Here is a 56605-nt window from a genome sequence, read left to right as displayed (position 1 = left end):
GCCGAGGATCTGCTCGACGTCGCCAGCGCGGGCGGCGAGGTCACCGAAGCCGGTGTCCGCGCCAACATCAACGTCGCGCTGCGCTACATCGACGCTTGGCTGCGCGGCACCGGCGCGGCGGCGATCCACAACCTGATGGAGGACGCCGCCACCGCCGAGATCGCGCGCTGCCAGGTGTGGCAGTGGATCCGCAACGGCACGAAGCTCGAAGACGGCACCGCGCTCACCCGCGAACTCGCCGTGTCCTATTTGGACGAAGAGCTGGCGTCGGTGCGTTCCGAACTGGGCGAGGGCACCCGTCTCGACGACGCCTACGAGATCTTCACCGAGACCGCGCTGGGCGAGAAGCTGCCGAGCTTCCTCACCACCGGTGCGTACGCGCGATACCTGACCACGCACTGATCAAGGCTCCGGCCGCCTCTACCTGACGCGGGGCGGCCGGGTTCCACACCGGTTTGGGACGGTGTGGCCCAACGGGTCCGGTGGCGGAGGCTCCCCGCCACCGGACCCGCTTCACGCGCGCGCCCTTCCGGTAGCGCCTTGTCGGGCGTGCGCTTCGCCGCGGGGACCCCGCTCACCCCCACACCGCAGTGGGCGGGGTCTCCGCGGCTTTCCGCCGGGTCCGGACACAGGACCGGACGAATCGGTCACGGACCGCGATTAGGTAGGGGTACCTAGTGATACCCCCGTTGTTTCGGTGGCGGGTCGCGCGGATGCTCGGCGCCGGGCGGGAAATCCGCCCGTTTCCCCGAGGAGCCACCATGAAGAAGCAGTTGAGAACGCTCTTGGCCGCGACCTTCGCCGTCCTCGCCGTCGCCCTCGCCGCCCCCGCGGTGTCCGCCTCGGCCGGGGTCCCGGTGCAGCCGGACTGTGTCCGGCCGTGCCACTTCTGATCTTCGCCACCTAGAGCAGCCCCGGGGGTCGTGCCCCTCGCGACCCGCGTCGCTCGTGAAGGGGGATCCGGGTCCCCCGACGTCCCGGATTCCCCTTCGCCCCCACAGCGGTAGCGCGTGAAGGCCCCCTTCCCTCGGCTCAGCCGAGGAAACTCGACCTTCACGCCTCGCCTTCATGTACTGCGGGCGGTTTCGCGTGACGGGAGGGACGACGCACGTGACCAGACGGACGACGCACGTGTCTGGATGGACGACACGCGTGTCTGGATGGACGACACGCGTGATTGGACGGACGACACGCGGTGGGCCTCGGCCGCGAGAGTGTCGTCCGTCCAATCACAGGTGCCGTCCCTCTGGTCACAGGTGTCGTCCACCCAGACACGCGTGGCGTCCATCCAGGCACGCGAAAGTGCCGAATTCGGTCACCCGACCCAGGCCTGTCCCAGCGCGTTTAGTCCTCTGAATGCGGTGAGCGATCAGGGCTCGAAGGCGTTGCCGGTCGCGATCTTCGGCCGCCCCAGCTCCACCGGCTCACCGACGCGAGCACGCCGGTAGACGGCCACGGTCGCCTCCGCGATCCGCCCCCAGTCGAAATCCGCGGCCAGCCGCGACTGCGCGGTCAGCGCCCGCCCGGCGGCGGCGACCTCGTCGTCCAGCACCGCCTCGACGGCGTCCCCGAGCGCCTCGACGTCGCCGGGGCTGAACGCCAGGCCGGTCTCGCCGTCGACGACCACCTCGCCGAGCCCGCCTGCGGTCGAAGCCACCAGCGGCGCCTTGGCGGCGGCGGCCTCCAGCGCGACGATCCCGAACGGCTCGTACCGGCTGGGCAGCACGACGGCGTCGGCCGCGGCCAGCACGGCGCGCAGTTCACGGTCGGACAGGTGCCCGACGAAGTCCACCGCGCGCCGGACGCGCAGCTTGCGGGCCTGGTCGACCAGTTCCTCCAGATGCCGTCCCTTGCCGGCGACGACCAGCCGCGTCCCCGGTTTCGCACGGCGGATCCGGGGGAGCGCGGCGAGGAGGTCCTGCACGCCCTTCTCCCATTCCAGCCGCCCGAAGTAGAGCAGCAGCGGCGCGCCGGAGGGGCTGTAGACCTCGCGCGCGTGCGCGACCTCTTCCGCGGGCACCTGCCAGGTGCGCTCCTCGATGCCGTTGTGGATCACGGTGACCGCGTCGGCGTCGACCTCGAACAGATGCGCCACCTCGCGGCGCATGGCCTGCGAACAGGTGATCAGCGCGTCCGAGCGGTTCGCGAGCCACCACTCGACGGAGTGCACCTGCTGGTTCAGCGGATGCGAGAGCCACCCCGAGTGCCGTCCGGCCTCGGTGGCGTGGATCGTGCCGACCAGCGGCACCCGCGCGGCCTCCGCGATCGCGATCGCGGGGTGGGTGACCAGCCAGTCGTGCGCGTGCACGACGTCCGGCTGCCACGTGCGCAGCAGGTCGGTGGCGGCGCGGACCATCGCGTGCCCCATGGCCAGCGTCCAGGCGACGAGGTCCCGTTCGAAGGTCACGTGCATCGGGTCTTCGGCGACCCGGATGATCCGGACGCCCTCGACCACGCGATCGGTCCTCGGATGGGTCTCGGCGTCGGTGCCCGCCGTGTGACGGCACAGGACGACCACGTCGTGCCCCTGCCTGGCGAGATGCCGGGCCAGGGCGTGGACGTGCCGTGCGAGTCCGCCGACGACCACGGGTGGGTACTCCCACGACAACATCAGCACGCGCATGGGTGGAGGTTACTCGTGAGTCGGTCGTCACCGGGACCGGGCGATCACCCCTGCCGGTGAACCCGATCGAGGGCGACAGGAGCGGCGATCTTTGCCACCATCGGGTCGATGACCTCCTCGGTGAACGCGGCCGGACCGGCCTTCAAGACCGTCGAACCGGTGCTCTCGACACCGTGGTCCGCGCAGGTCGGACCGGGCAAGGCGCTGCCGGAGTACCCGCGTCCCCGGCTGGTCCGCGAACGCTGGCTGAACCTCAACGGCGTCTGGGAGTACGCGGGCAGCGGCGCGCCCCGCCGCGACGGGTACGGCGAGCGGATCCTGGTGCCGTTCCCGCCCGAGTCTGCGCTCTCCGGTATCGGACGGCGGGACGAAACCCTCTGGTACCGCAAGGTTTTCCACGTCCCGTCCGCATGGGATGGTCAGCGGGTGCTGCTCCACTTCGGCGCCGTCGACCAGTCCGCGACGGTCTGGGTGAACAACCAGGAGGTGGCCGTCCACGAAGGCGGGTACACGGCCTTCAGCGCGGACATCACCGACGTCCTGCGCCCGTCCGGATCGCAGGAACTCACCGTCCGCGCGACGGATCGGACCGACGCTTCGACGCACCCCGTCGGCAAGCAGCGGAACGACCCGAAAGGGATCTTCTACACCGCCGCGTCGGGGATCTGGCAGACCGTCTGGCTGGAGCCCGTGCCGTCCGCGCATATCCGGGATCTGCCGCTGACCCCGGATCTCGAAGGGGTGACCGTTGTGCCCAAGGTCACAGGCGGCGCCCGAGTGGAGATGATCGTCAGCGAAGCCGGCGGGGCGGAAGTGGCACGCGTCGAAGGAGAGGTCGGGCGGCGGTTGCGCGCAAACCTTCCTGCGCCTCGCCTGTGGACGCCGGAGGACCCGTATCTCTACGACCTCCAGGTCCGCTTGCTCGACGAAAGAGGCAACGTGCTCGACGTCGTCGAGTCCTACACCGGGCTTCGCACGATCGGGACGGTCGCCGACGCCCAGGGCAGGCCGCGGATCGCGCTCAACGGCCGGATCACCTTCCTTCACGGCCCGCTCGACCAGGGGTATTGGCCCGACGGGATCCACACCGCGCCCACCGACGAGGCACTGCGGTTCGACCTGGAGAAGACCAAGGAGCTCGGCTTCAACTTCGTCCGCAAACACGTCAAGGTCGAGCCGGAACGCTGGTACCACTGGGCGGACAGGCTGGGCCTGCTCGTCTGGCAGGACATGCCGTCGCTCACCGTCTCCTTCGACGGTCCGCCCGGGACCGCGCCCGACCCGGTCCCGGAGGCCCAGGAGCGATTCGAAGCCGAGCTGACCGAGATGATCGAGCAACTGCGCGGGGTGACCTCGATCGTCGGCTGGGTGCCGTTCAACGAGGGCTGGGGAGAATTCGACACCGCGCGCATCGCGAAGCTGGTGAAGGACCTCGACCCGGCCAGGCACGTCATCGCGAACAGCGGGGTGAACTGCTGTTTCTCCCGGCCGGACACCGGCGCGGGTGACGTCTACGACGACCACACCTACGTCGGGCCGGGGAGTCCCACAGTGAAGGACCACAGGGTGATCGTCGACGGGGAATACGGCGGGCTCGGCCTCGTCGTCGACGAGCACCGCTGGCCGGGCGAGCCGCAGGCCTATGAGATGACGCTGACCTCGGCACAGCTGACGAAGCGCTATGCCGAGGTCAGCGAGAACCTCGAACGGATCGTCGCCGGAACCGGCCTTTCCGGCGCGATCTACACGCAGACCACCGACGTCGAGAACGAAGTCAACGGCCTGCTCACCTACGACCGGCGGGTGGTGAAGGCGGACGCGGGAATCGTCGCCGCCCGCAATCGCGCGGTCATCGAGACGGGTCAGTCCGGCCGGGCCTCCACCGGACCGCCGGAGTCACGGACCCGGACGGGCACTCCGAGCAGCTGAGAAGGCAACTGCCCGGAGTCGTGACCGGGGGTCATCCACACGTCGATCGTGGGTGCCCCTTCGGCCTCGCCCTGTCCGATTCCGACCACGCCCGGGACGTCGTCGAGCCACCGGGACGCCGCCACGAGAGCGGCATCGACATCCGACACGTCTTCGGCCACTACGGATGCACCCTGATCCCGAGCGCGGCCTCGACCAGCGTGATCCGGTTGATCACGGTGACCACCGGCGAACCCGCGAACAGCAGGCCGACGGCGTTCTCGCTCAGGTCCGCCACGAGGCTGCCCGAGTCGCCACCCGCCGACATGTCGGTGGTGAGGAGCTGCTGCGCGAACCGGGCCACCCGGCCGCCGCCGTAGTTCACGTCGACGGTGGCGTTGATGTTCGTGATCCGCCCGGTGGTCCAGTTCGTGGTCCGGCCGGTCTTCTGCACCACGGTGCCGACCGCGGGGGCCACGTTGGTGCCCTTGAGGTCGCCGACCCAGAAGATCCGCCGGTCGAGATCGTGGAACTGGCCCTCGGCGATGGCGGCGTCGACGAAGTTCAACGGCACCGGCTGGCCCGCGGCGATGAACTTGATCGGCACGAAGCGGCTCAGCCTCGCGATGACGTCGGTGGGGACGACACCGCCGTCGAACGGGCCGGGCTGCAGGATGGGATCGCCGATGGCGGCGGCGTTGGAGTTCGCCAGCACGTGGTTGTTGCTCAGGATGTAGTACTTCGCCGGTTTGCCGGGCAGTGCCGTGGCGTCGTAGACCGCGGTGCCGTAGGTGCCGGCGGTGATCTTGAAGTGGCCGACGCTCAGCCCGCCGAACGCCGGGCGGAACCGCTTGGCGAGGGTGAACGGGCCGACCTGCTCACGGGCGAGTTCGTCGGGACGGCTCAGCGCGGGCGACGGCACGTCGTCGAGTACCGAAGGCGAGCCGTTCGCCTTCGGTGCCGCGATACTGCGACCCGCCTGCAGCACACCGACCTCCTGGACGTCGGTGGGCACCCCGGACAGCGTCGACGGGACGAGGTCGTCCTCACGCAGCATCTCGTGCGGCATCTTCGTGTCGACGAGGACGGTGATCGCCTTCTCGCCGGTGTCCCTCCCGCCGGACCATTTGGTGCCGAGCGCGACACCCACCACGTTCTGCCGGTTCAGCAACGCGTCCTCTTCCGCCGCCTGCACGCTCGCGAGGGAGAGGAAATCGTCCGGGATCATGTTGTTTTCGATCATGTCTGCCACACTTTTCTGGTTGTCGGTGCTGACTCAAGTGCGGGACTCCCGACGAAAGAGTGTTCCCCTGTCCCCGGGGTGGCGCCATAGTGCAATCGGGTATGGCGCTTCACCCGGGAATGTCAGCGTTTCCCTTGTGTGGCAAGGGTTTGTGATCGAGCAACCGGCCATCGTGCGAGCGGTGGGGATATTCGGGGACTTTGGTCACCGAATTCCCGGGAAAAGGAATCAGCCGATCGTGGCGTCGATCGCCTTGGTGATCGTCTCGTCTTCGGGTTCGGTGCGTGGGCGGAATCGGCCCACGACTTCACCGGACGGGGCGACGAGGAACTTCTCGAAGTTCCACTGGACGTCGCCGGCGGCGCCCTCCGCGTCGGCCGCCTTGGTCAGTTCGGCGTAAAGCGGGTGACGGCTTTCCCCGTTCACGTCCAGCTTTTCGAACAGCGGGAACGAAACGCCGTACGTCGTCGAGCAGAAGGTCTGGATCTCCTCCGCGGTGCCCGGCTCCTGGCCCGCGAACTGGTTGCACGGGAACCCGACGACGGAGAAACCCTTGTCCGCGTAGCGTTCCTGGAGCTTCTCCAGTCCGGTGTACTGCGGCGTCAGCCCGCATTTCGACGCCACGTTCACCACCAGCAGCGTCTTGCCTTCGAGCGCGCCGAGCGTGGTGTCCTCGCCCGCGAGCGTCTTCAGCGGAATGTCGTGGATCCCCATGGTGATGCCCCTTTCGTCATTTCCTCAGCAGATCACGCGCGTCGACGTGACCGAACGGCCCGTCGTCGCGCCGGAACGCGGCCGCGGTCTCCCGCGCGCGGTCGAGCGCACCGTCCCGGAGCAGTCCGGCGAGCGTGTCGAACCGTTCCGTGTGCACTTTCGCCCGCCGCCGCGCGTAATCGGCGGCGGAGTCCTTGGTGACCATGAACGCCCAGTCGCTCGAAAGCGCCAGCATCGCTTCGGCCACGGCCTGATCGCGGACGGAGTCACGCGTCGTGGTGTCCATTCCGGCGACGAGATCGAGCATCCGGTCCTGCAGCGCGGTGTTGTCCCGCACCATGTCGGCCACCTGCTCGCCGTCCCAGACCCGCCAGTCCTTGCCCGAGCCCCACGACGACGCCGGGAGATCGACCTTCCCGCCGAGATGACCGGCTTCGAGCGCGCCTTTGAGCGTCGTGACGCGGACGCCTGCTTCGGGCAGCGCGCGCAGGACGCCTTCGAGCCAGGCCGGGCCCTCGTGCCACCAATGTCCGAAGAGTTCGGTGTCGTACGCGGCGACGACGAGCGACTCGCGGCCGTGCTCGGCCTTGAGCGAGCGCAGGCGGGCGACGACGGTGTCGACGAAGTCCTGGACGTGGCCGCCGAGGGTGGCCGTCGCCATCGCCGGGTCGTACGGCGCCTTGTCCGGCGGTTCGACGGTCTTGCCGGTCACCCGCGAGGGTTTGAGGCCGACTTCGTGCGCCCAGGTGTGGAAGTCCCGATAGGCGGCGTGGCCGGGATATCCGGCCTTCGGTGACCAGACGCGGTACGTGACTTCGAGGTCGCGGCCGAAGCAGACGACGTCGGAATCGCCGACGGTCCGGGCCGCCGAGGTGTCGCCGTGCAGCGAGGGCCCGTCGACCATGAACCGCTGGACTCCCGCGGCGGCATATCCGGTCTCCATACCGGGCGCGTAGCCGCATTCGGGTGCCCAAATGCCTTCGGGACGCCGTCCGATCCGCAGCGCGGTGTCGGCCAGGCCGCCGCGCAGCATGAAGTCGCGGACCACCGGGTCGAGCAGCGGCTGGAACGGATGCGCCAGCGGGCCGCCGAGCAGCTCGATCGTCCCACTGTCCACAAAGGACCGCAGGATCGGGGAGAAACCGTGCCGCCAGCGCGTTTCGAGCTCTTCCGAGGCCTTGAGCGCCGTCCGGTACTCACTCGCCGCGAGATCGCGCAGCAGCGGGTCGCCGCGCCACAGCGTGGACGCGTGCCAGGAGCGCAGCTGCCAGTGACCGAGCCAGTCGTGGAAGGCGTCGATGCAGTACGGGTCGTCGAGCTGGGCGGCGAGGATCGGCGTCATGCCGAGGGTGAGGACGTCCTCGCGGCCCTCGTCGGCGAAGCGGCGCAGGAGATCGACCATCGGCAGATAGGAATGCGCCCACGCCTGGTAGAGCCATTCCTCGCCGACCGGCCAGGATCCGTGATGCGGCAGCCAAGGCAGATGGCTGTGCACGACAAGGCAGAACGTGCCTTCGTACTCGCTCATCGGCGCACCGCCACGGCCACGAGGTCGAGGCTGGCGTCGAGGTCTTCGCCGTGGATCGCGAAGTCCGCGGCCTTGATGCCTTCGACGTCGGCGAGCAGTTCCGCCGGCCAGGTCGCCTGTCCGGGCAGCTGTCCCATGACGACGTCGAGCTGGGCGTCGATGATCGAACCGCCGTACTTGGCGTCGAGCTTCGCCACGCCTTCGCCGTGGTGGAGCCCGTGCAGCGTCTCGACCTCGAACCCGGCGTCACGCAGCAGTTCGTCCAATTCGGACGGTGCGAGTTCCCTGGTGTGGAACGGGTTGAGCGGGGTGTCGCTGTCCGGGGTGAAGGTCAGCCGGTTGGGCGTGGTGACGATCAGCCGTCCGCCGGGGGAGAGCACGCGGCGGCATTCGGCGAGGAAGGCACCCTGATCCCAGAGGTGCTCGATCACCTGGAAGTTGGCGACGACGTCGACCGACGCGTCCCGCAGCGGCAGGAACACCAGGTTCGCCCTCGCCACGCCGATGCCGGGGTAGCGCCGGGCGACGTGCTCGGTGGTGGGGACGTCGTAGTCGAGGGCGAGCACCCGCTCGGCCACGGTGGCGATGAGCCCGGCGCCGTAGCCCTCGCCGCAGCCTGCCTCCAGCACCGTCCTGCCCTCGCACAGCGGCAGGAGCTTTTGATACGCGGCCTCGTGGCGCCGGAACCAGTAGTTCTCCTCGGCGATGCCCGGCACGGTGCGTTCACCGGTGAGGTGCAGCGCTTCGGCCCTGGTGGCTGGGGTGGTCACGCCGCGACCCTACCGGCCGGTCACTTCCCGCTCCGCCGCAGTTAGTCCTCTGGATGCGGTCCTTGCACACGCAAGGACCGCATCCAGAGGACTAACTGCGTGTCACGTTTCGCGGCGCCACGCAGTCCAGGAGGTATGCAACGGACATTCACCCGCGTACTGCTCGTCGTCTTCGGCCTCATCGAACTGCCCGTGGGGCTGTGGCCGCTGTTCAGCCCGGAGGGCTTCTACCGGGACTTCCCGGGGTTCCGCACCGGCTGGGTGGCGATGGACGGCCCCTTCAACGAACACCTGATCCAGGACTTCGGCGGCCTCAACCTGGCGCTCGCCGCGATCCTGATCGGCGCCGCCGTGATCGGGACGACCGCGGTGGCCAGGCTCGCCGCGCTCGCCACCTTCTGCTTCGGACTGCCGCACTTCCTCTACCACCTGGGCCACGTCTCGCATTTCGAGCCGGTGGACCAGGTGCTGATCATCGTGACGACGGCGCTGGGCGCGGTGCTCCCGGTGGTGCTGGCGCTGATCCCGTCGAAGCGGGCTACACCGGCGACACCGTGATGCCGATGGCACCCGGCCCGAGGTGGGCGCCGAGGATCATGCTGGCGTCCACCAGGGTGCTGTCGACCATATGCGGCAGCCGCGCCCGCAGCCGCCCGCCGATCTCGAGATCGCGTTCGTCCGGGCCGAACCGGGTGATGGCGACCTCCACCTCCTGATCGCCCGCGCATTCCACCGCGAGGTCGACGAGTTTGTTGAGCGCCCGCCGCTGGCCCGGCACCCGGGTCAGCGGGGCGACCTCACCGTTCTTCAAGGTCAGCAGGGGTTTGATCGAGAACGCGGAGCCGAGGAACGCCTGCGCGGCACCGATCCGTCCGCCACGGCGGAGGAATTCCAGCGTGTCGACGTAGAGGATCTCCCGGCTGCCGCGGAAGCGGCGCTCGGCCGCGTCGATGACGCGGGTGGCCTGCCCGCCGGCGGCGGCGACCTTGGCCGCCGAGGTCGCCGCGAAACCGAGGCTCATCCCGGTGGTCCCGCTGTCGAGGACGTGCACGGGGATGTTCACCTGCTGGGCGGCCTCGCGGGCGGCGTTCACCGTCTCCGACATCCGTCCCGAGATGTGGACGCTGACGATCGCGGACGCGCCCTTGCTCGCGGCGTCCTGGAACGCCCAGAAGAACGCGGCGACCTCGGGCGGTGCCGTCTTCACCGGTGTCCCCGCCCGCAGATGGCCGATGATTTCCTCGCGGTCGTAGCGGTTCTCTTCGTCGAACTGCTCTCCGACCTGCAGTTGGACCTGAACGACGCCGATTCCCCAGCGTTCGGCGACCGGGGCGGGAAGGCAGGCGGTCGAGTCCGTGATCACGGCGACAGGGCCGGGCATGGAACGCATGGTGGGGCAGGTTATCCCTTCACCATCTCCGCGAGTACCCCGGAATACGGCCGTTCGGGTTAGTCGGCCGGTTACACTCACTTCCGGGTGAATTACCTGGACGATGGTCCCACTAAAACGTGCATCCAGGTGAATGAGGTCACCTCGGCGGGCCGCGGCACTGAAATGGCCCTAATCTACCGGCCAGTAGAGCTGTTGCCCCGTGGCCGACGCCGGCCACTAACGGGAGGTCGAAGTAGACCCATGACGAACATCGTTGTCCTGGTCAAGCAGGTACCGGACACCTACTCGGAGCGGAAGCTCTCCGGTGCCGACAACACTCTTGACCGCGAATCCGCCGACGCCGTGCTCGACGAGATCAACGAGAAGGCCGTCGAAGAAGCGCTGAAGATCAAGGAAGCCGGCGAGGGCGAGGTCACCGTCGTCTCGGTGGGTCCCGACCGCGCGACCGACGCGATCCGCAAGGCGCTGTCCATGGGCGCCGACAAGGCCATCCACGTCTCCGACGAGGCCCTGCACGGTTCCGACGCGATCGCCACCGCCAAGGTGCTGGCCGCCGCGATCTCGAAGGTCGAAGGCTTCGACCTGGTCATCACCGGTAACGAGGCCTCCGACGGCCGCGGTGGCGCCGTGCCGGCGATCATCGCCGAGCTGCTCGGCCTGCCGCAGCTGACCCACGTGAACGAGCTGACCGTCGACGGCACCTCGATCAAGGCCGACCGCTACACCGAGGACGGCGTCACGCACCTCGAGGCGAACCTGCCCGCGGTGGTGAGCGTCGGCGAGAAGATCAACGAGCCGCGCTACCCCTCCTTCAAGGGCATCATGGCCGCCAAGAAGAAGCCGGTCGAGACGCTGACCGTCGCCGACCTGGGTGTCGACGCGGGCGAGGTCGGCCTCGGCAACGCGTGGTCGTCCGTGCTCGAAGCCTCCCCGAAGCCGCCGCGCACCGCCGGTGAGCGCGTCGAGGACGAGGGTGACGGCGGCAGCAAGGTGGCCGCCTACCTGGTCGCGCAGAAGCTCATCTGAGACAGGTTTCGAGGAGGAATAGGGAAATGGCTGAAGTACTCGTCCTCGTCGACCACGTCGACGGTGAAGTCAAGAAGGTCACGCTCGAGCTGCTGACCGCCGCTCGTGAACTGGGTGAGCCGTCCGCGGTCGTCGTCGGCCCGACCGGCACCGCCGCCAAGGCGAAGGAAGCCCTCGCCGCGCACGGCGCCGCCAAGGTGTACGTCGCCGAGGGCGACAACGCCACCGGCTTCCTGGTCACCCCGAAGGTGGACGTCCTCGCCGCGCTGGCGGAGCGGACCTCCCCGGCCGCCGTGCTCGTCGCGGCCAGCGCCGAGGGCAAGGAGGTGTCCGCTCGTGTCGCGGTCCGCCTCGGTTCCGGTCTGCTGTACGACGCCGTCGGCGTGAACGGTGACGGCAGCGTCGACCAGTCCATCTTCGGTGGCGCGTTCTCGGTGAAGTCCAAGTCCACCAAGGGTGTCCCGGTCATCTCGGTCCGCCCGGGCGCGGTCGAGGCCGCCCCGGCCGAGGGTGCGGCCGCCGAGGAGACCGTCGAGGTCCCCGCGGGCGACCCGGCGAAGTCCGCCAGGATCACCGGTGTCGAGCCGATCGTCGGCGGCGACCGGCCGGAGCTGACCGAGGCGTCGGTCGTCGTCTCCGGTGGCCGCGGTGTCGGCTCGGCCGACAAGTTCGACGTCGTCGAGGCGCTCGCCGACTCGCTCGGTGCCGCCGTCGGTGCTTCCCGCGCCGCCGTCGACTCGGGCTACTACCCGGCGCAGTTCCAGGTCGGCCAGACCGGTAAGACGGTCTCGCCGCAGCTGTACATCGCGCTGGGCATCTCCGGCGCGATCCAGCACCGCGCCGGTATGCAGACCTCGAAGACCATCATCGCGGTCAACAAGGACGCCGAGGCGCCGATCTTCGAGATCGCCGACTTCGGTGTGGTGGGCGACCTGTTCAACGTCGCGCCGCAGCTGACCGAAGAGGTCCAGAAGCGCAAGGGCTGAGTCCTTCGTTCGAAGAGGGGCCGTCCGGGATTTATTTCCCGGACGGCCCCTTTTCCGTGACCGGGAAGTGACTTCCCAGCCTGAGAGAAGCCTGAGAACCCGCAATTAACTGAACGTGCACTAATCGGCCATCAGGCGCATTGTCGTTGGTACCCCTCCAGGGGTAGACCTGGGTCATGACGACGTCACAGCTCCTCGTCAGTACTGACCAGGCAGGTGTCGAACTCCCGGCCGACGCGCCGCGTTACTCCCTCCTCGTGGCGAACGGAAACGAAGAAGTCGTCGCCGCACAGCGTCTTCGCCATCAGGTGTTCGCCGAGGAAATGGGAGCGACGCTCAATTCGCTCGAACCCGGTCTCGACGTCGACTACTTCGACGAGTTCTGCGATCACCTCGTGGTGCGCGACGACAACACCGGCGAGATCGTGGGCACGTACCGGATGTTGCCGCCCGATCGGGCGGCGCGGGCGGGAAAACTGTATTCCGACAGCGAATTCGATCTCAGCGCGCTCGATTCGCTGCGCCCTTCGCTGGTCGAGACGGGGCGTTCGTGCGTGCACCCCGACCACCGCAGCGGCGCCGTGGTGAGCCTCGTGTGGGCGGGGATCGGACGCTACATGCTGCTGGCCGGGCACCGGTACCTCGCGGGCTGCGCGTCCGTGCCGCTGACCGACGGCGGGACCTACGCGGCGGGCGTCTGGGATGTCCTGCGCGCCAAGCACTACGCGGATGAATCCCTTCGGGTGACGCCGCTGAACCCGTGGCGGTCCGAGGACGTCGAGCGGCCCTCCCGCGCGATCCTCCCGCCGCTCATCAAGGGCTACACCCGCCTCGGGGCGAAGATCTACGGGCCGCCCGCGCTGGACGCGGATTTCGGTGTGGCGGACTTCTTCGTCCTGCTGGATCTGCACAACGTCGACGAGCGGTACCTCAAGTTCTTCCTGGGAGAGCAGGGATGAGCCACGCCTGGATGCCGAAGTCGCCGTGTGGCGACGGCTGTCTGACCGAAGGGGCGCCGACGGTGGCGTTCGGCCGGCGGGTCCTGCGGTTCACCGCCGCGATCGGCGTCATCTTCGGCGCCTTCCTCTCCGCGCCGCTGGTGCTCGTGCTGCGCGGCATGCCCCGGGAACGGTTGGTGCGCCTGCTTTTCGCGGGGATCCTTCGCTCGTTCGGGGTGAAACTGCGCGTACTCGGCGACGAGCGGTTCCGCGCCGTGCCCGGCCGTGGCGCGCTCGTGGTGAACAACCACATCTCGTGGCTGGACATCATCGCGGTCAACGCCGTCCAGCCGATGCGGGCGCTCGCGAAGAAGGAGGTCGGCGCCTGGCCGGTGCTCGGCCTGCTCGTGCGCCGCGGCGGCAGCATCTTCCTCGACCGGGAGAACCTGCGGAGCCTCCCCGCGACGATGGACGAACTCGCCGACGCCATGCGCGGCGGATCACTCGTCAGCGTGACTCCGGAAGGCACCACCTGGTGCGGTCTCGGCTCGGGCCGGTTCCGCCCCGCGACCTTCCAGGCCGCGATCGACGGCGGTGTCCCGGTGCGGCCGCTCGCGCTGCGGTTCCGGCTCGCCGACGGGCGGGAGACGACGCAGCCTGCGTTCATCGGGCCGGAGTCGCTCATCGCTTCGCTGCGGCGGGTCGCGGCTCTGCGCGGACTGGTGCTGGAGGTGCACGTGTGCCCGGAGATCGCGCCGGGCCGCGCTTCGGACCGCCGGGAACTGGCGGCGCTGGCGGAATCCGCGGTGCAGGCCGCTCTCGGGCGGGTGCAGATCCCGGCTCAGCGGCGGCGGCGTGCCGCGGTCGTCGCTCCCGCTCCGGCCGTCGCTCCCGCTCCCAAGGCGGTCTCGCAGTAACTCCCGGATGTGTCATGAAAGGGTCGTTCAGGACGTTTTTCGTCCTGAACGGCCCTTTCATGACATCCGCCGGTTGCTGCTGCTCCGGTCGCGAAAGTCCCTCTCAGCACCTCACGCGCGCTAGGAACGGTCCTTTCCTTGCAAATTTCGCAAGGAAAGGACCGTTCCTGGCATCCGGGGTTGACACAGCCCGGCATCACGCCGGCGTCAGCGTGATCTTCCCGCCCGCGTGCCCCGTCGCGCTTTCCCGGTGCGCCGAGGCGGCATCTGCGAGCGCGTAACTCGATCCCAGCTTCAGCTTCAGCCCCCGCGCGACCAGATCCTCAAGAACCGCTTGGGTTTCCGAGCCACTCGCCGAGAACTTCAGCCCCTGCGCGTAAGCCGCCGGGTCCGCGATGGTGATCAGCCGGTCGGGTGAGCCGAGCAGCTCGACGGAATCACCCAGGACGCCGAAACCGGCGGCGTCGAAGACCGCGTCGACGCCGTCCGGCGCGACCGAGCGGACCCGCGAGACCCAGCCGTCGCCGTACTGGACCGGCACCGCGCCGAGCTCCTTCACCTCGTCGAGCGACGAGGCCCCGGCGAGCCCGACGACCGTGGCGCCCAGCGCGACGGCGGCCTGCGTAGCGATCCGGCCGACCTGGCCGCTCGCGCCGTGGATCACCACGGTCTCGCCGGGCTTGACCTCGAGTTCGCCCAGCACCCGCAACGCGGTTTCGCCGGCGATGGGCAGCGCGGCGGCTTCGGCCCACGAAAGCCCGGCGGGTTTGCGGATGACCGTGCTCGCCAGCGCGTACTCCGCGTACGTGCCGGTCTCTGACCAACCGAAGACCTCGTCCCCCACGGCGAAATCGGCGCCTTCGCCCACCGCGTCCACCACGCCCGCCAGTTCCAGGCCGAGGATGTGCGGGAAGTCGACGGGCCGGACCTCGGCCATCGCGCCGGACCGGATCTTCCAGTCGATCGGGTTGACGCCGGCGGCCTTGACCGCCACCCGCACCTGGCCGGGGCCGGGCTCCGGCAGCGGGGCCTCGTCGAGCCGCAGGACGTCCGGTTCGCCGTACTGGGTGATGGTGATCGCTCGCATGTTCACTCCTGTTCGGGTTTTCTTCGCTGCGATCAGTCAACCGGCGCCCGTACCCCGCCCGAACCAGTCGGACGAGCAGTGTTCACTAGCCGGGAGAGCAGCGTCCCCGAGGCGGTACGCGCCTACTGTGGAGTCATGGATCCGCTGCAAGTGCTGAGCCAGGTCGAGTACATGCTCGCCGCTCCGCGCCCCGAACTTCTGCCGCGTTTCTCGGCGACGGCCGCGGCCGTCCTGCCGCATCGCGCCGCCGCGATGGAGACCGGCGACTGCTCGCGTCTGCCCATCAAGGTCGACGGCGACCCGGAGATCACCGGCGCGGTCACGAGCGCGGAGCTTCAGCGGCTCGCCGCCCTCGGCGTCCCGGGCAAGGCCGTGGTGGCCGAAGAGACCCTCGGCGGGAAGCGCCGGAAGCTCGTCGTCCTGACCTCGGCACCGGTGATCGGCAAGGGCGCGATGATCGCGCTCGTCCCCACCGAGGACGAGCCCGCGGACGGCGCGCTGGAGATCGTCGCCAAGTTGTGGGACATCGTCAGCGTGAACGCCGCCCAGCGCGCCACCGATCCCGAGCCCGCCGTCCTGGAGAGCAACATCGCGGCGGCGACCGCGCGGGCGCGGGCGATCACCGATCTGGGGCAGACCCACGCCACGACCCTGACGTCGCTGCTTTCGGTGCTGCGGTCCCGCAGGCTCGGCGACGCCGCCGCCCGGCAGACCGCGACCGACCTCGCCGCGGCCGCCCTGGTCGAGCTGCGTTCGATCGCCGACCGCGACCAGGAGCTCTCGGCGGAACCGGCCACGGAGGCGTTCGGCATCCTCGTCGCGCAGCTGGATCCCTTGGTGCGCCACAACGACGTGTCCGTCGACCTCGCCGGGCCGGACGACGAACGGCCGCTCCCGCAGGACATCGCGCACACCGCCCGCACGGTTTCGCGCGGTCTGGTGCTCGCCGCGCTGGAGCGGGGCAGCACCCGGGTCCGGGCGTCCTGGCGGATCGACGGGCAGGACCTCCGCGTCACCGTGCGCGACGACGGCCCGGACGTCGCCCGCGCCGTACCCGCCACCGGTCTCACCGAGCGGATCACCCCGCTCGGCGGCCGCTGGGAGGTCGACGCCGTCCCGGACTGGGGCGCCACGATCACCGCCGTCCTGCCGCTGGGCGTGCAGGAGACGCCGGAACTGCGCCCGCTGGACCGGCTGAACCCGCGTGAACTCGAAGTTCTCGCCGGGATCGCGCGCGGGAAGCGCAACCGGCAGATCGCCGACGAGCTGGCGCTGACCGAGCACACGGTGAAGTTCCACGTGCGGAAGATCCTCGGGAAGCTGGAAGTCAGCTCTCGCGGCGAGGCCGCCGTGCTGGCGCGTGAGCTGCGTCTGGAGTCCGTCGGCGCTTGACCTCCACCGCGCTGGAGGTTGCAGGCTCGTCGTATGACGATCACTGGGGGCAAGGCGAAGCCGAAGGGTGTGCTGTGGACACCCGAGCACCGCGTGACCACCATCGGGCTGCTGCTCATGGTCACGCTCATCGCGTTCGAAAGCATGGGCGTCGCCACCGCGATGCCGACGATGGTGGCCGACCTCGACGGCCTCGCGCTGTACGCGTGGCCGTTCACCACCTTCCTGGTCGCCAGCGTGGTCGCGACCGTCCTTTCCGGACGCCTCGGCGACCGCAAGGGCCCGGCGCCCGCGCTGCTCGCCGGCACCGTGCTGTTCGCCGCCGGGCTGCTGGTCGCGGGGCTCGCGCACGACATGCCGCTGCTCCTGCTCGGCAGGGCCTTGCAGGGCTTCGGTTCCGGTCTCCTGCTGGTCTCGGTGTCGCTGCTGATCGCGCTCACCTTCAGCGACCGGGAACGTCCGGTGATCTACGCCGCCAACGCCGCCGCGTGGGTGCTTCCGGCGGTGATCGGCCCGTCGATCGCGGGCGTGGTGACCGTGAGCGTCGGCTGGCGATGGGTGTTCTTGGGGCTGATCCCGCTGACCGGGATCGGGCTGTCCCTGCTGATCGTCGTCACGCGCAAGCTGCCCCGGCACGTGCCCGCCGAGGCCGCGCGGCGCGCCGGGGTCGTGCCCGCGGTGGTCGCCGCCCTCGGCGTCGCCGCGCTCACCTGGGCGGCGCAGCATCCGTCCCTCGCGGCGCTGGCCTACGGCGGCGCCGGCCTGATCGCCCTCGCGTACGCGCTTCGTAAACTCCTGCCCGCCGGGACGCTGTCGTCGAGGCCGGGGTTGCCCACAGTGATCGCTTCGCGCGCGTTGATCGCGGGCGCGTACGCCGGGATGGAGGCGTACCTGCCGCTCACGATGACCGAGGTCCACGGATACAGCCCCGCGCTGGCCGGGCTGCCGCTGACGGTGACCGCGCTGGGCTGGTCGGCGGGGTCGATGCTGCAGGGCCGCATGCTCGACTGGTCGCGCGAAGCGTCCCTGCGGACCGGGTTCGCGCTGGTCGCGGCCGGTCTGGCGATCTTCGTCTTCGTCCCGCTGCCCTCGTTCCCCGGCTGGATGGCGTTCGTGGCGTCGGCGATCGGCGGCTCCGGGATGGGGATCGCGATGCCCGCGATCTCGGTCCTGCTGCTCCGGTACTCGCCGGAGGCGGAACGCGGCTTCAACACCTCGGCGCTGCAGCTCGGCGACTGGGTCGGATCGGCCCTGACCATCGGTTTAGGCGGTGTCCTGCTCGCTTCGCTGGCGTCGGCGAAGGAGCCTTCGGTGGCGATCGTGGTGCTGACGGTGGTGTTGACCGGCATCGCGTTGCTCGGGGTGCGGGTGACCGGCCGGTGGCCGTCGGATATGAGCGCCGCCACCCGCTGACCAGGGTGGGCTTGGTCACGCCCCGGAACGGGCTACCCTGAAGGATGCGATGACCTATCTCGACCACGCGGCGACCACCCCGATGTTGCCCGAAGCCGTAGCGGCGATGTCCGAGGCGCTGTCCACAGTGGGCAACGCCTCCGCGCTGCATTCCTCGGGACGCCGGGCCCGCCGCCGGGTCGAAGAGGCCCGCGAGGTGATCGCGGAGGCGCTGGGCGCCCGGCCGTCCGAGGTGATCTTCACCGCCGGTGGCACCGAGAGCGACAATCTCGCCGTCAAGGGCATCTTCTGGGCCCGCAACGGCGAGGACGCCGAGCGCCGCCGGGTGTTGTGCAGCACCGTCGAGCACCACGCCGTCCTCGAGTCCGTCGAGTGGCTGGAGCAGCACGCGGGCGCCGAGATCGTCTGGGTCGAGGTCGACGAAGCGGGCCGGGTCACCCCGGAGTCGCTGCGCACCGCGATCGGCGAAAGCCCGGAGACGGTCGCGCTGGTCACCGTGATGTGGGCGAACAACGAGGTCGGCACGGTCAACCCGATCGCCGGACTCGCCGCCGTCTGCGCCGAGCACGAGATCCCGCTGCACACCGACGCGGTCCAGCCGGTGGTCGCGGTGCCGGTCGACTTCGCCGAAAGCGGCGCCGCGGCGCTGACCCTCACCGCGCACAAGCTCGGCGGCCCGTACGGTGTCGGCGCGCTGCTGCTGGGGCGCGACACGGCGTGCGTGCCGGTGCTGCACGGCGGTGGCCAGGAGCGCAGCGTGCGTTCGGGCACGCTCGACGTCCCCGCGGTGATCGCGTTCGCGACGGCGGTGAAGGCCGCGGTCGAAGGGCGCGAGGAGTACGCGAAACGTGTCGCCGAACTGCGCGACGACCTGATCGAGGCCGTCCGGCGCGAGGTGCCGGACGTGGTGCTCAACGGTGGCGAGGGCGAGCGCTTGCCCACGCACGCCCACTTCACCTTCCCGGGTTGCGCGGGTGACAGCCTGTTGATGCTCTTGGACGCCAAGGGCATCGAATGTTCCACCGGATCGGCGTGCACGGCGGGTGTCGCGCAGCCGAGCCACGTGCTGCTGGCCATGGGTGCCGAACCCGCGGCCGCGCGCGGGTCGCTGCGGTTCTCGTTCGGGCATACCTCGGCACCGGAAGACGTTGAAGCGGTTTCGAGGGAGATCGCGGGCGTCGTCGACAGGGCGAGGCAGGCGGGACTCGCCGGAATGCGCAAGCAGACGCAGAAGCAAGAGGTGTGAGGAAGATGCGCGTACTGGCCGCGATGAGCGGGGGAGTGGACTCGGCGGTGGCCGCCGCGCGCGCCGTGGACGCCGGGCACGAGGTCGTCGGCGTGCACCTGGCGCTGTCGGCGAAGCCCGGCACGCTGCGCACCGGATCCCGCGGCTGCTGCACGATCGAGGACTCCGGCGACGCTCGGCGCGCGGCGGACATCCTCGGCATCCCCTTCTACATCTGGGACTTCGCCGAGCGCTTCACCGAAGAGGTCATCGAGACCTTCGTCGGCGAGTACGCCGCCGGCCGGACGCCGAACCCGTGCGTCACCTGCAACGAGAAGATCAAGTTCGAAGCGTTGCTGGACAAGGCGATGGCGCTCGGCTTCGACGCCGTCGCCACCGGGCACTACGCCCGTCTGTCCCTTGTGGACGGTGTGCCGGAGCTGCGGCGCAGCGTCGACACGGGCAAGGACCAGTCGTACGTGCTGGCTTCCCTCACCCCGGAGCAGCTGCGGCATTCGCTGTTCCCGCTGGGTGATTCGTGGAAGACCGACGTGCGCGCCGAGGCCGCGAGCCGTGGCCTGTCGGTGGCGAAGAAGCCGGACAGCCACGACATCTGCTTCATCCCGGACGGCGACACCAAGAGCTTCCTGGAGAAGCGGCTCGGGCAGCGTCCCGGTCAGCTCGTCGACGCCGAGACCGGCGCCGTGCTCGGTGAGCACACCGGTGTGCACGGTTTCACCGTCGGTCAGCGCAAGGGTCTCGGCATCGAGGCGCCGGCGCCGGACGGGCGGCCGCGTTACGTGCTTTCGCTGGAGCCGGTTTCGGGCACCGTGAAGGTCGGATCCGCGCGGAACCTCGGCGTGGACGTGATCGAGGCGGACCGCCCGATCTGGCCGAGCGAGCGGCCGCTGGACGGCCCCACCGAATGCGTCGTGCAGGTGCGCGCGCACGGCGGGATCGTCGAGGCCGTCGCGGAGGTCTCCGGTGACTCGGTCACCATCCAGCTGCGTGAGCCGCTGCGCGGGGTCGCGCCGGGCCAGGTCGTCGTGCTGTACCGCACCGATGCCGCCGAAGGTGACCTGGTGCTCGGCAGCGCGAAGATCTCCGGGACCCGCTGACCACCCGAATTTCGTCCTCTGAATGCGGTCCTTGCGCGGGCAACTACTGCATCCAGAGGACTAAACGCGGGGCGGGGACTAGAACTTCAGCTTGAAACCGGTGTGCGTCGCCTCGAAACCGAGGCGTTCGTAGAACCGGTGCGCGTCCTCGCGTTTCACGTCCGACGTCAGCTGCACGAGGGCGCAGCCCCGCCGCCGCGATTCGTCGATGGCCCACCTCATCAGCTCGCCGCCGAGGCCGGAGCCGCGATGGCTCGCCCGCACCCGGACGGCCTCGATCTGCCCGCGCAACGCGCCTTTCCTGGCCAGGCCGGGAATGATCGACAACTGGAGCGTGCCGACGGCCTCCCCGCCGTCGTCGGCGACGATCAGCAACTGCGCCGGATCGGCGTCGATCTGCTCGAAGGCCTTCAGATACGGCGTGAGGTCGTCGGCCGAATCACGGGTGCTGCCGATCTGGTCGTCGGCGAGCATCCCGACGATCGCCGCGACGTCTTCCCGGCGCGCTTGACGGATGATCATGACGCGTAGTGTCGCACCCCGCCGGTTTCGGTCGCGGTGAGTTTCCCTTGGGCCACCAGCAGATCCAGATGCGAACCCGTCTCGAGGACGGCGAGCATCTGGTTGAACGGGTCCATGTCGGGCAGTTCGCGCCGCTTGCGCGTCCAGCCCAGCCGCAGCGCGACCTCGTACGCCGTCGTGACGTCCGCGGTGATCTCGGCGCCCATGACCTCCAGCCGGTCGCGGTGGTGCTCCAGCAATTCGTCCACGCGGGCGTGAACGCTGCCGGTGACCGGGCCGTGCGCCGGGAGCATGCGCCGGTCCGGCATCTCGCGGACCAGGCGCAGGGAGTCGAGGTAGTCGCTCAGCGGCAATTCCGTGGGCACCGGCTGGAACCCGATGGACGGTGTGATGTGCGGCAGCACGTGGTCGCCGGAGAACACGAGCCCCGCCTCGTCGTCGACGAAGACGACATGCCCGTCCGTGTGACCCGGCGTGTGCACGACGTCGAACTCGCGGCCGGGCACGATCGCGCGTTTGCCGGGGACGAGCCATTCGTCGGGCTGTTCCCACAGATGCGCCTCGGTGTGCCGGACGCCGCCGAAGGCCCTGGCGAGTTCCTCGACGACGGGGTCCGCGCCACAGCGCTGGAGCAGGCCGACCTGCGCCTCCATCGGGAACCGGTCCGGATCACCGGAGCGCACCAGCGACGGCTCTTCCCGTTTCCCGAGCCCGAGTTTGCCGCCGAACTCGCGGCGCAGTTCCACGGCCATCGTGTAGTGATCGCGATGCACGTGGGTGATCAGGAACTCGTCGATGTCGCCGAGATCCGCGCCGAGCGCCTTCAGTCCGCGCGAAAGCCGTTCGCGCGCCGACTCCAGCGCCCAGCCCGAATCCACGAGGACCAGACGGGTGCCGTCGGTGACGACGTAGACGTTGACCGCGCGCAGCGCGTCCTGCGGCAGGGGCAGCGGGATCCGGTGGACCCCGGGCGAAACCGTGTAGACGCCTGGCTCGGCCCAGTCCCGTTCGCCGTCTTCCGGCAACGGCTCCATGGTGACCTCCGTCCCGGACGCACACCGGTGTGCCGCCCAGTCCCACCACTTTGTGCCGCCGGAAGCCGAGTGTCCACTTGAGTGGGGTGAGACCCCGGTCACTACCGGATCAGCGATCGTCCTGCTTCAGCGCCGTGTCGATGGTCAGCGCCGAAGCGACCACCATCGAAGCCAGCGGATCCCGCAGCGGCCGGTGGATCTCGACGACGTAGTTGTCGGCGGTGGTGAACGCGGCCTTCACGAAACCGCCCCAGGTCTTGGTGATCCGCGCGATCTCGACGTCGGCGTGGTCCTTGATCACGAAGTTCCACGCCCGCCAGTTCTCCGCGAAGATCCCGCCGACCTTCTGGCCGTTCACCACGAAACCCAGCCGGATCTTGCCGAAGACGTTCTCCTGCACGATCTCCCCGATGGGGGAATCGTCGGCCTTCGTCACCAGGAACCGGGATTTGAACACCTTCGCCGGCCGCGTCACCTTCAGCACGGTGCTGTGGTTCGCGTCGCGGATTTCGAAGCGGTGGGTCAGGAACTGGTCGTAGTTCGTGAGCAGCCGGATGGCCTTCTTCAACGTGCTTTGCCCGACCTGGACGACGCCGCCGAGACGGTTGCCGTTCTGGTCGAACACGCCGAACTCGTTCGACATCTCGATGAGTTTCGCGCGCTGGTTGACCACCAGCACGGGTTCGGAGAACAGCGTGCCGCCGCCGACCACCCCGGTGGCCCGGCCCTGCGTGCCCCTCGCCGCCTGTGCCCGGATCTTGTCCGGGTCGGCGGCGCCTTCGATGTCCAGCTCGATCATCTCGGCGTCGTGCGACGGCCGCGTGTTCGCGGTCCAGGCCTGCCCGTCCCACCACCGGTACACCCGGGGGTTCTGCTGGTCGGGATACCAGCCGGCGGGCTGTGGAGAGCTCGTCATGGCAGGTCAGCGTAGTGCGCTCAGTGCCGTCTCGGGCTCGTCGACGGCAATTGCGTCGAATGTCCGTGTCCTCCCGTGCCCCGCCTCCCCGCGCACTCGGACCAAGGGGAGAATCCGGGTGTGAACGAACGACCCTGGCCGCCGGGAGCGGCGACCGCCATCGGTTCCCTGCCCGGCACCGATCCGGTCGAGGCCGCTTCGATCGTGTTCGGCGAACTGCCCGAATTCCCCTGTATGCCCGAACTTCCCGCCCGCGGTGTCGGTGCCGACATGATCGGCCGGACGGCGGCGTTGCTGGTCGATCTCGCCGTCGAGGTGGTGCCGAGCGGCTACCGCGTCACCGCCCGTCCCGGGCACGATCACCGCCGGGCCCTCGACCTGATGAACTGGGACCTCGACGCCGTCCAGGAGGCCAGGGAGAAGGCGGGGGCGGCGCCGCCCGCCTTCAAGATCCAGGCCGCCGGGCCGTGGACGCTGGCCGCGAACGTCGAACTGCCGCGCGGGCACCGGGTGCTCACCGACAGGGGCGCGCTGCGTGACTTCGCCGCATCGCTGCTCGACGGATTGGCCGGGCACGTCGAGGAGCTGAAATCGCGGATCGGCGCGCCGGTGGTGCTCCAGTTCGACGAGCCGTCGCTGCCCGCGGTCCTCGCCGGAGATCTCCCGACGGCGTCCGGCTACGGCACCGTTCCCGCCGTGCCCGCGCCGGAAGCCCGCGAACTGCTGTCGACGGTGATCTCGGGGGCGGAGCGCATCACCGGTCAGCCGGTCGCGGTGCACTGCTGCGCCGAAGAGCCGCCGATCTCGTTGCTGCGCGCGGCGGGGGCGAAAGCGATCGCGTTCGATTTCGCCTTGCTGAAGGGCGCTCCGCCCGCGCTGCTCGACGAAATCGGCGAGACGCTGGACTCCGGCACGACGCTGATGCTCGGGCTCGTCCCCACCACCGATCCCGGCGTGCCGGTGGAACTGCGCGACGTGGTCACGCCCGTGCTCAAGCTCGTCGACCGGCTCGGCTTCCGCCGCGAAATCCTGGCGGAACAGGTGGTACCGACCTCGGCGTGCGGGCTCGCGGGTGCCACTCCCGAGTGGATGCGGCGCGCGCTCACGCTCAGCCGTGAGGCCGGCAAGGCTTTCACCGAACCGCCTGAAGGCTGGTGAGCGGCGCGGTAGCGTGCCCGTCATGCGTTTGTTCCGCCGTTCCCGCAAATCCGAGGACGTTCCCGACCCCCGCACCGCCTGGCCGGAGCAGCCGGTCCCCGAGGACGCGGCCGCCGCGGCGGCGACGTTCTGGGAGGCGTGGTTCGCGCTTTTGCCGGAGGTCAGCGCCGCCCTCGGCGATCGTGAACCGCATCGGGTGGAACACGACCTGTGCACCATCGTCGAGGCGCTGCACCCCCGGCTGCATTTCTCCCTCGATCGTGGGCACCGGGCGATCTACTCGCTGGTGCTGACCGGTCAGGAGGATCCGGAACTGCGCCCGTACACCGACGCGTGGAAGGCCGCGGCGCCGCCGGAGGACGCGATCTGGGAGTACCACGATTCGGTGCCGCCGGTCCCCGATCCGAGTGAAGTCACCGTCAACCTCGGCGAGACCCGCATCGCGCTCGCCGACGTCCGGGTGACCGCGAAGGTGGACGAAGCGGCAGGCCGGGTGGACGTGACCGTGTTCCATCCGGAGATCGGCGAGCTCGCCCCGGAGACCCGGGCGACCATGACGTTCCTGCCGCTGGACGCCACGCTGGGTGAGCGGGTCGCGGCCGAGCGGCTGGGCAAGGTCGAGCTGGTGACCGAGGCCCAGGACGGGCAGCTGACCCTGCTCGAACTCCGCGAAGTGGTCGGCAGGTTGTCCGGAAATGTCGGTACCCCCGACTAGGGTTACCCCCGTGAGCAGCGAACTTCCCGAAAACATCGAGCCGGCGCAGGACGTCACCGACGTGCCTGCCGACGTCCGTGAACGGCATGCCGAGCTGGCGGAGGAGATCCGCGGGCACCAGTTCCGGTACTACGTGCTGGATTCACCGATCGTGTCCGACGGCCAGTTCGACGAGCTGCTCAACGAACTCCAGGCCATCGAGGACGAGCATCCGGGACTGGTGACGCCGGAGTCGCCGACGCAGAACGTCGGCGGCACGTTCTCCACCGAGTTCGTCGCGCACGACCACCTCGAGCGCATGCTCAGCCTCGACAACGTCTTCGACACCGAGGAGTTCGAGGCCTGGGTGGAGCGGGTCCAGAAGGAGATCGGCGCGACGAAGTACCTCGCCGAACTGAAGATCGACGGGCTCGCGATCAACCTGCTGTACGAGAACGGCCGCCTGACCCGCGCGCTGACCAGGGGCGACGGCCGCACCGGCGAGGACGTCACGCTCAACGTCCGCACGCTGGAGCAGGTGCCGGAGCGGCTGACCGGGACGGACGAGTTCCCGGTGCCCGCACTGGTCGAGATCCGCGGCGAGGTGTACTTCCGCGTCGAGGACTTCCTGGCGCTGAACGCGAAGATGGTGGAGGCGGGCAAGGATCCGTACGCGAACCCGCGCAACACGGCCGCCGGGTCGTTGCGGCAGAAGGATCCCAAGATCACGAAGTCGCGCAACCTGCGGCTGATCTGCCACGGCCTCGGCAAGCGTGAGGGCTTCGAGCCGAAGCGCCAGTCCGAGGCGTACGACGCGCTCGCCGCATGGGGCCTGCCGGTCTCCCCGCACAGCAAGGTGCTGACGTCCGGCAAGGAATTGCTGGAGCACATCCAGTACTGGGGAGAGCACAGGCACGACGCCGAGCACGAGATCGACGGCGTCGTCATCAAGGTCGACGAGGTCGCCCTGCAGCGCCGTCTCGGTACGACGTCGCGCGCGCCGCGCTGGGCGATCGCCTACAAGTACCCGCCGGAAGAGGCGATCACCACCCTCCTGGATATCCAGGTCAACGTCGGCCGCACCGGGCGGGTCACCCCGTTCGCGGTGATGGAGCCGGTGAAGGTGGCCGGATCCACGGTCTCGATGGCGACGCTGCACAACCAGGAAGAGGTCAAACGCAAGGGCGTGCTGATCGGGGACAAGGTCGTCATCCGCAAGGCGGGCGACGTCATCCCCGAGGTGCTCGGCCCGGTCGCCGACGCGCGCACCGGCGAAGAGCGCGAGTTCGTCATGCCGTTGCGCTGCCCCAACTGCGACACCGAACTGGCGTACCAGAAGGAGGGTGACATCGACATCCGTTGCCCCAACGCGCAGTTCTGCCCGGCGCAGCGCCGGGAGCGGTTGTTCCACCTGGCGAGCCGGAACGTCTTCGACATCGAGGTGGTCGGATACGAGGCCGCGGTGGCGCTGCTGGACGCCGGGGTCGTGCACGACGAGGGCGACATCTTCGACCTGGACGAGGAGAAGCTGCTCCAGGTCGAGCTGTTCCGCACCAAGGCGGGCGAGCTCTCGGCCAACGGGCGCAAACTGCTGGAGAACCTGGAAACCGTCAAAGATCGGCCACTGTGGAGGGTCATCGTCGGGCTGTCGATCCGGCACGTCGGCCCGACGGCCGCGCAGGCCCTCGCCCGGGAATTCGGTTCGCTGGAACAGATCGAGAACGCCTCCGAAGAGGAGCTCGCCGCCGTCGACGGCGTCGGCCCCACCATCGTGCGGGCCGCGAAGGAATGGTTCGAGGTCGATTGGCACCGCGAGATCGTCGAGAAGTGGCGCGCGGCGGGCGTGCGGATGGAGGAGGAGCGCGACGAGTCCGTCCCGCGCAACCTCGAAGGCCTGTCCATCGTCGTCACCGGCTCGCTGAACGACTACTCCCGTGACGAGGCCAAGGAGTTCATCATGGCCCGCGGCGGGAAGGCGGCCGGTTCCGTGTCGAAGAAGACGGCGTTCGTCGTCGTGGGCGACGCGCCGGGCACGAAGTACGACAAGGCCGTCCAGCTGAAGGTGCCGGTGCTCGACGAGAACGGCTTCCGTGTGCTGCTGGAAGACGGGCCCGAGGCCGCGGCCGAGCTCGCCCTGCCGACCGATGAGTGACCTGGAGATCCGGCCCGCGCGGCCGGAGGAGCTGACGGCCGTCGGCGAGCTCACGCTGGCCGCGTACTCCGCGGAGCGGAGCCTCGTCGACGGCGTGGGCTACGCCACCGAACTGCTCGACGCCGCCCGGCGGGCGGAACTGGCGGAACTGCTGGTCGCGGTGGGCGGGGACGGCACGCTCGTCGGCACCGTCACCATCGCCCGGCCGGGGACGCCTTTCGCCGAGCTGTCCCGCGAGGGCGAACTGGAGTTCCGGATGCTCGGGGTGCTGCCGTCGGCGACCGGGCGCGGCATCGGCGAGGCCCTGACCAGGGCGGTCATCGCGCGGGCGCGGGAACTCGCCGCCGTGAGGGTGGTGCTGTGCAGCCTGGAGACGATGACGCGGGCGCATCGGCTCTACGAGCGGCTCGGCTTCGTGCGGCTGCCCGAGCGGGACTGGGAGCCGCATCCCGGGGTGTCCCTGATCGCGTACCGCCTGGAGCTCGCCTAACCCCCGCATTTAGTCCTCTGAATGCGGTACTTGCGCGTGCAACCACCGCATTCAGAGGACGAAATGCCTAAGGTCAGCTGTCCAGTACGACGGCGACGATGCCGGCGAAGTGCGCCAGCCGCGCCACCTCGGCGGCCCGGAAGTTCGGCCCGCCCGGCCGCGCGACCAGCAGCGCCTTACCCGGCTTCCCCAGCGGAGTCGCCGCGAGTTCGGTCCCCAGTTCCTTCCACGTCTCCGGCACCCAGGCCTCCTCGGCGTCGAGGATGGTGGCGCGTTCCAGCGGCAGCCACGGCAGGTCGGTGATCGGCGTCTCGGGCGCGGCGTTGGACGACGCAAGCCGGATCGCGCCCGCTTCGGCGTGTTCGACGACGACGGCCCAGCCCGCCCGGATGATCCGCGGCACCCCCTCGGCGAGGATCTCCAGCCCCGAAGCGGGCTTCGCGGCGATCTCCTCGACCAGTTCGAGCTCACGATGGGTGTCCAGCACCCCGGCGTACGGCCGGACGGCGTCGACCTCGACCCCGTCGACGCTTTCGGCGGCGGTGATCAGCGCGTCCGGCAGCCTGCCGGAGGGGATTTCGACGACGAGGTCGTCGATGGCGACACCGCCGCCCCGTTCGACGACGTCCACGCTCAGGATGTCGGCGCCGACGGTGCCGAGCGCGGTGGCGACCGCGCCGAGGGTCCCCGGGGTGTCCGGTAACTGGACCCGGATCAGGAACGACACACGCGCCCCTCTCGCCTCAGGCGTCCCAGCCTCGCCGTGGAACGCGCTACGCCGGGCGCCGATTGTGACAGACCGGACGAGGTAATGGGGACCGACGTCCGGGGCGCGGGATAACGAACCAGGCACTCCTTACCCGACATGGGAGCGCAGGCCGCGGCATAACCCAGTCGAGTCCGCCGACGCCGCCACCATAGACTTGCAGCTTCCGACAGAACCCGCACAGCACACCCCGGGAGTCACCCGCGTGCCCAACATTTCCCGCGACGAGGTCGCACACCTCGCCAAGCTGGCCAGGCTTGCCGTCACCGAAGAGGAGCTGGACGTCTTCGCAGGCCAGCTCGACCAGATCCTGGACTCGGTGGCCAAGGTGAGCGAGGTCGCAGGCGAGGATGTCCCGCCCACGTCGCACGCCGTGCCGCTGACCAACGTGTTCCGTGAGGACACGGTCCGACCGGGGCTGACCCAGCAGCAGGCGCTGGCCGGTGCGCCGGCCAGCGAAGAGGGTCGTTTCCGGGTGCCGCGGATTCTGGGAGAAGAACAGTGACCGAACTCATCAAGCTCACCGCCGCCGAGCTGGCGGAGAAGATCCAGTCCCGCGAGGTCTCGGCCGTCGAGGTCACGCAGGCCCACCTGGACCGGATCGCCGAGGTCGACGACCACATCCACGCGTTCCTGCACGTCGACACCGAGGGCGCGCTCGAAGCCGCCCGCGCGGTGGACGCCGACGTCGCCGAGGGCAACGCGCCGAAGTCGGCGCTCGCCGGTGTCCCGCTGGCGCTCAAGGACGTGCTGACCACCAAGGGCATCCCGACCACGGTCGGTTCGAAGACCCTGGAGAACTGGCTCCCGCCGTACGACGCCACCGTGACGCGCAAGCTGCGCGAGGCCGGTGTCGTGGTGCTCGGCAAGACCAACATGGACGAGTTCGCGATGGGTTCCTCCACGGAGAACTCCGCGTTCGGCCCGACCCACAACCCGTGGGACCACGCCCGCATCCCGGGTGGTTCCGGCGGCGGCTCCTCGGCGTCCATCGCGGCGTTCGAGGCCGCGATCGCGATCGGCACCGACACCGGCGGCTCGATCCGCCAGCCCGGCGCGGTCACCGGCACCGTCGGCGTGAAGCCGACGTACGGCGGTGTCTCCCGCTACGGTCTCGTCGCCTTCTCCTCATCGCTCGACCAGGCCGGTCCCTGCGCGCGGACGGTGCTCGACGCCGCCCTGCTGCACGAGGTCATCGCCGGGTACGACCCGATGGACTCGACCTCGATCGACGCGCCGGTCCCGCCGGTGGTCGCCGCGGCCCGCCAGGGCCTGACCGGTGACCTCAAGGGCGTCCGTGTCGGCGTGGTGAAGGAATTCGCCGGCGACGGCTACCAGCCGGGTGTGCTGCGGTCGTTCGAGGCCGCCGTCGAGCAGCTGCGCGCGCTCGGCGCCGAGGTCGTCGAGGTCTCGTGCCCGAACTTCATTTACGCGCTGCCCGCGTACTACCTGATCGCGCCGAGCGAGTGCTCGTCGAACCTCGCCCGGTTCGACGCCATGCGCTACGGCCTGCGCGTGTCCGACGACGGCGCGCACAGCGCCGAAGAGGTCATGTCGCTGACCCGCGAGAAGGGCTTCGGTCCCGAGGTCAAGCGCCGCATCATGCTCGGCACGTACGCGCTTTCGTCGGGCTACTACGACGCGTACTACGGCTCGGCGCAGAAGGTCCGCACGCTCATCACCCGCGACTTCGAAGCCGCGTACGAAAAGGTGGACGTGCTGGTCTCGCCGACCACGCCGACCACGGCGTTCAAGATCGGCGAGCGCGTCGACGACCCGATGGCGATGTACCTGGCGGACCTCTGCACCATCCCGTCGAACCTCGCCGGCAACGCCGCGATGAGTGTCCCGAGTGGACTGTCGCATGAGGACGGCCTGCCGGTCGGCCTGCAGATCATGGCCCCGGCGATGGCCGACGACCGGCTGTACCGCGTCGGCGCCGCCTACGAGGTCGCGCGCGACGCCGCCAACGGTGGCTCGCTGGTGCACGAGGTTCCGGAGCTGGGAGGAAAGAAGTGACCGCCGTGGTGGAACTCATGGACTACGCCGACGTCATCGAGCGGTTCGACCCGGTGCTGGGCCTCGAGGTGCACGTCGAGCTGAACACGAACACCAAGATGTTCTGCGGCTGCGCCAACGAGTTCGGCGGCGAGCCCAACACCAAGGTGTGCCCGACCTGCCTCGGCCTGCCCGGTTCGCTGCCGGTCGTGAACGGCAAGGCGGTCGAAGGCGCGATCCGCATCGGCCTCGCGCTCAACTGCGAGATCGCCGAGTGGTGCCGGTTCGCCCGGAAGAACTACTTCTACCCGGACATGCCGAAGAACTTCCAGACCTCGCAGTACGACGAGCCGATCGCCTTCAACGGCTACCTCGACGTGACGCTGGACGACGGCGAGGTCGTGCGGGTGGAGATCGAGCGCGCGCACATGGAGGAGGACACCGGCAAGTCGCTGCACGTCGGTGGCGCCACCGGGCGGATCCACGGCGCCGAGCACTCGCTGCTCGACTACAACCGCGCCGGCGTGCCGCTGATCGAGATCGTCACCAAGCCGATCGAGCACACCGGCGGCCGCGCCCCCGAGGTCGCCCGCGCGTACGTGAGCGCCCTGCGGGATCTGCTGCGCGCGCTGGACGTTTCCGACGTCCGCATGGACCAGGGTTCCCTGCGCTGCGACGCGAACGTTTCGCTGATGGCCAAGGACGCGACCGAATTCGGCACGCGCACCGAGACCAAGAACGTCAACTCGCTGCGCAGCGTCGAGCGCGCCGTGCGCTACGAGATGACCCGCCAGGCGGCGATCCTCGCCGAGGGCGGTTCCATCAAGCAGGAGACGCGGCACTTCCAGGAGGCCGACGGCACCACGTCTTCGGGCCGCACCAAGGAGACCGCCGAGGACTACCGGTACTTCCCGGAGCCCGACCTGGTCCCGATCGCGCCGTCGCGCGAATGGGTCGAGGAGCTGCGCAAGACGCTGCCGGAGATGCCGTCGGAGCGCCGCAAGCGCATCCAGCAGGAGTGGAACCTGACCGACGAGGCGCTGCGCGACCTGCTCAACGTCGGCGCGGTCGACCTGGTCGCCGCGACCGTCGAGGCGGGCGCGACGCCGGACGAGGCCCGCAGCTGGTGGGTCAACACGCTGGCGCAGGAGGCCAACTCCCGCGAGATCGAGCTGGCCGAGCTGGCGATCACCCCGGCTCAGCTGGCCGAGGTCATCGCGCTGGTCAACGCCGGTGAGCTGACCAACAAGCTGGCCAAGGAGGTCGTGCAGGGCGTTCTCGCCGGCGAGGGTTCGCCGTCCGAGGTCGTAGAGAAGCGCGGCCTGAAGGTCGTCTCCGACGACTCCGCGCTCATCGCGGCGGTCGACGAGGCGCTGGCCGCGCAGCCCGACGTCGCCGAGAAGATCCGCGGCGGCAAGGTGGCCGCGGCCGGGGCGATCGTCGGCGCGGTCATGAAGGCCACCAAGGGCCAGGCCGACGCCAAACGCGTGCGCGAACTGATCGTCGAGCGAGTCGGTGCCTGATCTCGCTTTGAAGAAGGTCACCTGGCGTGAGTGGCTCGGCCTCGCGGCCGGGCTGCTCGCGCTGGTGGCCTTGTTCCTTCCGTGGACGACGCTGACCGCCTCGCGCCCGGAAATCGAAGACGTGCTGAAGACGTTGCCCGCCACCGACGTCACGCGTGACGCGTGGCGTTCGGGCTTCCTCGCCTGGGCACCGCTCTTCCTCCTGTTCCTTCCCGGCCTCGCGGTCGTGCTGTTCGGCCGCGTCGACGCCGTCCGCAGGGCGGGCCTGCCGCATCTGTGGCTGATGGCGGCCATCGGCGCGTTGCTGCTGATGGTGCTCGGCTGGACCACCCTCGACTGGCAGTTCGACGCCGACCAGCGCGGGATCCTCTCCGCCGCCGGCATCGAGATCGGGACCGGTCTCGGTCGTTATCTCGGCCTGGTGGCCGCCGTGGTCTCCGTCGTCGTGGCGTTCTTCGACGTCCGGCGCCTGCGTTCCGAGACCCGCACCCGTCGCCCCTGAATTCCCCCCCCTCCCGCATTTAGTCCTCTGAATGCGGGTTGAGAAAGCGCTTTCACCGAGGAGATCATCGTGTTCCCGCTTCCTGGCGGTATCGGGCTTTCCCATCTGTGCGCCTACGAATGGGAAGCCGCGGACGGGGTGTGCGGCGGCAGCCCGCATCTGCATCTCGCCTGTACCGAGGCCTACGTCGTCACCGGCGGACGCGGCGCGGTACAGACACTCGACGTCGGCGGCTACCGGGAGACCGAACTCGAACCCGGTGTCGTCGCGTGGTTCGCGCCCGGCACGGTCCATCGGATGGTGCAACGCGACGACCTGCGGATCACCGTGCTCATGCAGAACAGCGGGCTGCCCGAAGCGGGCGACGCGGTCTTCACCTTCCCGCCGCCGGTCCTCGCCGACGCGGACGCGTACGCGGAGGCCGCCGCGATGCCCGCGGACGACGACGCGGCCCGCCGTCGCCGTGATCTCGCGATCGAGGGCTATCTGCCGATCCGCGACGCGCTCGCCGCGGGGGATCCCGGGCCGCTGCGGGACTTTCATCGCGCGGCCGCCGCGCTGGTCGCGCCGAAGGTCGAGGCCTGGCTCCCGCGCTGGCGGACCGGGGCGCTGGCCGCCGCCGAGCTGACCGGCGAGCACTTGAGGGCACTCGCGAGCGGCGACGCGAGCCACTTGGAGCACTCCGGCGTCCGGGTCGCCGGTCCGTCCGGAGAAGACAGCTACGGGATGTGCGGGAGGCGGACGGAGTACCGCATTGACATGTGACCATTTGGTCACCTATTTTGTTCTGCATGACCACTTCACGCAGGACACTCGTCACCGTGCTCGTCGCGGTCCTTCTCGGCACGCTGTTCACCGCCGCGCCGGCGGCCGCCGAAGGGCGCGCGCGTATTTACGAAGGCACCATCGACGGAGCCGACTACCTGGTCAAAGTGCCGAAACGCTGGAACGGCACGCTGGTGCTCTACAGCCACGGGCTCTATGTGGACCCATGGGCGCCGAAGCAGATCATGTTGTCCACCAGACCCGAGACCGAGGCTTGGTTGCTCGATCAGGGTTACGCGCTGGCCGCGTCGAACTACAAGGGCACCTTCGGGCACGCCATCGAAGAAGCCTTGACCGATCAGATCGCGCTACTGGACTGGTTCGAGGCCAACGTGGGTGAACCGCGGCGGACCGTCACCAGCGGAATGTCCATGGGCGCCGTGATCTCCTTGAAGCTGGCCGAGAACAACCCGGGCCGGTTCGACGGTGTCCTGGCGCAGTGCGGCGAGTACGACGCGCACGGCACGTGGAACAGCGCGCTGGACATGCTCTTCGCGCTCAAGACGCTGCTGGCGCCGGACGCGGACATCGACCTGGTCCGGCCTCGTGATCCGGCGGCATCGAAGGCGGCACTCGAAGCCGCCGTCGCCGAAGCGCAGAAGACCGACGCGGGCCGGGCGCGGATCGCGCTGGCAGGCGCGCTGGGCACCATCCCCGGCTGGGCACTCGCGCACGAACCGGAGCCGACGGCCCTCGCCGACCGCCTCGCCCACCAGGCGATGTGGGTCGCCGGTGCCTACCTGTACGGCTATGGGCCCGATGCGCGTCCCGAAATCGAGCGCCGGGCCGGTGGAAACCCGTCGTCCAACGTCGGGATCGACTATCGGCGTCAGCTCGCCCGGTCCACCGGTCTCGACCTGGTCCGGCAGGCCTACCGGACGGGCGGCGTGGATCTGGAAGCCGACCTCGACCGGCTCGCCGAGGCCCCGCGGATTTCGGCGGATCCGAAGGCCGAGGCCTACATGCGGCACTACACCGTGGCGCGCGGCACGACGCCGTCGCCCGTGCTGACCACGCACACCACCGGTGACGGCGGCGCCGTCGCGGGGCAGGCCCGGTGGTACGGCGACCAGGTCCGGCGCAACGGCGATCCCGCGCTGCTGCGGCAGACCTACGTGAACCGGGGCGGTCACTGTTCGTTCAACGCGGCCGAGGAGATCGTCCTGCTGCGCACCCTGCTGTCCCGTGTGGACACCGGCCGCTGGCCGTCCACCGAACCGCACCGGCTCACCGCCGCCGCGAACGCGCTGGGCGACGGCTACCGCCTCGTGCCGGAGCTTTTCGACCCGGACGGCAAGGAAAAGCCGATGCCGCCGTCGTTCACGCGGTTCGCACCGGCGCCCCACCCGCGGCCGTCGAGGTAAGGACCGCTCAGTCCTTGCCGCCTCCGCCGGAGCTGGCCGACGGCGTGATGATGACGACGCGGTCGTCGCTCGAAACCGGCGAACCGCCGTCCTTGTTGATCGTCCCGGCGACCGCGATCTGCGGGTTGATCATGCTCATCGCGGACATCCTGCCGAAGGTCTTCGGCGGCTTGCCGACCTTGCCGTCCATGGCGACGCTGGGCTTGCCGGTCACCGCTCCGTCCGGGGTGACCGGCAGGTTCTGCAGGTTGCCCGCGATGGACGTGGTGATGGAGAGGTATCCGGTGGTACCGACGAAATCGGCGCAGCCCGCCACACCGGGTTTGTCGGTCCAGCTCCAGGCCGGGGTGGTCAGCGGCTGGCCGCCGCGAAGCCGGTACAGGACGTCCTTGTCGGCCAGCCGGTCGGTGAGCCACACACGGGAACCGGCCTGGTCGCGGCAGATCCCGCCGGGGGAGTGCACGCCGGTCGCGAAGACCGCCGAGCCCGCCGTGGGATTGCCCGGCGCCGGTTTGCCGGAGGTGTCGATGCGCAGCACCTTCCCGGCCAGCGACGCCGGATCGGCCGCGAGCCCGGGGTTGCCCGCGTCGCCGGTGGCGACCAGGAGGGCACCCTTGGCGTCCGTGCCGATCGCGCCGCGGTTGCCGGTGGCCCCCTTGGGAATCCCGGTCAGCACCGGTTTCGGCGCCTGGCCCTTCGCCAGGCGGACGACCCGGTTGTCGGTCGGCGTGGTGATGTAGGCGAAGACGAGCTGGTCTTCGGCGAAGCCGGGGGAGAGGGCGAGCGAGGTGAGGCCGCCGTCGCCGGAGCCGTCCACGGGAACGGTCGCCCAGGCGGCCGGGTCCTTCTCCGCGGCGGCGAGCAGGATCCGGCCGCTCTTGCGTTCCCCGGCGAGCGCGCTGGGGGCGCTGCCGTCACCGGGGATCGCGGCCACGGCGGCGACGGTGTCCAGGCAGGTCGCGATGACGGCCTTGTCGAAGTCCTTGCAGCCCTGCGGCGGCGGGACCGGCGTCGGCGCCTGGTTCGGCCCGTTTCCCCGGCCGGGGCCTGCTTCACCCGCTTCACCGCCCGGCCCGACCTGCGGCGGGACCTCGGGGGACGGCGGGTTGACCGGGGTGAACTTCTGCCCGGCGGCCGTGTTGTCGAATTCGGCGCAACCGGAGAGCATCAGCGCGCCGCAGGCCAGCATGGCCAGCGGCGCGGTCCATTTCCGCCGGTACCGGGTACGCACGGGCCCAGCCTAGGTGGGCGTACGTGAGCCACGGGTAAGCGGTGCTCGATACCGTGGCGATCATGACTGTGACCGTTCTCGTGCCCGACGAAGAGGGAGTGGCCGCGCTTTCGGAGATCGAGGGCGTGCGTGCGGTGGTGTACCGCCGCGGGGAGCCGGTGCCCGCCGAAGCCGCCGAGGCCGAGGTCCTCGTTACCGGTGAGGGGCCCAGCGAGGAACTCTGGCGCGAACTGCCGAACGTCAAACTCGTGCAGCTGCTGGCGGCGGGCGCCGAGGAGTGGGTGGGCAAGGTGCCGGACGGCGTGCTGCTCTCGACCTGTCGTGGCGCGCACGGCGGAAGCTCGGCCGAGTGGGTCGTCGCGGTCCTCTTGACCATCTACCGGGATCTCGATGGTTTCGCCGACGGCCACCGGCGGAAGCACTGGGAACGCCGGATCACCGACACCCTGCAGGGCAAACGGGCACTCATCGTCGGCGCGGGTGACCTCGGCAGGCATCTGCGCCGTCGGCTGGAGACGTTCGACGTGCGCTGCACGATGGTGGGCGCGACGGCCCGTGAGGGCGTGCACGGCAACGACGAACTCCCCGGCCTGCTGCCCGAACACGACATCACCGTCCTGATGGTGCCGCTCACGCCGCATACGCGGGGCATGGTCGACGCGGAGTTCCTGGCCGCGATGCCGGACGACGCGATCCTCGTCAACGTGTCGCGGGGTCCGGTGGTGGACACCGCCGCGCTCGTCGCGGAACTCGCGTCGGGACGGCTGCGCGCCGCCCTCGACGTCACCGACCCGGAGCCGCTGCCCGAGGGGCATCCGCTGTGGGACGTGCCGGGACTGCTGCTGACACCGCACGTCGCGGGCGCGGTGAGCGGGCGGCGGCAGCGTGCCTACGCGGTGGTGGTGCGGGAGTTGAGCCACTATCTGGGCGGGGAGCTGCCGAAGAACCTGGTCCACGGCGAATACTGAGCATCGTGGCGAATCTTCATGTCGGCTGCGCGATGTGGACGCACAAGGCGTGGGCGGGCCGGTTCCTGCCGCGGTCGCTGCCCGCGGGGGAGCGCCTGCGGGCGTACGCCGGCTGGTGCAACGCGGTCGAGGGCAACACGACCTTCTACGCGACCCCCGCCAGGGAAACCGTCGAGACGTGGGCGCGGCAGACCGGACCCGGCTTCCGGTTCGTGGTCAAGCTGCCCAAGGTCGTCACGCACGAGAAACGGCTCGCCGGGGTCGAGACCGAGATGCGGGCGTTCCTGGACGCGATCGAACCCCTCGGCGAGCGGGCGGTCCTGTGGACCCAGCTGCCCGCCTCGTTCGGCCCGCCGGACGTCGACGCCCTCGGCCGCTTCCTGCGCCGTCTCCCCGCCGGTCTCCGACGCGCCGTGGAGGTGCGTCATCCCGCGTTTTACAGCGACACCCGCGCGACGGCGCTGCTGGAGTCGGCACTGACCGACGCGGGTGCCGAGTGGGTGCCGTTCGACACCGAGGTCTTCTTCGCGAGCCCGCCGATCAGCGAAGCCGAACAGGATGCCTGGGCGAAGAAACCGCGGCTGCCGCGGCGGACGCGGGCGCTGACCGACCGGCCGATCGTCCGCTATCTGGGCCGTGACGCGACCGAGGTGACCGTCGAGGGATGGCGGCCGTGGACCGAGGTGGTCGCCGGATGGCTGCGGGAGGGCCGTTCGCCGACGGTCTTCGTGCACACCCCCGACAACGACGACGCACCGGCGCTCGCCCGCCGCTTCCACGACGACGTGCGCGCCCTGGTGCCCGGTCTCGACCCGCTGCCGGAGCCCGAACCGGTCGAGCCCGCGACCTTGTTCTGAGCCGTCACGGAGGACACGCGTGACTGGACGGACGACACGCGTGTCCAGATGGACGGCTCGCGTGACTGGATGGACGACACACCTCGAGGTCGGTTTTGTTGCCGTGTCGTCCGTCCGATCACGCGTGTCGTCCGTTCAATCACGCGAGATGTCCGTTTCGACACGGCGAGGTCCGGCGGTTCGGTCGCCTGACGGGCCGGTTTCCCCTACCCTTCGCGCGTGAGCGATGACTATCAGACCAGCATGATCTCGGACGTGGCCGACGCCGACCGTGGCCCCGGCCCGGCGGAGACCAGGGGCGGGATCGATCTCGGTCTGCTCGTCCTGCGGGTGGTGCTCGGCGTGACGATGGGCGCGCACGGGCTCCAGCACCTCTTCGGCGCCTTCGGCGGCCCGGGGGTCGGCGGCTTCGCCAGGGCACTCGGCGAGCTCGGCTACACCAGCCAGACCACGCTGCTCTCGTGGATCACCGGGATCAGCGAGGTGGTCGGCGGCGCGCTCGTGCTGGTGGGCCTGTTCACCCCGATCGGCGCCGCCGCGCTGCTCGGCGTCTGCGCGAACATCGTCTACGTGAAGTTCGGCGGCGGGTTCTTCCAGAAGCAGGGGCAGGGCTTCGAGTTCGAGCTCCTGCTGGCCGCGGCTTCGCTGACCGTCCTGCTCGCGGGCTCCGGGCGGATCGCGCTGGACGTCAACACCCCGTGGCGGAAGCGGCCGCTCTCGTTCGGGCTGATCGGGTTGCTGCTGGCCGCGGCCGCCTCGGTCGTGGTGATCGTCCTCTGCCGCTGACCACCCGCAGTCAGAGGACTAAATGCGCTCGTTGCGCATTTAGTCCTCTGAATGCGTGCTACTTGTTCGGGTCGCGGACGGCGCCGGTGTCGGCCGAAGTCGCCATCCGCGCGTAGGCCCGCAGCGCGGCGGTGATCTTCCGGTCCCGCGAGACCGGCTGCCACGGCCGCTCGCTCGCCTCCATCTTCGCGCGCCGCTCGGCGAGCACGTCCTCGTCGACGAGCAGTTCCAGCCGCCGCTCGTGGACGTCGAGCAGGATCCGGTCGCCGTTCTGGACCAGGCCGATCGCCCCGCCCGCGGCGGCCTCGGGCGAGATGTGCCCGACCGAGATGCCCGACGAGCCGCCGGAGAACCGGCCGTCGGTGATCAGCGCGCACTTCTTGCCCAGCCCCGAGCCCTTGAGGAACGCCGTCGGGTGCAGCATCTCCTGCATCCCCGGGCCGCCCGCCGGGCCTTCGTAGCGGATCACCAGCACCTCACCGGGCTGGATCTCCTTCTTGAGGATGGCCGAAACCGCCTCCTCCTGGCTTTCCAGCACCCGCGCCGGGCCCTCGAAATGCCACAGCTCCTCGTCGATGCCCGCCGACTTGATGACGGCGCCGTTCTCGGCGAGGTTGCCGCGCAGGATCGCGAGCCCGCCGTCCTTGGTGTAGGCGTGCTCGACGTCGTGGATGCAGCCGCCGACGGCGTCGGTGTCCAAAGAGGACCAACGGTTCTCGGTGGAGAACGCCTCGGTGGTGCGGACTCCGCCCGGAGCGGCGTGGAAAAGCTCGATCGCCCGCTCCGACGGCTCCTTCGCCCGGATGTCCCAAGTGGACAGCCACGACTCCAGATCCGGTGAGTGCACGGAGTGGACGTCGGTGTTCAGCAGCCCGCCTCGGTACAGCTCGCCGAGGATCGCCGGGATTCCGCCGGCGCGGTGGACGTCCTCCATGTGGTAGTCCGAGTTCGGCGCGACCTTCGACAGGCACGGCACGCGGCGGCCGATGGCGTCGATGTCGTCGATGGTGAAGTCGACCTCGCCCTCCTGCGCGGCGGCGAGGATGTGCAGCACCGTGTTGGTCGAACCGCCCATCGCCATGTCGAGGGCCATCGCGTTCTCGAAAGCCTTCTTCGACGCGATCGAGCGCGGGAGCACGGACTCGTCGTCCTGCTCGTACCAGCGCTTGCACAGCTCGACGACCGTGCGCCCGGCGTCCTCGAAGAGCGCCCTGCGGGCGGCGTGCGTGGCGAGGGTGGAGCCGTTGCCCGGCAGAGAGAGCCCGAGCGCCTCGGTGAGGCAGTTCATCGAGTTCGCGGTGAACATGCCCGAGCACGAACCACAGGTCGGGCAGGCCGAGCGCTCCACAATGGACAGTCCGTCCTCGTCGACCTCGCTGCTGGCCGAAGCCGCGATCGCGGTGATGAGGTCGGTCGGCGCCTGCGCGACCCCGCCGACGACCACGGCCTTCCCGGCCTCCATCGGCCCACCCGAGACGAACACCACCGGGATGTTCAGCCGCATGGCGGCGTTCAGCATGCCCGGGGTGATCTTGTCGCAGTTGGAGATGCAGACCAGCGCGTCGGCCTGGTGCGCGTTCACCATGTATTCGACGGAGTCCGCGATGATCTCGCGCGAGGGCAGCGAGTAGAGCATTCCGCTGTGCCCCATGGCGATCCCGTCGTCGACGGCGATCGTGTGGAACTCGCGGGCGACCCCGCCCGCCTCCTTCACCGCGTCCGCCACGATCTCGCCGAGATTTTTGAGGTGCACGTGCCCCGGCACGAACTGGGTGTAGGAGTTCGCGATGGCGACGATCGGCTTGCCGAAGTCGCTGTCGGTCATTCCGGTGGCGCGCCAGAGCGAGCGCGCGCCCGCCGCGTTGCGGCCGTGGGTGGTGGTCCGGGAACGGAGTTGAGGCACGGCTGACTCCAAGGTTCGGGATGGGGACCAGGGCGAACGAGCGCCAAACTGGTCCTACCAATCCTACTCCCCGGAATCGTCGCGCTTTTCCGGAGCCTCGGTCACGTCGTCGGTCAGCCCGGACGGATCGGCCATCCGGCCCGCGCTGACCAGCGAGATCACCGGAAGATGGCGGGTGCGCACGGCGGGGAGGGCGACCTTGGTCTCGTCCTTCAGCACCGCCTGCACCTTCGCCTTGTCAGTGATGGCGAGGCCTTTGAGCGAGGTCCACGGCAGGTCTTTCCGCCCGAACATCGTCCGTACTTCCAGCCCCTTGGCCGTCGCCGTCGTGCGGGTCCGGATGACGAACACCGCCAGCGCGATCGGGAAGAGGTAGAGCCACTGGAGATACGGCACGTCGCCGAACGCGACAGGCGTCACACAAACGACGAGGAAAGCGATCGCCAGCAATGCCGTGTTCGGGATTTTGAAGACGGCCTTGCGGTCCTCGTTCGCCTGTTCCCGCTGCTTTTCTTCTGCCACGTCAAAGATGGTGCACCGCCGCCTTCGGGGCCCCGAACGCGGGTCGCACCACGCGCCGGAGGTGTCCAGCATGCGGAATCGCCGTCCCGCAGAGTTGACACTCTTGACGGCGACCGGCTAGCTTCACTCTCGTGACAACGCAGACCGGCCTCGTACTTCCCAAGCGCGTCGACGCTTAGGGAAGTCTCCGCTGCGTCGACGCGCGACCCTCGTGCGACCACTCCGGTCGGCGGGGGTTTTTTGTTGCCTGGAACAATTTCACTGCCGAACCAGCCAATGAATACCCGAACGAGTGACTAGACAAGACGAGGCAAACAGCGATGACTAGTGCCACCTCGCGAGCTGAAGCGAACTCCGGTACCTCCGGTGCCCGACCCAAGCCGGCGCCGCCCGCCGGGACCCCGGTGCGGGTCACGGGCGCGCAGTCGCTCGTCCGCTCGCTCGAGGCGGTGGGCGCGGAGGTCGTGTTCGGTATTCCCGGCGGCACCATTCTCCCGGCGTACGACCCGCTGCTCGACTCGACGAAGGTCCGCCACGTCCTGGTCCGTCACGAACAGGGCGCCGGCCACGCCGCCACCGGGTACGCGCAGGCGACCGGCAAGGTCGGGGTGTGCATGGCCACCTCCGGTCCCGGCGCGACCAACCTGGTCACCCCGCTGGCCGACGCGAACATGGACTCGGTGCCGGTCGTCGCCATCACCGGTCAGCAGTCCCGCGCGCTGATCGGCACGGACGCCTTCCAGGAAGCCGACATCTGCGGCATCACGATGCCGATCACCAAGCACAACTTCCTGGTCACCGACCCGGCGGACATCCCGCGCACCATCGCGGAGGCCTTCCACCTCGCCTCGACCGGCCGCCCCGGCCCGGTCCTGGTGGACATCCCCAAGGACGTCCTGCAGGAGATGACCTCCTTCTCCTGGCCGACGGAGCTGCGGCTGCCGGGGTACCGGCCCACGCTGCGCCCGCACGGCAAGCAGGTCCGCGAGGCCGCCCGGCTGATCAGCAAGTCCCGCCGCCCGGTCCTCTACGTCGGCGGTGGCGTGGTCAAGGCCGACGCCTCGCGGCAGCTGATGGAACTGGCCGAGCTGACCGGCATCCCCGTCGTCACCACGCTGATGGCGCGCGGCGCGTTCCCCGATTCCCACCCGCAGCACCTCGGCATGCCGGGGATGCACGGTTCGGTCGCCGCCGTCGCCGCGATGCAGCGGGCGGATCTGCTGATCGCCCTCGGCGCCCGCTTCGACGACCGCGTCACCGGGCAGCTGTCCTCGTTCGCGCCCGACGCCGCCGTCGTCCACGCCGACATCGACCCGGCCGAGATCTCCAAGAACCGCAAGGCGGACGTGCCGATCGTCGGCGACTGCGCGGAGATCATCACCGAGCTGATCGAGGCCGTCCGCGCGGAGACCGACAAATCCGCGAAACCGGATCTGAAGGACTGGTGGACGCAGGCGAGCGCCTGGCGCGACGACTACCCGGCCGGTTACGAATGGCCCGAGGACGGGACACTCTCGCCGCAGTACGTCATCGAGCGCATCGGTTCGCTCGTCGGCCCGGACGCGGTCTACACCGCGGGCGTCGGCCAGCACCAGATGTGGGCCGCGCAGTTCGTGAAGTACGAGAACCCGCGCACCTGGATCAACTCCGGCGGCCTCGGCACGATGGGCTTCGCCGTCCCCGCCGCGATGGGCGCCAAGTTCGGCGTGCCGGACAAGCAGGTCTGGGCCATCGACGGCGACGGCTGTTTCCAGATGACCAACCAGGAACTGGCCACCTGCGCCATCGAAGGCGCGCCGATCAAGGTCGCCGTCATCAACAACGGCAACCTGGGCATGGTCCGCCAGTGGCAGAACCTCTTCTACTCCGAGCGGTACTCCAACACCGATCTCGGTACCCACAAGCACCGCATCCCCGACTTCACCCTCCTCGCGGAGGCGCTCGGCTGCGCCGGGCTCCGCTGCGAGACCAAGGAGGACGTCGACGCCACCATCCGGCGTGCCATGGAGATCAACGACCGCCCCGTCGTGATCGATTTCGTGGTGGGGAAGGATGCCCAGGTGTGGCCCATGGTGGCCGCGGGCACCGGTAACGACGAAATCATGGCCGTGCGCGGGATCCGCCCGCTCTTCGACGACGACGAAGTCGCCGCCGAGGCGGAGCTGAACGCCGCGACAGAAGGAGACGCCCGATGAGCGTGCACACCCTGAGCGTTCTGGTCGAGAACAAGCCCGGTGTCCTCGCGCGGGTTTCCGGACTGTTCTCCCGGCGTGGTTTCAACATCGAATCCCTCGCCGTCGGACCCACGGAGAATCCCGAGGTGTCCCGGATGACGATCGTGGTCGCCGTTGAGGAGCTACCGCTCGAACAGGTGACCAAACAGCTCAACAAGCTGGTCAACGTCATCAAGATCGTGGAATTGGAAAAGTCCACAGCCGTGCAGCGTGAACTGCTGCTCGTGAAGGTCCGGGCCGACAACACCGTGCGCAGCCAGGTCCTCGAAACAGTGCAGTTGTTCCGCGCGAAGGTGGTGGACGTGTCTCCCGAGGCGCTCACCGTCGAAGCCACCGGGACCTCGGACAAGATCGGTGCCCTGCTCCGGATGCTGGAGCCCTATGGCATCCGTGAACTGGTCCAGTCCGGAATGGTCGCGGTCGGCCGGGGCTCCCGCTCGATCACCGCCACCTCCGCCCGCTAGTCATTCTTTGTTTGTAAGTCAGGAAAGGAAGTAGTACCCCTCATGGCAGTGGAAATCTTTTACGACGACGACGCGGACCTTTCGATCATCCAGGGTCGCAAGGTCGCCGTGATCGGCTACGGCAGCCAGGGCCACGCGCACTCGCTGAGCCTGCGCGACTCCGGCGTCGACGTCCGCGTCGGCCTGCCCGAGGGCTCGAAGTCGCGGGCCAAGGCCGAGGAGCAGGGTCTCCGCGTGCTCACCCCGGCCGAGGCCAGCGCCGAAGCCGACCTGATCATGATCCTCGCGCCGGACACGAAGCAGCGCTTCATCTACGAGCAGGACATCGCGCCGAACCTCAAGGACGGCGACGCGCTCTTCTTCGGTCACGGCTTCAACATCCGCTACGACCTCATCAAGCCGCCGTCGAACGTGGACGTCGCCATGGTCGCCCCGAAGGGCCCGGGCCACCTGGTCCGCCGCCAGTTCGTCGACGGCAAGGGCGTCCCGGCGCTCATCGCGGTCGAGCAGGACGCCTCCGGCAACGCGCAGGCGCTCGCGCTCTCCTACGCGGCCGCCATCGGTGGCGCCCGCGCCGGTGTCATCAAGACGACCTTCACCGAGGAGACCGAGACCGACCTCTTCGGCGAGCAGGCCGTGCTCTGCGGTGGCGCCTCCGCGCTGGTGCAGACCGGTTTCGAGGTGCTCACCGAGGCCGGCTACGCCCCGGAGATCGCCTACTTCGAGGTGCTGCACGAGCTGAAGCTGATCGTCGACCTCATGTACGAGGGCGGCATCGCGCGTCAGCGCTACTCGATCTCCGACACCGCCGAGTACGGCGACCTGACCCGCGGCCCGCGTGTCATCTCGCCGGCGGTCAAGGAAGAGATGAAGAAGATCCTCGGTGAGATCCAGGACGGCACCTTCGCCCGCGAATGGGTCGCCGAGGACGAGGCCGGACGGCCGAACTTCACCAAGCTCGAGGAGCAGGGCAACCAGCACCCGATCGAGGAGACCGGCAAGAAGCTGCGCGACCTGATGTCGTGGGTGGACCGGCCGATCACCGAAACCGCCTGATCGTGGGCCGAAGGGGCCCTTCACCGCATGCGATGCGGTGAAGGGCCCCTTCGTTTTGCGCACCGGAAAGCGATAGCGTGGGCACCATGAGTGAGCAGCCGGTGGACGACAAGGCCCATATCCGGCCGGACCTGGACTTGAGCGACGCGGTGTGGATCCGGGCTGAACCGGAGGGCGCGAACCTCGAAGACCGGGCCGAGTACGCGCTGGTGCCGCACACCGATGGCGTCACCTACACCGCGATGCGGCAAGCCTCGGACCCGGACGGCCACATCCTCGTGTTCACGCCGACGGAATGGGACGCCTTCGTGAAAGGCGTGCGGGACGGCGAATTCGACCTGCCCGCCTAGGCCGGTCAGTCCGGATAGTCCACGCTCATTCTCCGCAGGTTCGTGGTGTCCGCGGGACAGTTCACCTTCGATTCCTCGTTCCTGTTCGCCCACGGGCCGAAGTACCACTGGTAGGTGGGCCGGGTGTAGGTACGGCATTCCGCCGCGGCTCGATGCGCGCGTTGGGTGCATTTCGACGAAACCGCCCAGGAACCCGTGCTCCGCCACACCCGGCAGTCGGGTGGGATCGCTTGGGTCGACGCGGATACGGCCGGTGCCGACGCCATCAGCAAGCCGGCTGCGATGGCCATCACGGCCGCGGCAGGCTTGCCCGCGCGTACTTTCGATCGGATTCTCATCGAGTCCTCCCTCGAGGTGGCGAGCTCGGTGGATCCGAACTCGCCACCGGTTCACGCGCTCGCCGCCGGGGTCGTTGCCGCCCGGCGGCATGGTCACCCGGATGGAGCCGCTCGGCCCGACGGTCACTCCACGACGGACAGCACGACCTTCCCCGTGGTCTTCCCCGCGGCCACGAGTTCCTGCGCTTTCGCGGCGTCTTCCAGCGGGAACACCGTGTCGATGGTCGGTTTGAGCCGTCCGCCGTCGACGAGTTCTGCCAGCGCGAGCAGCCCGGTGCGGTCCGGCTCGGCGAGGGTGAACCCGGCGGTGACCCCCGCGGCCTCGGCCAGCTCCGGCATCCGCTCGTCGTTCGTGCGGGTGAGCTGGACGAGCCTGCCGCCGCGGCGCAGCGTCTTGAGCGACCGGGGCCCGTACTCCAGGCCGATCGTGTCGAGGACGACGTCGACGTCGCGGACCTCCTCGGCGAAATCCGTCGTGCGGTAGTCGATGAGCTCGTCCGCGCCGAGCCCGCGGAGGAACCCGTGTTTGGCCGCGCTGGCCGTCCCGATCACGTACGCGCCGCGTGCCTTGGCGATCTGGACCGCGAGATGCCCGACCCCGCCCGCCGCCGCGTGGATCAGGACCCGTTGCCCGGGCTGGATGTTCGCCGTGTCGACGAGACTTTGCCAGACGGTCAGCCCCGCGAGCGGGACCGCGGCCGCGTGCACGTGGTCCAAAGTGGACGGCTTGCGCGCGAAGTGACGGCTCGGCGCGGCGACGTATTCGGAGTACGCGCCCGCCTGGAACGGGAACGACGGCATGCCGAAGACCTCGTCGCCGGGGGAGAACAGGGACGCGCCCGCGCCGACCTCCTCGACCACGCCGGACACGTCCCAGCCGAGGATGAACGACGGAGCGCCCATCGGGCCGATGCCGCCGGTCTCGCGGGTTTTCCAGTCGACCGGGTTGACGCCGGCGGCGTGCACGCGGACCAGGATCTGGGTCGGGCCCGGGGTGGGCCTTTCGACGTCGACTAGTTCGAGGACTTCGGGGCCGCCGAGGCGGTTCTGGCTGATCGCTCGCATGGGTCCATTGTTCGGCGTTCGTCGTACTTTCGGCGAGGGGGCGGCGGGCCAGGGTGCGTCAGGATCGGGACACGGCCGCGCGGATGTCATGAAAGGGCCGTTCCTGACGTTTTTCGTCCTGAACGGCCCTTTCATGACATTTGGGGGACCGGTGGCCGTGCCATGAAAGGTCCTTTCCTTGCAAAATTTGCAAGGAAAGGACCTTTCATGGCGTGAGGGGGCGGGGGTGCGGCCGGTCGGGCGCCTCCCGAGACCACCCCCGCCGGTCGTGGGCGTTGCGAAAGCCACTTTCGCAACCTTCAACGTTGCGAAAGTGGCTTTCGCAACGTCGGTGGCAGGACAGGCACAGGGGGTCAGGCGCCTCGCAGCACCGCCAAGATCTCCGTCTGCTCGAAGTGCTCGGCCCACCCCAAAGCCGACGACCGGTACAGCGAATCCTCCAGCGAAGGATCCGCCCCCGCCTCGAGCAACGCCCGCACGGCGTCCACATGCCCGCCCTGCACGGCCAGATGCAGCGCCGTGACGCCTTCGCCGTGCGAGAGCCCGCCGAACGTCCCCCGGTGGTCGACCGAAGCACCCAGCTCCGCCAAAGTCCTGATCGCCGAAGCCTTTCCCTGGGCAGCGGCCCACGTCAGCGCCGTGCCCCGGTAGACGTCGGCGTCCACGTGGGCACCCCGCTCCACCAAGGTGCGCACGGCGGAGGACCGGTCGTTCCGCGCCGCCCACGAAAGCGCCTCGTCGACGATCTCGGCCGGGTCGTCGCTCGGCCGCCATTCCGGGAAACCGCTGTGCGGCCGGTGGAATTCGCGATGCGCGCCCGCCTCGGGGGCGAGTGTGCCGTCCGGGGCGAGCAACTCGTCGAGCAGATCGGCCCGGCCGAGTCCCGCCGCCACCCGGAGGTTGCCGGGGGAGAGGCTGTGCGAAGCCAGCAGCTCCGCCGCCTCCCGATGGCCCCAGAACAACGCGACCACCAGCGGCGTGCCGCCGTCGCCCCGGGCCGGGACGTCGACCGGGGCTCCCGCTTCGAGCAGCATCGTGACCAGCAGCGGCAGCCCGGCGTACCCGGCCTGGTGCAGCGCCGTCCACCCGTGCACGTTGGCGGAGGCCGGATCGGCGCCGTGGTCGAGCAGGATCCGGCACAGCCGCTCGTCGCAGGTCGCGGCGGCCATGCCGAGCAGGTCGTTCCCGTTCTTCCCGTGCGCGTGGACGAGGGTGGGCAGGTCACCGATCAGGCGCGCGAGCCCGGCCGGGTCTCGCGCGTCGATCAGTTCCCGTGCGTTCTCGAAGGCGAGTTCAGCCGGTGACGTCACGCTCCCGCACGCTACCCCCGACCCCCGACAGAACCCGCCATTCGGCCAGCGGGATCCGCTCGTCCCCGGTCAGGACCTGGAGGCAGACGTGGTCGGCCCCGGCGTCCAAATGTGCCCGCACCCGAGCGTTGATCTCGTCTTCGCCGACCGCGACCAGCGCGTCCACCAGCTTGTCGGAGCCGTAGTCCTTCTCGGTGAACCCGAACCGCCGCAGATTCGCCTGATGGTGGGCGGCCAGGTCCAGGTACATCGACACGTGCCGCCGCGCGATCTCCCGGTCCGATCCCAGGACGACGGCCTGCTCGACGGCGAGGTGGGCCGAAGGCCCGATGGTCTCCCGCGCCAGCGCGGTGTGCTCGACGGGGACGAAGTACGTATGCGCCCCATCGGTGCGTTCCGCGGCCAGGGAGAGCATCTTCGGTCCCAGTGCCGCCAGCACGCGACGACGTGGCGAGTCCGGTGTGGACAGTTCGGTCCGGTCCATCTCGTCGAGATAGCCGCGCATCCCCTCCAGCGGTTTCGCGCCGGGAAGGTGCCCGCCGAGTCCGAGGACGAATCGGCCGGGGTAGGCCTCGGCGAGGGTTCGCTCGGCGGCGGCCGCCGCGACGGGGGCCCGGTGCGAGAACCGCGCGATCCCGGTGGCGACGGTCAGCCGGGACGTCGCCGCGAGCAGCAGACCCGCCTGCGTGAACGCCTCCCGGCCCAGGTACTCCCCGAACCACAGCGTGTCGAATCCGAGCTCCTCGACTTCCGCGGCCGCCTCGCGGACTTCGCCGATTTCCTTGCCGTCGAACGCGAACGTCCAGATTCCGACGCTCATCGGGTCACCGCCGTCAATGCCGGGGCGAGCCGCTCCAGCTGGTCCACGATGGACGTCAGATCGTCCCCGACGGGATTGACGAGCACGGTGTCCGCGCCGGCGTCGACGAGTTCCTTGAGCCGCCCGGCGATCCGCTCTTCGTCGCCCCACGCGGTCAGCCCGTCCACGAGCCGGTCGCTGACGTCGTCGATATCCGCGTCGGTGTAGCCGAGCCGCTTCCAGCCCTTGAAATAGTGCGGGATGCCGTACTGCTTCATCAGCCCGATGTCCCTCGCCACGCTCTTCCGCGCCTGTTCGCGGTCGCCGAGCAGAACGGAATGAGTGGGGATGAGCAGCTTGTCCGGGCCGAGGATTTCGCGCGAGTACGGCGTGTGCTCGAAGGGCTGGGCGAACGGATGCGCCCCGTCCGTGAGATCCCGCGCGAGTTCGAGCATCTTCGGCCCGACGGCGGCCAGGACACGCGCGAACGGGACCGGCGAAGGGAATTCTTCCGCCGCCGCGGCCATGGCCGTGAGGTAGTCACGGGTCTGGTCGAGCGGCCGGTAGTCCGAGCCCGCCTTCGCCGCCTGATGGGAGTGGCCGATCCCGACGCCGAGCACGAACCGGCCGGGGAACGCCTGCGCGAGGGTCCGCCCGCCGCTGTGGGCGGTGTACGCGGGCCGCGACCAGATGTTCGCGATCCCGGTGCCGACCACCACCCGTTCGGTGGCCGCGAGCGTGATGGCGCTGTAGGCGAACAGCTCCCGGTTGCCGGGCCCCTCGCCACCCCAAACGGTGCGGTAACCCAGCTCCTCCAGGCGTCGGATCGCCCGCCGTTCTTCGTCGGGTGTCGGCGTGAACATGCCGACCGGCAGCCAGACACCCACCGCTCCCAACCGGTCCCGGGTTTCTTCGATCAAGGTCATTTCCGTCTCCCCAGCTAACATGAGGCTGCCTCCGCTTACGTGGCCGACTATACGGAGGCTGCCTCCGATTTGTCGAGACTAGGCTCGGGAGCGCGATGGACACCCAGAAGAAGCCGCTGCGGGCGGACGCCCGGCGCAACTACGAGCGCCTCCTCGAAGAGGCGAGGCGCGCCTTCGCCGCGAACGGGGTCGAGGCGTCGCTGGAAGAGATCGCGCGCCGCGCCGGAGTCGGCATCGGAACGCTCTACCGGCACTTCCCGACGCGAGAAGCGCTGGTCGAGACGGTGCTGCGTGAGGGCTTCGACGCGCAGGCCGAGGCGGCTCGCGAGCTGCTGGGCTCGCCGGAGCCGGTGGAGGCGTTGAAGGCCTGGTTCGCCGGGATGGGTGAACAGTCGGCGCGCTACCGGGGGCTGCCCGAGCTGATGGTCGACGTCCTCAACGACGAGACCTCGCCGCTGTATGCGTCCTGTCACGCGATGCGGGACCAGGTGTCCCAACTGGTGGAAAGGGCGAAGGCCTCGGGCGAGCTCCGGGCCGACGTCACAGTGCACGAATTACTGGTGCTGCTGCACGCGCTTTCCTGGGCCAGCGAACACCTTTCGGGTGACAAGGGCCTCGAACGGCTCCTCGAGCTCGTTTTCGCGGGATTACGGGCGAGTTAACAATCCCCTGTCACCAGGTCTAAACTGCGGCGCAACCGGGCACAACGGCGTGACCGTCAACAGTGAGTCGCAGGCACAGACCAGATAGTGGGAGCCGTATCGTGACCAAGCCGAACAAGCCCGTCGTCCTCATCGCCGAGAAGCTCGCGCCTTCCGTGCTGAGTGTCTTCTCCGACGAGGTCGAGGTCCAGCATGTGGACGGCACGGACCGCCCCGCGCTGCTCGAAGCCGTGAAGACGGCGGACGCGCTGCTCGTGCGGTCCGCGACCAAGGTCGACGCCGAGGTCCTCGGCGCCACCACCTCGCTCAAGGTCGTCGCCCGCGCCGGCGTCGGGCTGGACAACGTCGAGGTCCCCGCCGCCACCGAACGCGGTGTGCTGGTGGTCAACGCGCCGACGTCGAACATCGTCTCCGCCGCCGAGCACGCCGTCGCGCTGCTGCTCGCCGTCGCCGACCGGGTCCCGGCCGCGGACCAGAGCCTCCAGGGCGGCGCGTGGAAGCGCAGCGCCTACTCCGGCGTCGAGATCCAGGGCAAGACCATCGGTGTGGTCGGCCTCGGCAAGATCGGCCAGCTGTTCGCGCAGCGGCTCGCCGCGTTCGACACCAAGCTCATCGCCTACGACCCCTACGTCTCGGCCGCCCGTGCCGCGCAGCTCGGCATCGAGCTGGTCACGCTGGACGAGCTGCTGGAGCGTGCCGACGCGATCTCCATCCACCTGCCGAAGACGCCGGAGACCAAGGGCCTCATCGGCGCCGACGCGCTCAAGAAGACCAAGCAGGGCGTCATCATCGTCAACGCCGCGCGCGGTGGCCTGATCGACGAGCAGGCGCTGGCGGACGCGGTCAGCTCCGGCCACGTCGGCGGTGCCGGTATCGACGTGTTCGTCACCGAGCCCACCACCGAGAGCCCGCTGTTCGGCCTGCCGAACGTCGTCGTCACCCCGCACCTGGGCGCTTCGACCGCCGAGGCGCAGGACCGCGCGGGCACCGACGTCGCGAAGTCCGTGCTCCTCGCGCTGCGCGGCGACTTCGTGCCGGACGCGGTGAACGTCGCGGGCGGCGGCACGGTCGGCGAGCACGTCCGGCCGTACCTCTCGCTCACCCAGAAGCTCGGCACCGTGCTGACCGCGCTGAACCCGAAGGCCCCGGCCTCGGTCACCGTCGTGGTCAAGGGCGAGCTGGCCGCCGAGGACGTCAGCGTGCTGCCGCTCGCGGCCGAGCGCGGCGTGTTCTCCGGCGTCGTCGAGGACCAGGTCACCTTCGTGAACGCGCCGCGTGTGGCCGAAGAGCTGGGCGTCCAGGTCGATCTCGTCACCGAGACCGAAAGCCCCAAGTTCCGCAGCCTGGTCACCGTCCGCGCCGTGCACGCCGACGGCACCACGCTTTCGGTGTCCGGTTCGGTCACCGGCAAGGACGAGGTCGAGAAGCTGGTCGAGGTCAACGGCCGCCACTTCGACCTGCGCGCCGAAGGCAACGTGCTGCTGCTCGAATACCCGGACCGCCCGGGCATCATGGGCCGCGTCGGCACGCTGCTCGGCGAGGCGGGCCTCAACATCGAGGCCGCGCAGATCAGCCAGACCACCGACGGCGCGGACGCGGTGATGCTGCTGCGCGTGGACCGTTCCGTCGACTCGCACCTGCTGGAGCCGATCGGCGCCACCGTGGGCGCGCACACGATCCGCGCGGTCAACTTCGGCTGACCTCCAAGTACATGAAGGCCCCCTTCCTTGCGCCTAGGTACAGGAAGGGGGCCTTCATGTACTTCTCCGCAATTAGCCGACTGAATGCGTTCGTTGTATGTGCAAGGTTCGCGAGATCGCAGAGCAAGATTCAATAACGGTGAAAAATGCCTACTGAAGTCGGGCTGGTCCCCCGATAGGTTCTTCCGGCGAGGCCGAACCATCGCGCCGTCAAGGGCACGGCGCGGCGCCGGGGCTCACCGTCGGGGGTGTGTTCGAGCGGCAGGCAGGTTCCGAGTCAAGGCCTCGAGTGAGGGCACGTACTCATGAACAGATCCCGCGTACCCCGGTGGGCCATCCGCTCATCGGCCGCGGTCTTCGCCGCGTTGCTCGTGACGTCCGTGACCGGGGCGTCCGCGGCCGCGCAGGATGTCCCCCTCGCGGACGGCGTCACGCCGGCGAAGATCGACCGTAACGGATTCCAGGGGAAGGTCGAGCCGAAGCTCAAGGCCGCCCAAGGCAAGATCACCGCCTTCGTCGAGCTGGCCAAGCAGCCCGCCGTCGACGCCTTCAACGCCGAGCAGAACAAGGGCGCCGGCAAGGAGAAGGCGAAGAAGGCCGCGAAGGACGCCAAGGCCGACGCCGCCGCGACGGTGAACTCCGTCGTCGGGCAGCTCAAGGCCGCCGACGCCGGCACCCAGCTGGTCACGCAGACCGCCAACGCGGTCGCCGGCGCGGTCGTCACGGCCGACGCGGCGAAGATCCGCGAGCTGGCGAAGCGGCCGGACGTCGTCTCGGTCAAGAAGGTGGTCCCCAAGACCCGCACCAACTCCAGCGCGGTCCAGCTGACCAACACGCTCGCGTCGTGGCAGCAGACCGGCCGCTATGGCGACGGCATCCGCGTCGGCGTGATCGACGACGGCATCGACTACACCCACGCCACCTTCGGCGGTCCGGGTACGGCCGAGGCCTACAACGCGATCAACCGCGACCAGGCCACCCCCGCCTTCCCGACCGACAAGGTCGTCGGCGGTATCGACCTGGTCGGCGACGCCTACGACTCGGGTAGCGACGACCCGGCCCTCAACACCCCGAAGCCCGACCCCAACCCGATCTCGTGCGGCCACCACGGCACGCACGTCGCGGGCACGGTCGCCGGCTTCGGTGTCGACGAAGCGGGCAAGACCTTCACGGGCGACTACAAGAAGCTCAACAAGAAGAAGATCGAAGCGATGCAGATCGGCCCGGGCACCGCGCCCAAGGCCCTGCTGTACGCGATCAAGGTCTTCGGCTGCGACGGTTCGACCAACGTCACCTCGCAGGCGCTCGACTGGTCGCTCGACCCGGACGGCGACGGCGACTTCACCGACCACCTCGACGTGGTCAACCTGTCGCTGGGCGGCGACTTCGCCACCCCGGACGACCCGGACTCGCTGTTCGTGCGCAAGATCGCCGCGAACAACGTCGTCCCGGTGTTCTCCGCGGGCAACGGCGGTGACCTCAACGACGTCGGCGGCGCGCCGGGCAACACGCCCGAGGCGCTGACCGTCGCCAGCAGCCGTGACGCGTCCGTCCTGCGCGACGCCGTCGAAGCCGTCGCTCCCGACGGTGTCAAGGGCGCGAAGACCGGCCAGTTCAGCCAGAACTACGCGACCTACGACACGCTCGACGTCACCGCGCCGGTGGTCACGCTGTCGGCCGACAACGCCGCGGGCTGCAAGCCGTACTCCGAGGCCGACAAGGCCAAGGCCGCGGGCAAGATCGTGTTCCTCGAATGGGACGACAACGACGCGACCCGCGCTTGTGGTTCGGGCGCCCGTTCGAACAACGCGCAGGCGGCCGGTGCCAAGGGTGCGCTGTTCTCCTCGACGCTGGAGCACTTCTCGGCCGGCATCGCGGGCAACGCCGCCCTGCCGACCTTCCAGCTGACCGGCAGCGCGACCGCCTCGGTCCGTCCGGCGGTGGCCGCGGGCACGCTGCAGGTCCGCATGACCGGCAAGGGCCGGGTGTCCGTGCCGACCACCGACCAGTCCATTGTGGACACCCCGAGCTCGTTCACCTCGCGTGGCGGGCGCGGCCCGGCCGTCAAGCCGGACGTCGCGGCGCCCGGTGACTCGATCTCGTCCGCGCTGAGCGGCAGCGGCTCCGGTCGCCTGGTCATCTCGGGTACGTCGATGGCGGCTCCGCACACCTCGGGTATCACCGCCCTGATCCGTCAGGCGCACCCGGACTGGTCGGTCGAGGAGGTCAAGGCCTCGGTGATCAACACCGCCGGCCACGACATCCGTGACGCGTCGGGCCGGGTCTACGGTCCGCAGCGCGTCGGCAGCGGCCGGATCGACGCGAAGGCCGCGCTGGACAACCAGGTCCTGGCCTACGTCGTCGACAACCCCGGCTTCGTCTCGGTCAACTTCGGCGTCGTCGAAGCGGGCGGCCCGGTCACCCTGACCAAGACGGTCAAGGTGGTCAACAAGGGCATCAAGCCGGTCGAGTACTCGGTGGGCTACGAAGCCGTGAACTCGCTCCCCGGTGTCGAGTACACAGTGGACAAGCCGACGGTGAAGCTGAGCCCGCGCGGTATCGCGCTGGTGAAGGTGACCCTGAAGATCGCCGACCCCAAGGCGCTCCGCAAGGTCATGGACCCGACCATGGCGGCCACGCAGGTCGGCCTCGCCCGTCAGTTCGTGGCGGACGCCTCCGGCCGGATCGCGTTCACCCCGAAGAGCGGCACGACCGTTCCGCTGCGGCTTTCGGTGTACTCCGCGCCGAAGCCCGTCTCGTCCATCAACACCCCGGGCAACGTCAACTTCGGCGCCGGCCAGAACCAGGCCGTGCTGAACCTGACCGGCAAGGGCGTGGACCAGGGTTCCGGTGCGCAGCGGTACCGCTCGCTGATCAGCGTGCTCGAACTGCAGGCGGAATCCCCGCAGCTGCCGGAATGCGACGGCGACGTCACGACCGACTGCACGCTGAACCAGACCGCCAAGGGTGCCGACCTGCGCTACATCGGCGCGGCGTCGACCGCTCCGCTGGCCAAGGCGCAGGGTGAGCCGGAGAACGCGTTGCTGGCCTTCGGTCTCACCACCTGGAGCGACCTGGCCAACCTGGGCAGCAACACCTCGCCGTTCGTGGACATCGACACCACGGGCGACGGGCAGCCGGACTTCGAGACCTATGTGACCAAGGTGACGTCGACCGACGTCCTCGTGGCGGTCACCGTGGCGCTGAAGCCGGGCTTCCCGCAGGTGGACATCCAGCCGATCAACGGCCAGCTCGGCGACGTCGACACGAACGTGTACGACACCAACGTCGTCGTGCTGCCGGTGAGCATCGCCGCGCTGGGCATCGACCCGAACGCCGCGTCGCACAAGATCAGCTACACCGTCGGGACCTCCGGGTTCTACGCGGCGCCGGGTGCGGACTCGTCGACGATCGACTACGTCGGCACGCCGCTTTCGTTCGACGCCTTGGCTCCCGCGTACTCGGTCCAGGGCGGCGGCGACTCCGCGCTGGGCTACGTCGCGAAGCCGGGCACGGCGCTGGTGGTCAACCGCAACGCGGCCGCGCAGGACACCGTGCTGGGCCTGCTGGCGATCGAGCACCACAACGCCTCGGGCAACCGGGCGAACGTGGTGAAGATCCAGACGAACAACGGTGGTGGCGACACGGGTGTCGACCGGCCGGGCAACGGCGGGCGGCACACCGGACGTCAGCCGATCGGTGTGGGCTGACGCGATAGAGCGATAACCCGCGTTCGATGAGGTGAGGGACGCCCTGGCGGCATGCTTTGCGCCAGGGCGTCCCTTCTTGTTTTCACTCTTTCGGCTGTCTCGCTCTGTGGGAGGTTCCGGCATAAGGGTGGTGCGGCTACGGCTACCGGGCTACGGCCGGTAACCTTCCGCTGCTGGCGTTTTCTTGCGGATGGGCCATCCGGACTGCCGGTGGCCTGGTCTACGGAGGTGTGTGGATGCGGCTCGCGGTGATCCCAGGAGACGGGATCGGGCCCGAAGTGGTCTCCGAGGCGCTCAAGGTGCTCGGTGAGGTCGTACCGACGGCGGAGATCACGAACTACGACCTCGGCGCCGCCCGGTGGCACTCCACCGGCGAGCTGCTCCCGGAGTCGGTACTCGGTGAACTCCGTCAGCACGACGCGATCCTGCTGGGCGCGGTGGGCGACCCGACGGTGCCGAGCGGCATCCTGGAGCGTGGCCTGTTGCTGCGGCTCCGGTTCGAGCTCGACCACCACGTGAACCTGCGCCCCGCCCGGCTGTACCCGGGTGTGCGCGGACCGCTCGCCGAGGCGGGCGAGATCGACATGGTCGTCGTGCGTGAAGGCACCGAAGGCCCGTACGCGGGCAACGGTGGCCTGCTGCGCAAGGACACCGAGAACGAGATCGCGACGGAGGTCAGCGTCAACACGGCGTTCGGCGTCCGGCGCGTGGTGACCGACGCGTTCAACCGCGCCGAGGCGCGGCCTCGCAAGCACCTGACGCTCCTGCACAAGACGAACGTGCTGGAGTACGCGGGCTCGCTGTGGTCGCGGATCGTCGAAGAGGTCTCGCTGGAGCACCCGGAGGTGACCGTCGCCTACTCCCATGTGGACGCCGCGACCATCCACCTGGTGACCGACCCGTCCCGCTTCGACGTCGTGGTGACGGACAACCTGTTCGGCGACATCATCACCGACCTGGCGGCCGCCGTGACCGGTGGCATCGGGCTGGCGGCGAGCGGGAACCTCGACATCACCCGGCGGAACCCGAGCATGTTCGAGCCGGTGCACGGCAGCGCGCCGGACATCGCGGGCCAGGGTCTCGCCGACCCGACCGCCGCGGTGCTCTCGGTCTCGCTGCTGCTGGACCACTTGGGACAGAAGGAGGCGGCGCGGCGGATCGAGGCCTCGGTGGCCTTCGACCTCGCGACCCGCGACCAGGCTTCGCCCGGTGCGACGCACGCGATCGGTGACCGGCTGGCGGCACTGGTGTCGTCGAACGTGCGCCCGGTCACTCAGTAGTAGCTCTGGGACGAAGGGGCCCTTCACCGCATCTCACGCGGTGAAGGGCCCCTTCGCTGCGTTCGGTCTCGGTTCGAAGTCCGTGAAGGCCTCTCGGAGTCATGGGGTGCTTGCAACACCGTCTGCGGGAAGGGGCGGGGTTGTGCGGGTGTTTCGGTGGTTGCCGCGGTCGGTGCGGGTGGGGTTTTGGGATCAGGTTCGTGCTGGGGTGGCGGCGAA

The 56605-nt window shown here is 69.5% G+C and carries 52 protein-coding genes (1 of these 52 cut by a window edge); 33 read left to right on the top strand and 19 right to left on the bottom strand.

The window, feature by feature from the left end:
• Together aceB and DMC61_RS41935 are read left to right on the top strand one after the other, a co-directional pair.
• A protein-coding gene (aceB, locus tag DMC61_RS12930) for a malate synthase A (protein ID WP_125689490.1) crosses the window boundary here: on the top strand, window positions 1–402 show its 3' end. Its footprint begins 1203 nt before the window's first position; only the last 402 of its 1605 coding nucleotides appear in the window; its start codon lies beyond the left edge, outside the window; the stop codon is at window positions 400–402.
• Between the two features lie 359 nt (window positions 403–761).
• Entirely contained in the window at window positions 762–893 is a 132-nt protein-coding gene (locus DMC61_RS41935; protein WP_255431505.1) for a hypothetical protein, read from the top strand.
• 476 nt (window positions 894–1369) lie between these two features.
• Here DMC61_RS41935 and DMC61_RS12925 read toward each other — a convergent pair whose 3' ends face one another.
• Window positions 1370–2623: a glycosyltransferase family 4 protein gene (locus DMC61_RS12925; RefSeq protein WP_125689489.1), complete on the bottom strand. Its 1254-nt coding sequence runs from the start codon at window positions 2621–2623 to the stop codon at window positions 1370–1372.
• 108 nt (window positions 2624–2731) lie between these two features.
• Between DMC61_RS12925 and DMC61_RS12920 the strand changes: the two genes are divergently transcribed.
• Window positions 2732–4552 carry a glycoside hydrolase family 2 protein gene (locus DMC61_RS12920; RefSeq protein ID WP_125689488.1) on the top strand — a complete coding sequence of 607 codons (1821 nt, stop codon included), beginning with the start codon at window positions 2732–2734 and terminating at the stop codon, window positions 4550–4552.
• A 160-nt stretch (window positions 4553–4712) separates the two neighbouring features.
• On the opposite strand, the gene DMC61_RS12910 is transcribed toward DMC61_RS12920, so the two are convergent.
• The 4 genes from DMC61_RS12910 to DMC61_RS12895 form a co-directional block, all read right to left on the bottom strand.
• Window positions 4713–5774, bottom strand: coding sequence for a serine protease (locus DMC61_RS12910; protein ID WP_125689487.1), 1062 nt, complete (start codon window positions 5772–5774; stop codon window positions 4713–4715).
• Window positions 5775–6002: 228 nt separating this feature from the next.
• Window positions 6003–6488, bottom strand: coding sequence for a glutathione peroxidase (locus tag DMC61_RS12905; protein ID WP_063277513.1), 486 nt, complete (start codon window positions 6486–6488; stop codon window positions 6003–6005).
• A 16-nt stretch (window positions 6489–6504) separates the two neighbouring features.
• Window positions 6505–8016, bottom strand: coding sequence for a glycoside hydrolase family 57 protein (locus DMC61_RS12900; protein ID WP_125689486.1), 1512 nt, complete (start codon window positions 8014–8016; stop codon window positions 6505–6507).
• Complete coding sequence (locus DMC61_RS12895) at window positions 8013–8786, bottom strand: class I SAM-dependent methyltransferase (RefSeq protein ID WP_125689485.1); 774 nt, start codon at window positions 8784–8786, stop codon at window positions 8013–8015. Before DMC61_RS12895 ends, DMC61_RS12900 begins: the two co-directional genes overlap by 4 nt.
• A gap of 135 nt (window positions 8787–8921) precedes the next feature.
• Between DMC61_RS12895 and DMC61_RS12890 the strand changes: the two genes are divergently transcribed.
• Window positions 8922–9344 carry a hypothetical protein gene (locus DMC61_RS12890; protein WP_125689484.1) on the top strand — a complete coding sequence of 141 codons (423 nt, stop codon included), beginning with the start codon at window positions 8922–8924 and terminating at the stop codon, window positions 9342–9344.
• Here DMC61_RS12890 and DMC61_RS12885 read toward each other — a convergent pair.
• Window positions 9325–10176: a DegV family protein gene (locus tag DMC61_RS12885; protein WP_125689483.1), complete on the bottom strand. Its 852-nt coding sequence runs from the start codon at window positions 10174–10176 to the stop codon at window positions 9325–9327. The two genes, DMC61_RS12890 and DMC61_RS12885, sit on opposite strands and share 20 nt — an antisense overlap.
• A gap of 243 nt (window positions 10177–10419) precedes the next feature.
• Here DMC61_RS12885 and DMC61_RS12880 point away from each other — a divergent pair, with 243 nt between their 5' ends.
• The 4 genes from DMC61_RS12880 (at window position 10420) to DMC61_RS12865 (ending at window position 14046) form a co-directional block, all read left to right on the top strand.
• Window positions 10420–11205, top strand: coding sequence for an electron transfer flavoprotein subunit beta/FixA family protein (locus tag DMC61_RS12880; RefSeq protein WP_016336566.1), 786 nt, complete (start codon window positions 10420–10422; stop codon window positions 11203–11205).
• Window positions 11206–11231: 26 nt separating this feature from the next.
• Window positions 11232–12191, top strand: coding sequence for an electron transfer flavoprotein subunit alpha/FixB family protein (locus DMC61_RS12875; protein WP_016336565.1), 960 nt, complete (start codon window positions 11232–11234; stop codon window positions 12189–12191).
• A 176-nt stretch (window positions 12192–12367) separates the two neighbouring features.
• Window positions 12368–13150: a GNAT family N-acetyltransferase gene (locus DMC61_RS12870; protein WP_125689482.1), complete on the top strand. Its 783-nt coding sequence runs from the start codon at window positions 12368–12370 to the stop codon at window positions 13148–13150.
• Window positions 13147–14046: a 1-acyl-sn-glycerol-3-phosphate acyltransferase gene (locus DMC61_RS12865; RefSeq protein WP_125689481.1), complete on the top strand. Its 900-nt coding sequence runs from the start codon at window positions 13147–13149 to the stop codon at window positions 14044–14046. Before DMC61_RS12870 ends, DMC61_RS12865 begins: the two co-directional genes overlap by 4 nt.
• A 196-nt stretch (window positions 14047–14242) precedes the next feature.
• Here the strand turns inward: DMC61_RS12865 and DMC61_RS12860 are convergent, their stop codons facing one another.
• The gene (locus DMC61_RS12860) at window positions 14243–15133 is read right to left on the bottom strand and encodes an NADP-dependent oxidoreductase (RefSeq protein ID WP_125689480.1); all 891 of its coding nucleotides are present in this window, start codon (window positions 15131–15133) and stop codon (window positions 14243–14245) included.
• A gap of 135 nt (window positions 15134–15268) precedes the next feature.
• On the opposite strand from DMC61_RS12860, the gene DMC61_RS12855 reads away from it, so the two are divergent.
• Genes DMC61_RS12855 through mnmA form a run of 4 tightly spaced genes read left to right on the top strand, consistent with a single transcriptional unit; the run spans window position 15269 to window position 20281 of the window.
• Window positions 15269–16525: a LuxR C-terminal-related transcriptional regulator gene (locus DMC61_RS12855; RefSeq protein ID WP_125689479.1), complete on the top strand. Its 1257-nt coding sequence runs from the start codon at window positions 15269–15271 to the stop codon at window positions 16523–16525.
• 18 nt (window positions 16526–16543) lie between these two features.
• Window positions 16544–17938, top strand: coding sequence for an MFS transporter (locus tag DMC61_RS12850; RefSeq protein ID WP_255431504.1), 1395 nt, complete (start codon window positions 16544–16546; stop codon window positions 17936–17938).
• Window positions 17939–17987: 49 nt separating this feature from the next.
• A complete protein-coding gene (locus DMC61_RS12845; RefSeq protein ID WP_125689477.1) occupies window positions 17988–19184 on the top strand; it encodes a cysteine desulfurase family protein in 1197 nt (398 codons plus the stop codon).
• 5 nt (window positions 19185–19189) lie between these two features.
• The gene (gene mnmA, locus DMC61_RS12840; RefSeq protein ID WP_125689476.1) at window positions 19190–20281 is read left to right on the top strand and encodes a tRNA 2-thiouridine(34) synthase MnmA; all 1092 of its coding nucleotides are present in this window, start codon (window positions 19190–19192) and stop codon (window positions 20279–20281) included.
• A gap of 78 nt (window positions 20282–20359) precedes the next feature.
• Here mnmA and DMC61_RS12835 read toward each other — a convergent pair whose 3' ends face one another.
• From DMC61_RS12835 to DMC61_RS12825, 3 genes are all read right to left on the bottom strand, one after another.
• Window positions 20360–20803 carry a GNAT family N-acetyltransferase gene (locus DMC61_RS12835; RefSeq protein WP_125689475.1) on the bottom strand — a complete coding sequence of 148 codons (444 nt, stop codon included), beginning with the start codon at window positions 20801–20803 and terminating at the stop codon, window positions 20360–20362.
• Complete coding sequence (locus DMC61_RS12830) at window positions 20800–21837, bottom strand: MBL fold metallo-hydrolase (protein ID WP_125689474.1); 1038 nt, start codon at window positions 21835–21837, stop codon at window positions 20800–20802. The genes DMC61_RS12835 and DMC61_RS12830 overlap by 4 nt, the downstream gene beginning before the upstream one ends.
• 109 nt (window positions 21838–21946) lie before the next feature.
• Window positions 21947–22753, bottom strand: coding sequence for a phospholipid scramblase-related protein (locus DMC61_RS12825; protein ID WP_043848326.1), 807 nt, complete (start codon window positions 22751–22753; stop codon window positions 21947–21949).
• A 120-nt stretch (window positions 22754–22873) separates the two neighbouring features.
• On the opposite strand from DMC61_RS12825, the gene DMC61_RS12820 reads away from it, so the two are divergent.
• Genes DMC61_RS12820 through DMC61_RS12805 form a run of 4 tightly spaced genes read left to right on the top strand, consistent with a single transcriptional unit; the run spans window position 22874 to window position 27247 of the window.
• On the top strand, window positions 22874–23911 hold the full coding sequence (locus DMC61_RS12820; protein ID WP_125689473.1) for a methionine synthase: 1038 nt from the start codon (window positions 22874–22876) through the stop codon (window positions 23909–23911).
• Window positions 23912–23933: 22 nt separating this feature from the next.
• Complete coding sequence (locus DMC61_RS12815) at window positions 23934–24626, top strand: hypothetical protein (RefSeq protein WP_125689472.1); 693 nt, start codon at window positions 23934–23936, stop codon at window positions 24624–24626.
• Between the two features lie 10 nt (window positions 24627–24636).
• Window positions 24637–26757: an NAD-dependent DNA ligase LigA gene (gene ligA / locus DMC61_RS12810; protein ID WP_125689471.1), complete on the top strand. Its 2121-nt coding sequence runs from the start codon at window positions 24637–24639 to the stop codon at window positions 26755–26757.
• On the top strand, window positions 26750–27247 hold the full coding sequence (locus DMC61_RS12805) for a GNAT family N-acetyltransferase (protein WP_125689470.1): 498 nt from the start codon (window positions 26750–26752) through the stop codon (window positions 27245–27247). The genes ligA and DMC61_RS12805 overlap by 8 nt, the downstream gene beginning before the upstream one ends.
• A gap of 73 nt (window positions 27248–27320) precedes the next feature.
• Here DMC61_RS12805 and DMC61_RS12800 read toward each other — a convergent pair whose 3' ends face one another.
• Complete coding sequence (locus DMC61_RS12800) at window positions 27321–27974, bottom strand: amino acid-binding protein (protein WP_037341914.1); 654 nt, start codon at window positions 27972–27974, stop codon at window positions 27321–27323.
• A 244-nt stretch (window positions 27975–28218) separates the two neighbouring features.
• On the opposite strand from DMC61_RS12800, the gene gatC reads away from it, so the two are divergent.
• The 6 genes from gatC (at window position 28219) to DMC61_RS12770 (ending at window position 34225) form a co-directional block, all read left to right on the top strand.
• Window positions 28219–28518 carry an Asp-tRNA(Asn)/Glu-tRNA(Gln) amidotransferase subunit GatC gene (gene gatC / locus DMC61_RS12795; protein WP_005162012.1) on the top strand — a complete coding sequence of 100 codons (300 nt, stop codon included), beginning with the start codon at window positions 28219–28221 and terminating at the stop codon, window positions 28516–28518.
• The gene (gatA, locus tag DMC61_RS12790) at window positions 28515–30032 is read left to right on the top strand and encodes an Asp-tRNA(Asn)/Glu-tRNA(Gln) amidotransferase subunit GatA (protein WP_125689469.1); all 1518 of its coding nucleotides are present in this window, start codon (window positions 28515–28517) and stop codon (window positions 30030–30032) included. Before gatC ends, gatA begins: the two co-directional genes overlap by 4 nt.
• Entirely contained in the window at window positions 30029–31534 is a 1506-nt protein-coding gene (gene gatB / locus DMC61_RS12785; protein WP_125689468.1) for an Asp-tRNA(Asn)/Glu-tRNA(Gln) amidotransferase subunit GatB, read from the top strand. Before gatA ends, gatB begins: the two co-directional genes overlap by 4 nt.
• Entirely contained in the window at window positions 31527–32036 is a 510-nt protein-coding gene (locus DMC61_RS12780) for a hypothetical protein (RefSeq protein WP_125689467.1), read from the top strand. Before gatB ends, DMC61_RS12780 begins: the two co-directional genes overlap by 8 nt.
• Before the next feature lie 69 nt (window positions 32037–32105).
• A complete protein-coding gene (locus DMC61_RS12775; protein ID WP_370456403.1) occupies window positions 32106–32801 on the top strand; it encodes a cupin in 696 nt (231 codons plus the stop codon).
• 26 nt (window positions 32802–32827) lie between these two features.
• A complete protein-coding gene (locus tag DMC61_RS12770; RefSeq protein ID WP_125689465.1) occupies window positions 32828–34225 on the top strand; it encodes a DUF6351 family protein in 1398 nt (465 codons plus the stop codon).
• 7 nt (window positions 34226–34232) lie between these two features.
• On the opposite strand, the gene DMC61_RS12765 is transcribed toward DMC61_RS12770, so the two are convergent.
• Entirely contained in the window at window positions 34233–35456 is a 1224-nt protein-coding gene (locus tag DMC61_RS12765; RefSeq protein ID WP_125689464.1) for a sorbosone dehydrogenase family protein, read from the bottom strand.
• A gap of 62 nt (window positions 35457–35518) precedes the next feature.
• Between DMC61_RS12765 and DMC61_RS12760 the strand changes: the two genes are divergently transcribed.
• The 3 genes from DMC61_RS12760 (at window position 35519) to DMC61_RS12750 (ending at window position 38067) form a co-directional block, all read left to right on the top strand.
• Window positions 35519–36424, top strand: coding sequence for a 2-hydroxyacid dehydrogenase (locus DMC61_RS12760; RefSeq protein ID WP_125689463.1), 906 nt, complete (start codon window positions 35519–35521; stop codon window positions 36422–36424).
• 32 nt (window positions 36425–36456) lie between these two features.
• The gene (locus DMC61_RS12755) at window positions 36457–37281 is read left to right on the top strand and encodes a DUF72 domain-containing protein (RefSeq protein WP_125689935.1); all 825 of its coding nucleotides are present in this window, start codon (window positions 36457–36459) and stop codon (window positions 37279–37281) included.
• A 243-nt stretch (window positions 37282–37524) separates the two neighbouring features.
• Entirely contained in the window at window positions 37525–38067 is a 543-nt protein-coding gene (locus DMC61_RS12750) for a DoxX family protein (RefSeq protein WP_125689934.1), read from the top strand.
• A 58-nt stretch (window positions 38068–38125) separates the two neighbouring features.
• Here DMC61_RS12750 and ilvD read toward each other — a convergent pair whose 3' ends face one another.
• Both ilvD and DMC61_RS12740 read right to left on the bottom strand, forming a co-directional pair.
• Window positions 38126–39970 carry a dihydroxy-acid dehydratase gene (gene ilvD / locus DMC61_RS12745; RefSeq protein WP_125689462.1) on the bottom strand — a complete coding sequence of 615 codons (1845 nt, stop codon included), beginning with the start codon at window positions 39968–39970 and terminating at the stop codon, window positions 38126–38128.
• Between the two features lie 63 nt (window positions 39971–40033).
• Window positions 40034–40492, bottom strand: coding sequence for a PH domain-containing protein (locus DMC61_RS12740; RefSeq protein WP_016336539.1), 459 nt, complete (start codon window positions 40490–40492; stop codon window positions 40034–40036).
• 320 nt (window positions 40493–40812) lie between these two features.
• Here DMC61_RS12740 and DMC61_RS12735 point away from each other — a divergent pair, with 320 nt between their 5' ends.
• The 4 genes from DMC61_RS12735 to DMC61_RS12720 all read left to right on the top strand — a co-directional run bounded on the left by DMC61_RS12735 (window position 40813) and on the right by DMC61_RS12720 (window position 44596).
• Entirely contained in the window at window positions 40813–42687 is a 1875-nt protein-coding gene (locus DMC61_RS12735) for an acetolactate synthase large subunit (protein WP_125689461.1), read from the top strand.
• Window positions 42684–43190 carry an acetolactate synthase small subunit gene (gene ilvN, locus DMC61_RS12730; RefSeq protein WP_005162051.1) on the top strand — a complete coding sequence of 169 codons (507 nt, stop codon included), beginning with the start codon at window positions 42684–42686 and terminating at the stop codon, window positions 43188–43190. The genes DMC61_RS12735 and ilvN overlap by 4 nt, the downstream gene beginning before the upstream one ends.
• Window positions 43191–43232: 42 nt before the next feature.
• Entirely contained in the window at window positions 43233–44246 is a 1014-nt protein-coding gene (ilvC, locus tag DMC61_RS12725) for a ketol-acid reductoisomerase (RefSeq protein ID WP_125689460.1), read from the top strand.
• A gap of 86 nt (window positions 44247–44332) precedes the next feature.
• Window positions 44333–44596, top strand: a complete 264-nt coding sequence (locus DMC61_RS12720; RefSeq protein WP_072031354.1) for a DUF397 domain-containing protein — start codon at window positions 44333–44335, stop codon at window positions 44594–44596.
• Window positions 44597–44601: 5 nt separating this feature from the next.
• Here DMC61_RS12720 and DMC61_RS12715 read toward each other — a convergent pair whose 3' ends face one another.
• From DMC61_RS12715 to DMC61_RS12695, 5 genes are all read right to left on the bottom strand, one after another.
• Window positions 44602–44934: a hypothetical protein gene (locus DMC61_RS12715; protein WP_125689459.1), complete on the bottom strand. Its 333-nt coding sequence runs from the start codon at window positions 44932–44934 to the stop codon at window positions 44602–44604.
• Window positions 44935–45057: 123 nt separating this feature from the next.
• On the bottom strand, window positions 45058–45999 hold the full coding sequence (locus tag DMC61_RS12710; RefSeq protein WP_125689458.1) for an NADP-dependent oxidoreductase: 942 nt from the start codon (window positions 45997–45999) through the stop codon (window positions 45058–45060).
• Between the two features lie 353 nt (window positions 46000–46352).
• Window positions 46353–47309 (bottom strand): ankyrin repeat domain-containing protein, encoded by a 957-nt coding sequence (locus tag DMC61_RS12705; RefSeq protein WP_125689457.1) that lies wholly within the window; start codon window positions 47307–47309, stop codon window positions 46353–46355.
• Window positions 47293–48129 (bottom strand): TIGR03620 family F420-dependent LLM class oxidoreductase, encoded by an 837-nt coding sequence (locus tag DMC61_RS12700; protein ID WP_125689456.1) that lies wholly within the window; start codon window positions 48127–48129, stop codon window positions 47293–47295. The genes DMC61_RS12705 and DMC61_RS12700 overlap by 17 nt, the downstream gene beginning before the upstream one ends.
• Window positions 48126–49034: a TIGR03620 family F420-dependent LLM class oxidoreductase gene (locus DMC61_RS12695; RefSeq protein WP_125689455.1), complete on the bottom strand. Its 909-nt coding sequence runs from the start codon at window positions 49032–49034 to the stop codon at window positions 48126–48128. Before DMC61_RS12695 ends, DMC61_RS12700 begins: the two co-directional genes overlap by 4 nt.
• A 95-nt stretch (window positions 49035–49129) precedes the next feature.
• Between DMC61_RS12695 and DMC61_RS12690 the strand changes: the two genes are divergently transcribed.
• From DMC61_RS12690 to DMC61_RS12675, 4 genes are all read left to right on the top strand, one after another.
• A complete protein-coding gene (locus DMC61_RS12690) occupies window positions 49130–49696 on the top strand; it encodes a TetR/AcrR family transcriptional regulator (RefSeq protein ID WP_125689454.1) in 567 nt (188 codons plus the stop codon).
• 101 nt (window positions 49697–49797) lie between these two features.
• Window positions 49798–51396, top strand: a complete 1599-nt coding sequence (serA, locus tag DMC61_RS12685) for a phosphoglycerate dehydrogenase (RefSeq protein ID WP_125689453.1) — start codon at window positions 49798–49800, stop codon at window positions 51394–51396.
• Between the two features lie 305 nt (window positions 51397–51701).
• A complete protein-coding gene (locus DMC61_RS12680; protein WP_016336527.1) occupies window positions 51702–55106 on the top strand; it encodes a S8 family serine peptidase in 3405 nt (1134 codons plus the stop codon).
• A gap of 236 nt (window positions 55107–55342) precedes the next feature.
• Window positions 55343–56386, top strand: a complete 1044-nt coding sequence (locus DMC61_RS12675) for a 3-isopropylmalate dehydrogenase (RefSeq protein ID WP_007031599.1) — start codon at window positions 55343–55345, stop codon at window positions 56384–56386.
• Window positions 56387–56605: the final 219 nt, after the last annotated feature.

The organism is Amycolatopsis sp. WAC 04169 (genome assembly GCF_003947535.1).
Lineage (GTDB): Bacteria > Actinomycetota > Actinomycetes > Mycobacteriales > Pseudonocardiaceae > Amycolatopsis > Amycolatopsis keratiniphila.
This window is presented reverse-complemented; position numbering and strand designations above follow the sequence as displayed.

What these genes read in the sequence shown, in the direction of transcription:
- ilvN (WP_005162051.1), top strand. Translation starts at nt 42,684, where the DNA reads ATGAGCGTGCACACCCTGAGCGTTCTGGTCGAGAACAAGCCCGGTGTC.
- DMC61_RS41935 (WP_255431505.1), top strand. Translation starts at nt 762, where the DNA reads ATGAAGAAGCAGTTGAGAACGCTCTTGGCCGCGACCTTCGCCGTCCTC.
- DMC61_RS12760 (WP_125689463.1), top strand. Translation starts at nt 35,519, where the DNA reads ATGACTGTGACCGTTCTCGTGCCCGACGAAGAGGGAGTGGCCGCGCTT.
- DMC61_RS12735 (WP_125689461.1), top strand. Translation starts at nt 40,813, where the DNA reads ATGACTAGTGCCACCTCGCGAGCTGAAGCGAACTCCGGTACCTCCGGT.
- ilvC (WP_125689460.1), top strand. Translation starts at nt 43,233, where the DNA reads ATGGCAGTGGAAATCTTTTACGACGACGACGCGGACCTTTCGATCATC.
- DMC61_RS12885 (WP_125689483.1), bottom strand. Translation starts at nt 10,176, where the DNA reads ATGCGTTCCATGCCCGGCCCTGTCGCCGTGATCACGGACTCGACCGCC.
- DMC61_RS12815 (WP_125689472.1), top strand. Translation starts at nt 23,934, where the DNA reads ATGCGTTTGTTCCGCCGTTCCCGCAAATCCGAGGACGTTCCCGACCCC.
- DMC61_RS12870 (WP_125689482.1), top strand. Translation starts at nt 12,368, where the DNA reads ATGACGACGTCACAGCTCCTCGTCAGTACTGACCAGGCAGGTGTCGAA.
- DMC61_RS12890 (WP_125689484.1), top strand. Translation starts at nt 8,922, where the DNA reads ATGCAACGGACATTCACCCGCGTACTGCTCGTCGTCTTCGGCCTCATC.
- DMC61_RS12690 (WP_125689454.1), top strand. Translation starts at nt 49,130, where the DNA reads ATGGACACCCAGAAGAAGCCGCTGCGGGCGGACGCCCGGCGCAACTAC.
- DMC61_RS12920 (WP_125689488.1), top strand. Translation starts at nt 2,732, where the DNA reads ATGACCTCCTCGGTGAACGCGGCCGGACCGGCCTTCAAGACCGTCGAA.
- DMC61_RS12710 (WP_125689458.1), bottom strand. Translation starts at nt 45,999, where the DNA reads ATGCGAGCGATCAGCCAGAACCGCCTCGGCGGCCCCGAAGTCCTCGAA.
- DMC61_RS12825 (WP_043848326.1), bottom strand. Translation starts at nt 22,753, where the DNA reads ATGACGAGCTCTCCACAGCCCGCCGGCTGGTATCCCGACCAGCAGAAC.
- DMC61_RS12720 (WP_072031354.1), top strand. Translation starts at nt 44,333, where the DNA reads ATGAGTGAGCAGCCGGTGGACGACAAGGCCCATATCCGGCCGGACCTG.
- DMC61_RS12830 (WP_125689474.1), bottom strand. Translation starts at nt 21,837, where the DNA reads ATGGAGCCGTTGCCGGAAGACGGCGAACGGGACTGGGCCGAGCCAGGC.
- DMC61_RS12855 (WP_125689479.1), top strand. Translation starts at nt 15,269, where the DNA reads ATGGATCCGCTGCAAGTGCTGAGCCAGGTCGAGTACATGCTCGCCGCT.
- DMC61_RS12865 (WP_125689481.1), top strand. Translation starts at nt 13,147, where the DNA reads ATGAGCCACGCCTGGATGCCGAAGTCGCCGTGTGGCGACGGCTGTCTG.
- DMC61_RS12680 (WP_016336527.1), top strand. Translation starts at nt 51,702, where the DNA reads ATGAACAGATCCCGCGTACCCCGGTGGGCCATCCGCTCATCGGCCGCG.
- DMC61_RS12905 (WP_063277513.1), bottom strand. Translation starts at nt 6,488, where the DNA reads ATGGGGATCCACGACATTCCGCTGAAGACGCTCGCGGGCGAGGACACC.
- DMC61_RS12910 (WP_125689487.1), bottom strand. Translation starts at nt 5,774, where the DNA reads ATGATCGAAAACAACATGATCCCGGACGATTTCCTCTCCCTCGCGAGC.
- DMC61_RS12880 (WP_016336566.1), top strand. Translation starts at nt 10,420, where the DNA reads ATGACGAACATCGTTGTCCTGGTCAAGCAGGTACCGGACACCTACTCG.
- DMC61_RS12860 (WP_125689480.1), bottom strand. Translation starts at nt 15,133, where the DNA reads ATGCGAGCGATCACCATCACCCAGTACGGCGAACCGGACGTCCTGCGG.
- DMC61_RS12925 (WP_125689489.1), bottom strand. Translation starts at nt 2,623, where the DNA reads ATGCGCGTGCTGATGTTGTCGTGGGAGTACCCACCCGTGGTCGTCGGC.
- DMC61_RS12875 (WP_016336565.1), top strand. Translation starts at nt 11,232, where the DNA reads ATGGCTGAAGTACTCGTCCTCGTCGACCACGTCGACGGTGAAGTCAAG.
- DMC61_RS12845 (WP_125689477.1), top strand. Translation starts at nt 17,988, where the DNA reads ATGACCTATCTCGACCACGCGGCGACCACCCCGATGTTGCCCGAAGCC.
- DMC61_RS12700 (WP_125689456.1), bottom strand. Translation starts at nt 48,129, where the DNA reads ATGAGCGTCGGAATCTGGACGTTCGCGTTCGACGGCAAGGAAATCGGC.
- DMC61_RS12750 (WP_125689934.1), top strand. Translation starts at nt 37,525, where the DNA reads ATGATCTCGGACGTGGCCGACGCCGACCGTGGCCCCGGCCCGGCGGAG.
- mnmA (WP_125689476.1), top strand. Translation starts at nt 19,190, where the DNA reads ATGCGCGTACTGGCCGCGATGAGCGGGGGAGTGGACTCGGCGGTGGCC.
- DMC61_RS12835 (WP_125689475.1), bottom strand. Translation starts at nt 20,803, where the DNA reads ATGATCATCCGTCAAGCGCGCCGGGAAGACGTCGCGGCGATCGTCGGG.
- DMC61_RS12695 (WP_125689455.1), bottom strand. Translation starts at nt 49,034, where the DNA reads ATGACCTTGATCGAAGAAACCCGGGACCGGTTGGGAGCGGTGGGTGTC.
- DMC61_RS12805 (WP_125689470.1), top strand. Translation starts at nt 26,750, where the DNA reads ATGAGTGACCTGGAGATCCGGCCCGCGCGGCCGGAGGAGCTGACGGCC.
- DMC61_RS12675 (WP_007031599.1), top strand. Translation starts at nt 55,343, where the DNA reads ATGCGGCTCGCGGTGATCCCAGGAGACGGGATCGGGCCCGAAGTGGTC.
- DMC61_RS12715 (WP_125689459.1), bottom strand. Translation starts at nt 44,934, where the DNA reads ATGAGAATCCGATCGAAAGTACGCGCGGGCAAGCCTGCCGCGGCCGTG.
- DMC61_RS12900 (WP_125689486.1), bottom strand. Translation starts at nt 8,016, where the DNA reads ATGAGCGAGTACGAAGGCACGTTCTGCCTTGTCGTGCACAGCCATCTG.
- DMC61_RS12755 (WP_125689935.1), top strand. Translation starts at nt 36,457, where the DNA reads ATGTGGACGCACAAGGCGTGGGCGGGCCGGTTCCTGCCGCGGTCGCTG.
- DMC61_RS12770 (WP_125689465.1), top strand. Translation starts at nt 32,828, where the DNA reads ATGACCACTTCACGCAGGACACTCGTCACCGTGCTCGTCGCGGTCCTT.